The sequence below is a fragment of the Bacteroidota bacterium genome (assembly GCA_039821555.1).
Lineage (GTDB): Bacteria > Bacteroidota > Rhodothermia > Rhodothermales > Rubricoccaceae > JBCBEX01.
Window position 1 is genome coordinate 11,255 of the sequence record JBCBNX010000018.1, and the last position, 56,816, is coordinate 68,070.

The 56,816-nt window shown below is 67.9% G+C and carries 50 protein-coding genes (1 of these 50 cut by a window edge); 24 read left to right on the forward strand and 26 right to left on the reverse strand.

Features of this window, described 5'->3' with window-relative positions; all coding sequences use genetic code 11:
- Together AAFU51_15615 and AAFU51_15620 are read right to left on the reverse strand one after the other, a co-directional pair.
- The coding region (locus tag AAFU51_15615) for a hypothetical protein (GenBank protein MEO1572684.1) at positions 1-1,504 on the reverse strand (1,504 nt) is incomplete at its 3' end.
- Between the two features lie 3 nt (positions 1,505-1,507).
- Positions 1,508-3,214 carry a T9SS type A sorting domain-containing protein gene (locus AAFU51_15620; protein ID MEO1572685.1) on the reverse strand — a complete coding sequence of 569 codons (1,707 nt, stop codon included), beginning with the start codon at positions 3,212-3,214 and terminating at the stop codon, positions 1,508-1,510.
- Positions 3,215-5,181: 1,967 nt separating this feature from the next.
- Here AAFU51_15620 and AAFU51_15625 point away from each other — a divergent pair.
- From AAFU51_15625 to AAFU51_15640, 4 genes are all read left to right on the forward strand, one after another.
- Complete coding sequence (locus AAFU51_15625) at positions 5,182-5,727, forward strand: DNA-3-methyladenine glycosylase I (GenBank protein MEO1572686.1); 546 nt, start codon at positions 5,182-5,184, stop codon at positions 5,725-5,727.
- Between the two features lie 345 nt (positions 5,728-6,072).
- Positions 6,073-8,241: a S8 family serine peptidase gene (locus AAFU51_15630; GenBank protein ID MEO1572687.1), complete on the forward strand. Its 2,169-nt coding sequence runs from the start codon at positions 6,073-6,075 to the stop codon at positions 8,239-8,241.
- Between the two features lie 72 nt (positions 8,242-8,313).
- Positions 8,314-8,493, forward strand: a complete 180-nt coding sequence (locus tag AAFU51_15635) for a hypothetical protein (GenBank protein ID MEO1572688.1) — start codon at positions 8,314-8,316, stop codon at positions 8,491-8,493.
- A 249-nt stretch (positions 8,494-8,742) separates the two neighbouring features.
- Positions 8,743-12,039, forward strand: a complete 3,297-nt coding sequence (locus tag AAFU51_15640; GenBank protein MEO1572689.1) for a two-component regulator propeller domain-containing protein — start codon at positions 8,743-8,745, stop codon at positions 12,037-12,039.
- Positions 12,040-12,134: 95 nt separating this feature from the next.
- On the opposite strand, the gene AAFU51_15645 is transcribed toward AAFU51_15640, so the two are convergent.
- From AAFU51_15645 to AAFU51_15655, 3 genes are all read right to left on the reverse strand, one after another.
- Entirely contained in the window at positions 12,135-13,175 is a 1,041-nt protein-coding gene (locus AAFU51_15645) for a beta-ketoacyl-ACP synthase III (GenBank protein MEO1572690.1), read from the reverse strand.
- A gap of 140 nt (positions 13,176-13,315) precedes the next feature.
- A complete protein-coding gene (locus AAFU51_15650; protein ID MEO1572691.1) occupies positions 13,316-14,101 on the reverse strand; it encodes an alpha/beta fold hydrolase in 786 nt (261 codons plus the stop codon).
- A gap of 107 nt (positions 14,102-14,208) precedes the next feature.
- A complete protein-coding gene (locus AAFU51_15655) occupies positions 14,209-15,525 on the reverse strand; it encodes an amidohydrolase family protein (protein ID MEO1572692.1) in 1,317 nt (438 codons plus the stop codon).
- A 176-nt stretch (positions 15,526-15,701) separates the two neighbouring features.
- Between AAFU51_15655 and AAFU51_15660 the strand changes: the two genes are divergently transcribed.
- The 3 genes from AAFU51_15660 to AAFU51_15670 all read left to right on the forward strand — a co-directional run bounded on the left by AAFU51_15660 (position 15,702) and on the right by AAFU51_15670 (position 18,048).
- A complete protein-coding gene (locus AAFU51_15660; protein MEO1572693.1) occupies positions 15,702-17,036 on the forward strand; it encodes a pitrilysin family protein in 1,335 nt (444 codons plus the stop codon).
- Between the two features lie 5 nt (positions 17,037-17,041).
- On the forward strand, positions 17,042-17,707 hold the full coding sequence (locus AAFU51_15665; protein MEO1572694.1) for a Crp/Fnr family transcriptional regulator: 666 nt from the start codon (positions 17,042-17,044) through the stop codon (positions 17,705-17,707).
- A 131-nt stretch (positions 17,708-17,838) separates the two neighbouring features.
- Positions 17,839-18,048 (forward strand): DUF2892 domain-containing protein, encoded by a 210-nt coding sequence (locus AAFU51_15670; protein ID MEO1572695.1) that lies wholly within the window; start codon positions 17,839-17,841, stop codon positions 18,046-18,048.
- Positions 18,049-18,382: 334 nt separating this feature from the next.
- On the opposite strand, the gene AAFU51_15675 is transcribed toward AAFU51_15670, so the two are convergent.
- The 3 genes from AAFU51_15675 to AAFU51_15685 all read right to left on the reverse strand — a co-directional run bounded on the left by AAFU51_15675 (position 18,383) and on the right by AAFU51_15685 (position 20,563).
- Complete coding sequence (locus tag AAFU51_15675) at positions 18,383-19,864, reverse strand: NAD(P)H-binding protein (protein ID MEO1572696.1); 1,482 nt, start codon at positions 19,862-19,864, stop codon at positions 18,383-18,385.
- Between the two features lie 113 nt (positions 19,865-19,977).
- On the reverse strand, positions 19,978-20,349 hold the full coding sequence (locus tag AAFU51_15680) for a hypothetical protein (protein MEO1572697.1): 372 nt from the start codon (positions 20,347-20,349) through the stop codon (positions 19,978-19,980).
- 4 nt (positions 20,350-20,353) lie between these two features.
- A complete protein-coding gene (locus tag AAFU51_15685; protein ID MEO1572698.1) occupies positions 20,354-20,563 on the reverse strand; it encodes a hypothetical protein in 210 nt (69 codons plus the stop codon).
- Positions 20,564-20,752: 189 nt separating this feature from the next.
- On the opposite strand from AAFU51_15685, the gene AAFU51_15690 reads away from it, so the two are divergent.
- Positions 20,753-21,895, forward strand: coding sequence for a hypothetical protein (locus tag AAFU51_15690; GenBank protein MEO1572699.1), 1,143 nt, complete (start codon positions 20,753-20,755; stop codon positions 21,893-21,895).
- Between the two features lies 1 nt (position 21,896).
- On the opposite strand, the gene AAFU51_15695 is transcribed toward AAFU51_15690, so the two are convergent.
- The 5 genes from AAFU51_15695 to AAFU51_15715 form a co-directional block, all read right to left on the reverse strand.
- Entirely contained in the window at positions 21,897-22,913 is a 1,017-nt protein-coding gene (locus tag AAFU51_15695; GenBank protein ID MEO1572700.1) for a DMT family transporter, read from the reverse strand.
- 628 nt (positions 22,914-23,541) lie between these two features.
- Positions 23,542-24,693, reverse strand: coding sequence for a 3-oxoacyl-[acyl-carrier-protein] synthase III C-terminal domain-containing protein (locus AAFU51_15700; protein ID MEO1572701.1), 1,152 nt, complete (start codon positions 24,691-24,693; stop codon positions 23,542-23,544).
- A gap of 119 nt (positions 24,694-24,812) precedes the next feature.
- Positions 24,813-25,556, reverse strand: a complete 744-nt coding sequence (locus AAFU51_15705) for an SDR family NAD(P)-dependent oxidoreductase (protein ID MEO1572702.1) — start codon at positions 25,554-25,556, stop codon at positions 24,813-24,815.
- Between the two features lie 126 nt (positions 25,557-25,682).
- Entirely contained in the window at positions 25,683-26,390 is a 708-nt protein-coding gene (locus AAFU51_15710) for a glycosyltransferase family 2 protein (protein ID MEO1572703.1), read from the reverse strand.
- 3 nt (positions 26,391-26,393) lie between these two features.
- Positions 26,394-26,873 carry a GNAT family N-acetyltransferase gene (locus tag AAFU51_15715; protein ID MEO1572704.1) on the reverse strand — a complete coding sequence of 160 codons (480 nt, stop codon included), beginning with the start codon at positions 26,871-26,873 and terminating at the stop codon, positions 26,394-26,396.
- 147 nt (positions 26,874-27,020) lie between these two features.
- Here AAFU51_15715 and AAFU51_15720 point away from each other — a divergent pair, with 147 nt between their 5' ends.
- The gene (locus tag AAFU51_15720; GenBank protein MEO1572705.1) at positions 27,021-28,028 is read left to right on the forward strand and encodes a zinc-dependent alcohol dehydrogenase family protein; all 1,008 of its coding nucleotides are present in this window, start codon (positions 27,021-27,023) and stop codon (positions 28,026-28,028) included.
- 29 nt (positions 28,029-28,057) lie between these two features.
- Here AAFU51_15720 and AAFU51_15725 read toward each other — a convergent pair whose 3' ends face one another.
- Positions 28,058-28,309: a hypothetical protein gene (locus AAFU51_15725; GenBank protein MEO1572706.1), complete on the reverse strand. Its 252-nt coding sequence runs from the start codon at positions 28,307-28,309 to the stop codon at positions 28,058-28,060.
- Between the two features lie 10 nt (positions 28,310-28,319).
- Positions 28,320-28,622 (reverse strand): YhbY family RNA-binding protein, encoded by a 303-nt coding sequence (locus tag AAFU51_15730; protein MEO1572707.1) that lies wholly within the window; start codon positions 28,620-28,622, stop codon positions 28,320-28,322.
- 202 nt (positions 28,623-28,824) lie between these two features.
- On the opposite strand from AAFU51_15730, the gene AAFU51_15735 reads away from it, so the two are divergent.
- Positions 28,825-29,214 (forward strand): hypothetical protein, encoded by a 390-nt coding sequence (locus AAFU51_15735; protein MEO1572708.1) that lies wholly within the window; start codon positions 28,825-28,827, stop codon positions 29,212-29,214.
- 4 nt (positions 29,215-29,218) lie between these two features.
- Here AAFU51_15735 and AAFU51_15740 read toward each other — a convergent pair whose 3' ends face one another.
- Positions 29,219-31,099, reverse strand: coding sequence for an alpha-amylase family glycosyl hydrolase (locus AAFU51_15740; protein MEO1572709.1), 1,881 nt, complete (start codon positions 31,097-31,099; stop codon positions 29,219-29,221).
- A 156-nt stretch (positions 31,100-31,255) separates the two neighbouring features.
- Here AAFU51_15740 and AAFU51_15745 point away from each other — a divergent pair, with 156 nt between their 5' ends.
- Complete coding sequence (locus tag AAFU51_15745) at positions 31,256-31,717, forward strand: RidA family protein (GenBank protein MEO1572710.1); 462 nt, start codon at positions 31,256-31,258, stop codon at positions 31,715-31,717.
- Here AAFU51_15745 and AAFU51_15750 read toward each other — a convergent pair.
- From AAFU51_15750 to AAFU51_15760, 3 genes are all read right to left on the reverse strand, one after another.
- Positions 31,714-32,358 carry an MBL fold metallo-hydrolase gene (locus tag AAFU51_15750; GenBank protein MEO1572711.1) on the reverse strand — a complete coding sequence of 215 codons (645 nt, stop codon included), beginning with the start codon at positions 32,356-32,358 and terminating at the stop codon, positions 31,714-31,716. The genes AAFU51_15745 and AAFU51_15750 overlap by 4 nt on opposite strands.
- A 77-nt stretch (positions 32,359-32,435) precedes the next feature.
- Entirely contained in the window at positions 32,436-33,200 is a 765-nt protein-coding gene (locus tag AAFU51_15755) for an ABC transporter ATP-binding protein (protein MEO1572712.1), read from the reverse strand.
- A 108-nt stretch (positions 33,201-33,308) separates the two neighbouring features.
- Positions 33,309-33,644, reverse strand: coding sequence for a histidine triad nucleotide-binding protein (locus AAFU51_15760; protein MEO1572713.1), 336 nt, complete (start codon positions 33,642-33,644; stop codon positions 33,309-33,311).
- A 223-nt stretch (positions 33,645-33,867) separates the two neighbouring features.
- Between AAFU51_15760 and AAFU51_15765 the strand changes: the two genes are divergently transcribed.
- Together AAFU51_15765 and AAFU51_15770 are read left to right on the forward strand one after the other, a co-directional pair.
- Positions 33,868-34,290 carry a 6-carboxytetrahydropterin synthase gene (locus tag AAFU51_15765; protein ID MEO1572714.1) on the forward strand — a complete coding sequence of 141 codons (423 nt, stop codon included), beginning with the start codon at positions 33,868-33,870 and terminating at the stop codon, positions 34,288-34,290.
- Positions 34,287-34,985: an SDR family oxidoreductase gene (locus tag AAFU51_15770; protein ID MEO1572715.1), complete on the forward strand. Its 699-nt coding sequence runs from the start codon at positions 34,287-34,289 to the stop codon at positions 34,983-34,985. The genes AAFU51_15765 and AAFU51_15770 overlap by 4 nt, the downstream gene beginning before the upstream one ends.
- A gap of 160 nt (positions 34,986-35,145) precedes the next feature.
- Here AAFU51_15770 and AAFU51_15775 read toward each other — a convergent pair whose 3' ends face one another.
- Positions 35,146-36,522, reverse strand: a complete 1,377-nt coding sequence (locus tag AAFU51_15775) for a nicotinate phosphoribosyltransferase (protein MEO1572716.1) — start codon at positions 36,520-36,522, stop codon at positions 35,146-35,148.
- 207 nt (positions 36,523-36,729) lie between these two features.
- Positions 36,730-37,356: a nicotinamidase gene (locus tag AAFU51_15780; GenBank protein ID MEO1572717.1), complete on the reverse strand. Its 627-nt coding sequence runs from the start codon at positions 37,354-37,356 to the stop codon at positions 36,730-36,732.
- A 158-nt stretch (positions 37,357-37,514) separates the two neighbouring features.
- Here AAFU51_15780 and AAFU51_15785 point away from each other — a divergent pair, with 158 nt between their 5' ends.
- The 5 genes from AAFU51_15785 to AAFU51_15805 all read left to right on the forward strand — a co-directional run bounded on the left by AAFU51_15785 (position 37,515) and on the right by AAFU51_15805 (position 42,790).
- Positions 37,515-38,147, forward strand: coding sequence for a thymidine kinase (locus AAFU51_15785; protein ID MEO1572718.1), 633 nt, complete (start codon positions 37,515-37,517; stop codon positions 38,145-38,147).
- A 35-nt stretch (positions 38,148-38,182) separates the two neighbouring features.
- Entirely contained in the window at positions 38,183-38,608 is a 426-nt protein-coding gene (locus tag AAFU51_15790) for a VOC family protein (GenBank protein ID MEO1572719.1), read from the forward strand.
- A gap of 59 nt (positions 38,609-38,667) precedes the next feature.
- Positions 38,668-39,165 carry a DnaJ domain-containing protein gene (locus tag AAFU51_15795; protein ID MEO1572720.1) on the forward strand — a complete coding sequence of 166 codons (498 nt, stop codon included), beginning with the start codon at positions 38,668-38,670 and terminating at the stop codon, positions 39,163-39,165.
- 341 nt (positions 39,166-39,506) lie between these two features.
- On the forward strand, positions 39,507-39,893 hold the full coding sequence (locus AAFU51_15800; protein ID MEO1572721.1) for a hypothetical protein: 387 nt from the start codon (positions 39,507-39,509) through the stop codon (positions 39,891-39,893).
- Positions 39,894-39,937: 44 nt separating this feature from the next.
- Positions 39,938-42,790 (forward strand): S8 family peptidase, encoded by a 2,853-nt coding sequence (locus AAFU51_15805; GenBank protein ID MEO1572722.1) that lies wholly within the window; start codon positions 39,938-39,940, stop codon positions 42,788-42,790.
- A gap of 160 nt (positions 42,791-42,950) precedes the next feature.
- Here the strand turns inward: AAFU51_15805 and AAFU51_15810 are convergent, their stop codons facing one another.
- Positions 42,951-43,193 (reverse strand): hypothetical protein, encoded by a 243-nt coding sequence (locus AAFU51_15810; GenBank protein MEO1572723.1) that lies wholly within the window; start codon positions 43,191-43,193, stop codon positions 42,951-42,953.
- Between the two features lie 387 nt (positions 43,194-43,580).
- Positions 43,581-45,812: an ATP-binding protein gene (locus AAFU51_15815; protein ID MEO1572724.1), complete on the reverse strand. Its 2,232-nt coding sequence runs from the start codon at positions 45,810-45,812 to the stop codon at positions 43,581-43,583.
- 596 nt (positions 45,813-46,408) lie between these two features.
- Between AAFU51_15815 and AAFU51_15820 the strand changes: the two genes are divergently transcribed.
- A complete protein-coding gene (locus AAFU51_15820) occupies positions 46,409-47,545 on the forward strand; it encodes a transglycosylase SLT domain-containing protein (protein MEO1572725.1) in 1,137 nt (378 codons plus the stop codon).
- A gap of 31 nt (positions 47,546-47,576) precedes the next feature.
- Here AAFU51_15820 and AAFU51_15825 read toward each other — a convergent pair whose 3' ends face one another.
- Positions 47,577-48,068, reverse strand: coding sequence for a hypothetical protein (locus AAFU51_15825; GenBank protein ID MEO1572726.1), 492 nt, complete (start codon positions 48,066-48,068; stop codon positions 47,577-47,579).
- Between the two features lie 484 nt (positions 48,069-48,552).
- Between AAFU51_15825 and argG the strand changes: the two genes are divergently transcribed.
- Together argG and argC are read left to right on the forward strand one after the other, a co-directional pair.
- A complete protein-coding gene (gene argG / locus AAFU51_15830; protein MEO1572727.1) occupies positions 48,553-49,797 on the forward strand; it encodes an argininosuccinate synthase in 1,245 nt (414 codons plus the stop codon).
- A 147-nt stretch (positions 49,798-49,944) separates the two neighbouring features.
- Complete coding sequence (gene argC, locus AAFU51_15835) at positions 49,945-50,991, forward strand: N-acetyl-gamma-glutamyl-phosphate reductase (GenBank protein ID MEO1572728.1); 1,047 nt, start codon at positions 49,945-49,947, stop codon at positions 50,989-50,991.
- Positions 50,992-51,027: 36 nt separating this feature from the next.
- On the opposite strand, the gene AAFU51_15840 is transcribed toward argC, so the two are convergent.
- Both AAFU51_15840 and AAFU51_15845 read right to left on the reverse strand, forming a co-directional pair.
- Positions 51,028-53,292, reverse strand: coding sequence for a transglycosylase domain-containing protein (locus tag AAFU51_15840; GenBank protein ID MEO1572729.1), 2,265 nt, complete (start codon positions 53,290-53,292; stop codon positions 51,028-51,030).
- 353 nt (positions 53,293-53,645) lie between these two features.
- Positions 53,646-54,560 carry a UDP-2,3-diacylglucosamine diphosphatase gene (locus AAFU51_15845; GenBank protein MEO1572730.1) on the reverse strand — a complete coding sequence of 305 codons (915 nt, stop codon included), beginning with the start codon at positions 54,558-54,560 and terminating at the stop codon, positions 53,646-53,648.
- 237 nt (positions 54,561-54,797) lie between these two features.
- Between AAFU51_15845 and AAFU51_15850 the strand changes: the two genes are divergently transcribed.
- The 3 genes from AAFU51_15850 to AAFU51_15860 form a co-directional block, all read left to right on the forward strand.
- The gene (locus tag AAFU51_15850) at positions 54,798-55,508 is read left to right on the forward strand and encodes a rhomboid family intramembrane serine protease (protein ID MEO1572731.1); all 711 of its coding nucleotides are present in this window, start codon (positions 54,798-54,800) and stop codon (positions 55,506-55,508) included.
- A gap of 129 nt (positions 55,509-55,637) precedes the next feature.
- A complete protein-coding gene (locus AAFU51_15855; GenBank protein ID MEO1572732.1) occupies positions 55,638-56,627 on the forward strand; it encodes a rhomboid family intramembrane serine protease in 990 nt (329 codons plus the stop codon).
- Between the two features lie 24 nt (positions 56,628-56,651).
- Positions 56,652-56,816, forward strand: the start of a protein-coding gene (locus AAFU51_15860) for an endonuclease/exonuclease/phosphatase family protein (protein ID MEO1572733.1). Its footprint extends 999 nt past the window's final position; only the first 165 of its 1,164 coding nucleotides appear in the window; it begins with the start codon at positions 56,652-56,654; the stop codon falls past the right edge of the window.

Consider the following 56,816-nt stretch of genomic DNA (forward strand, 5'->3'; position numbering starts at 1 on the left):
GCAGCCGCGCCGTCGCCGCGCCGTCGTGCAGCCGGGCCACCGCGCGCCCGAGCACGTCGTAGACCACCACGCGCGCCACGGTCGCTGGGCCAACGCTCAGTGACACCGTCGCCGTGCCGCCCGTGGGATTCGGATACACCGAGAGCATCGCCTCAGTGGGTATAGGCGCGTCGTCCTCCGTGTCGGTGCCTGTCGTCACGGTCATCGTGAGCGGTACCTCCACGACGGCCTCCGTCGTCGCGTCAAAGACCTGGAGGGCTGCGCGGTAGGTACCCACGGCTCGCCGCCCTGGCCGGAACCACAGGGCCATCTCGGTCTGGGCATCCGGCTCGCCTGCTGCACTGAGCGTGCCCTGCCAGCGCTCGACGGTGAGCCAGCCCGGCGGCACCGGGTGCGGGCGCAGCATCGCGATGCCTGCATCGCCGAAGTCGCTCCAGGCGTAGTACACCGCCCCGTTGGGGTCGGTGGCGCTCCGTTCCAAGCCGCCCGAGACCCCACCGCTGCTTCGTCCTGGCAGGGGAAGCAGGAGCGGCGTCTCTAGCGGTGCCGGGGTGCGCCCGTCTGCCTTGGGCGTGAGGTCTTCGCCGCGCGGCCCGACAACCACATGGCGGTCGTACTCAGGCTCTCCGGGTATACCGACCGCAAATTCGAGGCGGGGGCCGTCCGGGTCGTGAGCGGGAGTGACGGAGCCAGAGCCCGACGTGTAGGTGGCTAGGTCGGGCAGCGCCGTGACGCCAAAACCGAGGTTGAGGCCAGGGTAGGCGGCGACGGGCGTGGGATAGCCTGGGCGTGCCACGCCCGAAGTGTCGGCAGCCCAGATGGTACGGTTGAGCACATCGAGCCAGTAGAAGCGCTGTACGGGCGTGTTGTAAGCCAGGCCTACGACCGACCCTGTTCGAGCAGGAGGCACCCCAGTTTGTGCGACTGGGATTTCGATACGGCGGCCGGTGGGAGCGCCCTCGAAGGTGCCTTCGAGCAGGAGTGCACGCTCGATGCCGAAGCCGGTGCCCTCGGTGTTGAGCCACCAGAGCGTGCCGACCTCCGCGCGGTAGGCCAGACCCGTCGTCGAGACCGACGGCCCCACCTCCTCCACACGCGGGTGATCGAACGACCCCACACGGCGCAGATCCGCTGTCACCTCGAACGTCCGCCCCCGCAGACTCCTCTCAGCCGTGAGGAGGCCTCCCTCTGGCAAGGCCACAAACCCGTACGGGTCCCATGGACGCCCTCCGTTCGCCTCTTCCCCCACAACCAGCAGCACCTCCCCAGGCTCCCCGCACGCCCCACTGAGCGCCGCCGCCCCCAGACGGCCCGCAGCCACCGGCCGCTCAAACGACACGCAGTACCCCACCGCCTCAGCTTGCGCGTTCGAGAGCGAGAGCACCACCAGCGCCTCGCTGCCCTGCGCCACGCTCACGCCGATCTCCTGCGGCGCGGGCACCGGCTGGGCGTGCGCGCCTCCCGCCGCACACACAAGAAGCGCAAGAGCAACGACGGCACGCATGGGCTAGCGGACGACGGTGAGACGGCGTGTGAGTACGGTGTCGCCCGCCTCGGCGTGCACCACGTAGACACCCGCGGGCAACGCCGCCGTGTCGAGCGTGAGCCGCAGCCGCGCCGTCGCCGCGCCGTCGTGCAGCCGGGCCACCGCGCGCCCGAGCACGTCGTAGACCACCACGCGCGCCACGGTCGCCGCGCCGACGCTCAGTGACACCGTCGCTCGACTACCCGTCGGGTTCGGATACACCGAGAGAGCAGGTCCGGTAGGCGAAGAAGCCGATCTCACTGTGCGTAGGGGCTGGTCTGCCAGACGGGCTCCCCCACTTGACGACTCCGCGTCTTCTTGGGCCCGCATGGCGTAGTGCTCGGCGAGCCGCATCAGCCCATGCGCGGCTTCGGCATCCGGCTCTGTGGCAGCCACCTCATCCACACGAGCGGCCGCGTCGGCGAATAGTCCCTCCCGTGCCCACAGGGCGGCCTCGGCCACGTCGAGCACGCGCGCTACCGGCGGCGAGACCACGCCCGGTCGTCCCCGTGCAATCTCATCCGCCGCCTCGTCGTAGCGTTCGTCAGTGAGCGCGTCCACTACGAGCACTTCGAGCGCCGCGTCGGCGAGCGTACGCTCCTCGCCATCGGTCTTCGCGCTAGCCTCGACCTTGGCATCGGCTCGTCTTGCTCCGTTGCTAGCACGCGCGAGGGCCTGCAGCAGGCGCAGTGTGGCTGGGTGCTCCGCTCGCACCCCCGCCCGGTCGAGGCGGTGGTAGCTCCCCAGTTCGTAGACCAGTTGGACCGCCTCATCGGGCTTCGCGCCGTCCGCAAGCGTCGCCAGGAGCGCACGGACACGGCTACGTAGACGCGCAGAGGCACGGCGTTGAGCAGAGCCGTCCTGTGCCGCTTCAGAGCCGGTCGGTCGCTGTCTCGAATTAGCGCTGCACGGGCTCGGATCGTCCGGATCGAACGGTTGAACCGGGTCGCAAGCGAGCGGCGACGACACCGAGACGGGCGCGCTCTGAAGGTCACTCGTCAGGACGGCTCCAGGGGGTGGCCCACTCGGATAGCCCCAATAGACATTCTCCGCACTGATGGGTGTGCCGGACGAATTGGAGAGGAGCGTTCCTGAAGCATCGAAGACCGCGTTAAACCCTGAGTTCGTAGCGGCACTACCCAGAAAGGCAAAGCCGCCACCGCCGATGAACACCTCGCGCATAGCATTAGAGGCGATGCGGTTCTCACCTCGATCATTTGGGACAGCGCGGCTGAGGAAGAGATCGCCCCCGGCGACGATGTGAGTCCCTGAGACATCCCAGCTGTAGCCATTGCCAACGACCTGATTGTTCGTGAAGTCGTCCAGGGCCGTATTCGAGGCATAGACGCCGTACCCGCCGTTGTCGCGGATTTGTGTGCCCAGAACACCCACGTTGGCGAAGGTGAGGTGCATTCCCGTGCCCGTGTTGTCGCGGATCTCAGTATCGAGCACATCCAGGCCCGAGCGGCACTTGCGGCAGAGCACGCTGATGTCCGACGTAGTAGGCGTGCCGGTACGGATGCCGGTGCCGTTGTCCTCGAAGAGGCTGTTCGCCACCTCCGTGCCAGCGGCCGAGAGCACGCGCAGACCCTCCATGTTGTTGCGGAACGTCACGGCATTGAACTCCACGCTCCCCGGCTGAAACACCAGCGCTCCATAGCGGCCCCCATCGAAGATCGCATTGCCCACTTCGAGGTTGTCCCCCTCAAAGGAGACGCTGTGCCAGCGATGATTCGCGTTCAGGCGCTCGAAGACGAGTGGGCTGTTGCTGGAGCCACTAATGCTGTAGTCACTGTTGCGGAAGGCAAGCTTGGCGTCTTTGCCTAATTCGAATCTCGGCCTCTCAGAAAAACGCGGTTCACCAGCCGTGGGCTCCAATGTGAGTGAAGCATTACGTTCGAGACGTACGGTTCTCTGTGTTCGCAAGATGCCACCGTTCTCGAAGGTGGCACTACTGCCGTTGCCAAGCGTCAGCAAAGCCGTTGTCCCGACCACGAGAGAGGATCCTGGATCAGTGACTGAAATGTTTCCCCCAGCAGAAACGCTAACCGACAACGTATGACCACCTGTGGGATTTTCTCGAGTCTGACCCTGAAGTTTTTCTACATCGAAGCCTAGAGAGAGTACGCTACCCTCCGAAACGGTTATGCCTTGTGAGACCGCTACCGAGCCAACGTCGCCTCCAATTTCTACAGAGCTTCCCCCCATGAGATTGATCGAGGTAACCCCCGATAAGTCTGTATTCCCTGTGATAACTAGCCTGGAACCATTATCGAGGGTCAGATTACCCTGTATAGTTATGTTGGATCCAGGTAAGATGTATATATTCTGACTTGATAAGTTTATGTTTGATAATACCTGAGAAGATGATTGGGAGTCGTAGAAAACGGTTCCCGCCGTAGATGTGCCGAGAGCTGACCTCCTTATTTCTCTAAAATATTGAAATCTTGATATTTGGCCATTCGTAAAGCGATTTCTGCATATGGCACTTGTAACATGCATGAAGTTATCAATGGGGTCGAGTCCATCACGGCTAGGGCATGTATCTGGGATTAAGGATGGACAACTGGGCCCAGTGTTTTTATGTATTGGAGTATCTGGTACCCCGTCTTGGTCACATCCATTACACGATTCACTATCTCCAATAAACGTATGGTCAAGTCCGAAAAAGTGGCCGAACTCGTGAATAGGAGTAGCAAAAGATCTCCCTGATAAGTCGTTTGGAAAACGATCCGCAGTAGTAAAAAGACCATCTCTGATAGTACCAATGGTTTCTTCGTTTCCTGGGGTTAATTCAGGGATAGCTTCTACACCACCACTCCTATATGCTGTTTTAGGGATTACTACATTTATAAAATTACTAGGGTCTATAGTATACTTTTCTAGGAAACCGGTAAATTCGGAATTGTTGCCAAAGTCCGAGAAACTCGAATTTGAATGATGACTAACTGCAGCCTTATTAAATATAATTCCCGAATCGAAAACAGCGGCATTAAGATCGGAAATAAAGTCGTCCACATCTTGAGTGCTCACTACTGGGCTGTTGTTCTGGGATACTGTGTGGAACACGACGGGAATCGGAAGCATCGTGCCTGGACTGTAGGCGGCAGGAATCTGAGCTCGACAGCCCAGAGTTGGACCAACGCTACATTCCTGCTGCCCTAGCCCGGTAGGCACCGATATAATGAGTGCGACGATGGCAATGACGAACCTAATCATAGAAGAAATCATGAGCGAATGACAGTCGGCTGGTTTTGATTTAGATGACGCAAGTTCGATAGTCTAACATAAATGATGGTATAGTCAGATGGCAACTTGGGAATCGACGGACTGCCTTCTTGCTATGATCGCCGTGATATAATGGGTGAGTGTGTAAGAAGGATAGTCTCAGAGCAAGTCTGTTGAGGAGCCAGATCGGACGAGGGATGAGGCCAAACTATTGGATTGCTTCGAGGTCAGACTGGGGATTTAGTCCTTGCTAAAGCCAGACTACTCTCTTGAGATATTCTGATCCTTGAGAGCAGAGCCGTCCGTGCTACGACTGACATCCAGCGACTCGCTTCCCAGCAAGCGTGTAGCAGAAGCGGGCTGACAGACATGTGGCATCGTGGAGTACGAGCCTGATCGTTGCCTCTCCTCTAACCCGCCAGCCCTCCATGACCTACTGCGAGGCCGCGCCCGGCCACCCGTTCCACGGCCCCTACCACGACCACGAGTACGGCGTCCCGAGCCGCGACGACCGCGTGCTCTTCGAGCGGCTCGTCCTCGAAATCAACCAGGCAGGCCTCTCGTGGCTCACCATCCTCAAGAAGCGCGAGGGCTTCCGCCGCGCCTACAGCGGCTTCAACATCGACGCGGTGGCCGCCTACGGCGAGGACGACCGCGCCCGCCTGCTCGCCGACGCGGGCATCGTCCGCAACAAGCTCAAGGTCAACGCCGCCATCGAGAACGCGCGGACGCTCCAGCGCCTCCGCGCCGAGCACGGCTCGTTTGCCGACTGGCTCGACCACCACCACCCGCTACCCAAGGCCGAGTGGGTCAAGCTCTTCAAGCGCACGTTCAAGTTCACCGGCGGCGAGATCACGGGCGAGTTCCTCATGAGCCTCGGCTACCTCCCCGGCGCGCACACGCCCGCCTGCCCCGTCTACGCCGAGGTCGCTGCGCTGGACCCACCGTGGATGCAGGCCGAGCGCGCCGCCTGAGTTCGCTGCCCGAGGGTCGCACCTGGCCTGCGCTGTCAAGCACGAGGACCTCGCGAGGAGGACGCGCTACCGTACCTCGATCGCCCTCGGCAGCGCAGGCGGGGGGCCGCCTCGTTTCGGAGCTACCTAGCCTGGTTTCGATACGGGCTCCCCACGCCCGACAGCGCTCGTTCTCCGTTTGAGACGGGCCAGTTTCAGAGTGAGATCCCACGCGGTTCCGTTAACGATACGCGCGACCAAGGTGGCTTTCTGTGCCATTCCAGGCTGTTTTGAGGGATGCGCCGTGTACCTGGACAGTGCTTTGTCGGATGGGGCGTGTTCCCATTCTCCCCGATCCACGCACCCATGTTCACCCAGCGGATTCCTACTCCACACCCGGCACGCCTGCTCCTAGGCGTTGCCCTTCTCCTCGCATTCGTACTCGTCTCTGGCTGCGACACCGGCCTGCCTGACATCGAGGCCGAGTCGATCTCGCCGGCCATCCCGGCCGACTCCAAGCTCCGCCACGGGCACCTCCTCGAACGGGCAACCTACGCGGCCCCGCGCGTCGCGGCCGAGATCCGCTCCCGCAAGGGCTCCGCGGCCCCGACGGCCAACTCGAGCACCGGCGAAGACGAGCTCGGCGACGGCGAGTACGTCGGCCTCATCATCGGCCTCGACACCTACAAGGTGCTCTCCCGCTACGGCGAGATGGACCCCTACAAGGTCATCTCCCGCTACACCGACCCCGACACCTACAAGGTGCTCTCCCGCTACGGCGAGATGGATCCCTACAAGGTCATCTCCCGCTACGAGTACGACAACGTCTTCGACGGCCTCTCCGTGTGGGTGAGCGAGGAGATCGTCGCCCAGCTCATCATCGACCTGTCGCTCAACGACGAGATCGAGTGGATCGAGCCCGACATCGAAGTGCAGCTCCACCCGTTCGGCATCCGTGAGGTGTCGGCCACCGGCACCGAGTCGGTGTCGTGGGGCACGCTCGTCTCCGGCGAGAGCGATGCGCCGCACAACAAGGTGGACCTCTTCGTGATGGACACCGGCATCTCCACGGACGATGTCAAGCTGGAGAGCGCCTACGACTTCACCTCGAACACCGACGGCTCTGCGCCTGACATCGACGGCCACGGTACCCACATCGCGGGCATCGCAGCGGGCCTTGCCAACCAGCGTGGCATCCGGGGCGTGGCACCGGGCGCCCACGTCCACGCGCTGCGCGTCCTCACGGGCCAGGAGACCGACGACGGCGGGCCGGTGGACCTCTCGAAGGCCATCGCGGCCGTCGAGCACGTGGTGAGCTACAAGCTGCAGAAGCCCGGCCGCCCCGTCGTGCTTAACATGTCGCTCGGCGCCGAGGTCGGCACGTCGGAGTACAACGCGCTCGACGAGGCCGTAGTCGCGGCCATCGAGAACGACGTCACGGTCGTGATCGCGGCGGGCAACGCGGGCATCGACGCCTCGACGGTGACGCCGGCGCACGTCCACGAAGCCATCGTGGTCGGGGCCTACGATCAAGCGAACCAGTTCGCCTCGTTCTCCAACTATGGCGCGACGGTCGACATCCTGGCGCCGGGCGTGGACATCATGTCGCTCGACCACGACTCGGACGACCTCGTGCTGATGAGCGGTACGTCGATGGCGGCGCCGTTCGTGGCGGGGGCCGCGGCTGCGTTCCTGGCCGAGAACAAGAACGCGACGCCCGCGCAGGTGGAAGCCCTGCTCGTGGAGTCGGCGCGGTCGGGGATCGCCGGGGTGCCGAGCGGGACGACGGACCGCGCGCTCGACGTGCTCGCCCTCACCAACGACCACGACCTGCTCTGGCTGACGCGCTACGCCCTCGCGTCGGGCGGTGACATCGCCATCGAGAACGAGATCAAGGTCACCTCGATCACCGGCGGCAACGCCAACATCTACACGTCGGGTCAGCTCAGCATCGCGGCTGGCACCCAAGCCCGCATCGATGGGTTCGGCTACTACGCTGGCTCCTTCAGCGGCGACGCCAGCGTGTTCCGTCCGCGCTACAACCCGACCGACCTCCCGGTCGTGATGCAGCAGGATCCCCTGGAGCTCCCCTCGTTCCAGGCCCAGAACTACCAGCACGTGGCCTCGCAGCAGTCCAGCGGGACGGTCCGCATCAGCGGAGAGCAGATCCAGCTGGGCACCGCCGAGGCGCCTGTGGTCTGGTACGTCGAGGGCGACCTGGTGCTCGAAGACGCCAGCATCACGGGCTACGGCGTGATCTTGGTCGGTGACGACCTGTTCGTGGAGCAGGGCTCGGCGATCGAGTCGGCCTCGGACACGCACGCGACCATCGCGATCTATGCCCAGGACGATGTCCGGATCCGCGGCCACTTCGACGCGCACGCCTTCGCGCAGGACCAGCTGTCGGTCGACAACGAGGTGCGCGTCGTCGGTGGGCTGGCCGCGCTCGGCCAGGTCTCGCTGCGCGCCGACGCGTCCATCACGTACGCGCCGCTGGCCCAGGAGCTGCTCCAAGCCCTGCGTCGCGGTCAGTGACAAGCGCGCCCCTGCCTTTCGCGCGAAGGGCAGGGGCGTGACGCTCTTCCCCCTCTGCTATCCCCCGTTTCCATGTCTCTTGCAGAACTCCTTGAACGCGCCCACGCCCTGGGCCACCTGATCAGCTGGCGCGCGTGCAGCCGCAACGTGACCCTAGTCTGCGCCGAGGGCCGCTACGCGATGACGCCGCGCCAGGCCAGGACCTACCTCCGCACAGTCGTGCACCTTGAGTCGTCCTCGGTCATGTATTGAGCGCCTCTGCATGGCGCCGATAGCCATGCCAGAAGGACCTCAACGAGCCTGGTAGCTCTTCGCGCTCCAGCCTCCCGAAAACTGGGCACTCTGTTTGCGGAGTGCCCAGTTCCATATCCGACCAGGCGGCATAGGCCCCCTTTCCGCCCGGAATGGTATATCATCAGCGAATGTCTTGCCAGGGTGACCCCCGTTTCTACCGATAGCCGTTTCTACCGCCGCCTGGTTGGTGTCTGCTGCCTGGTCTGCGTGTGCCTGCTCTGGAGCACCGATGTGCTCGCGCAGCGCATTACGCCGTCGATCTCGCAGTACATCCAGCAGACGTGGACGCTTGAGGACGGCCTGCCGCAGTCGAGCGTCACGGCGCTGCACCAGACGCGCGACGGCTACCTCTGGATCGGCACCCAGGAAGGTGTCGCCCGGTTCGACGGCATCGACTTCCACACGTACAACGCGGCGAACAGTGCCCTCGCGCTCAACGCGGTCACGTCGCTGCAAGAGACGCGCGACGGCTCGCTCTGGATCGGCACGATGGGCGGCGGCCTCACCCGCGTGCAAGCCGACTCCATGGTCACCTACGACCGCAACGACGGCCTGCCTGGAGACCGGATCAGCGCCCTCGTGGAGGACGCCGACGGGCGGCTCGTCGCCGGCACCTACGAGGCCGGGCTAGCGAGGTGGATGGGCGACCGCTTCGAGCCGCTCCTTCCCGACGACCTCCCCCTCAACATCGTCGACCTCGCCCTTGACGGCAACGGAGGCCTGTGGGTCGCGTCGCGGGATCAAGGCCTCTTCCACGTGCGGGGGTCACTCGCCACCCGCATCAGCTCTATCCCCGAGAGCGTCGCTCTCCGAGACATTGAGGTCGGAGCCAACAACGTCGTGTGGGTCGCCACCGTCGAGAGCGGCCTCTACCAGCTTGCCTATGCCGGCAGCACGACCCGCCTCCTCGCGCACTTCCCCCCCGGCGCCCCCATGCCCGACGAGGGGATCCGGACTCTCCTCGAAGCCCCCTCGGGCGACCTCTGGATGGGAAGCGGACAGGAAGGCCTCTTCCGGTTCGACGGCCAGCGCAGCGACACCTATTACTCCGCTGACGGCCTCGCCTTCGACAACATCAGCGCCCTCCTCTTCGACCGCGAAGGCACGCTGTGGGTTGGGACCGACGGGGGCGGGCTCGTCCAGTTCCGAGTCGGCAAGTTCATCACGTTCACCGAGCAGGAAGGGCTGGGTGCCAACCCGGTGTGGAGCATCACCGAGGACCGCGACGGCGGCATCTGGATGGGGACCGAGGGCGGTGGTCTCACCCGCTACATCAACGGCGACCTGACCACCTACACGACGGCGAACGGCCTCGCCTCGGACCTGATCATCGCGGTGCTCGGCACGCAGGACGGCAGCGTCTGGGTAGGCACCTACGGCGAGGGCCTCCAGCGCTTCAGCCAGGGCCGGTTCCGCACGTACGGCCCCGAGTCGGGGTTCAACGCCCGGTCTGTGTTTGCGCTCTACGAGGATCGCGAGGGCGTGCTCTGGATCGGGACGCAAGAAGGCGTCTACCGCTTCGTCGACGACCAGTTTACGCTGATTTCGACGGAGCAGGGCTTGTCTAACAACCTCATCACGATTGTCTCCGAGGACAAGGCCGGCCGCACCCTTGTGGGCACCTATGAGGGCGGCGTCAACGTGCTGGAAGACGGCGCCGTGGTTGAGCAGATCACCGTCGAGCAGGGGCTCGAAAGCAACACCGTTCTCTCCCTGTATGCCGAGGAGCATGCGCTCTGGATCGGGACGCAGGGCGGCGGGCTAGCCCGCTACGACGGCGAGGTGCGCACGATCACCGCCCGAGACGGGCTCTACAGCGACGCCATCTTCGCGCTGCTGCCCGATGCTTCGGGTCAGCTCTGGATGACATCGAACACCGGCCTCGCCCGCGTCGCGCTGGACACCCTCCATGCGGTCGCCGACGGGATGCTCGCGAAGTTCGAGATGTCGACGTACGACAAGACCGACGGGCTCCGCAGCCCCGAGTTCAATGGAGGGGTGCAGCCCGCGGGCATCCGCGACGGCCAGGGTCGCCTCTGGCTGCCGTCGATTGCCGGCGCGGTCGTGTTCAACCCCGACTCGCTCCGCTACAACGAGCAGGCGCCTCCCGTCCACATCGAGCACTTCCTGGTCGACGACACCGAGATCAAGCAGACCTCACTCATCAAGGTCGCCTCCCGCTCGCAGCGCTTCGAGTTCGACTTCGCCGCAGCCACCTTCATCGCACCCGGCGCGGTGCGCTACCGCTATCAGCTCGAAGGCCTCGACGCGGATTGGATCGACGCGGAAGACCGCCGCAACGCGTTCTACACCAACCTGGAGCCGGGCTCGTATACGTTCCGGGTCATCGCGAGCAACAGCGACGGCGTCTGGAACGAGGAGGGCGACGCGCTCTCGTTCTACCTCGCCCCGCGGTATTTCCAGACGTGGTGGTTCCGGCTGCTCCTCGCGTTCGCGATCGTCGGCCTCATCTTCGGGTCGTCCGCCTTGCGCGTGCGCACCCTCAAGGCTCGCCACGACGCGCTAGAGCGGATGGTGACGTCCCGGACGGCCGAGCTCACCGACGCCAACGAGGCCCTGGCTGAGGCCAGCGAGACCAAGTCGCAGCTCATGCGCCTCGTGGCCCACGACCTCAAGAACCCGCTCGGAGGCGTTCGCGAGTTTGCCAAGGTCCTGCGCTCCGAGCTGTCTTCGGGGAGCGCTCCCGACATCACGTCGCACTCCGAGATCCTGGAGATGATCGAGTCGACGGCGGACCATGCCTTGGAGATGGTGACGCAGTTCCTCGACGTGGAGGCGCTGGAGAGCGGCCAGCTCGACTTCGCCCCGACCTCGGTGGATCTGGTGCGCATCAGTCAGGCGTCCCTCGACCGCTTCCTGTCGCAGGCCACGCGCAAGGGTCAGCGCCTGCACGCCCCCGGGTCGAGCGTCCCGCTCTACGTGCGCGCCGACCCGAACTGGCTCCCGGTTGTGCTCGACAACCTGGTCAGCAATGCCGTCAAGTACACGCCCCCCGAGCGCGACATCTGGGTAAGCATCTCCAAGTCGGAAGACACGGGCGTTCTGCGGGTGCGGGACGAAGGGCCGGGCCTCTCGGAGAGCGACCAAGCGAAGCTGTTCGGCAAGTTCCAGAAACTCACGGCTCAGCCTACCGGCGGCGAGAGCTCCACCGGGCTCGGCCTCTCGATCGTGAAGATGGTCGTGGAGGGACACGGGGGCCAGATCCGGGCGGAGAGCGAGCTCGGGCACGGGACTACCTTCATCGTGGAGTTTCCCCTCGCAGACCCGCCGGAGGACGCCGCCTCGACCTACGAACTCCCGGAGGAGGACCTCCGCCGGGCCAACTGGGTCGCAGCCATGCCGCAACGCAAGGCGTCGTCCGTCGAAGCAGGCGCAGCCGTCGCCGAGGCCGACGAGCTTGCGGACGAGTCAGACACACGGACGGGCACGTCCAGTGAGACGGCGGAGATGCCCCAGTTCGTGTCGTTCGACTCGCTGATCTAGCGGTCGGCTAGTCTGGCGCCCCGCTGACCTGGGCTGCCCGGAGAACGCCCGAGCCGTCCTGAGTGATCTCAGGTGATCCCGAGCCCGCCGAGCCGCTAGGCCGCGACCGTCTCGCGCTCCATCGCAGCCAGGTTTTCCTCCGACTGCATCGAACCAAGCTCGAAGATCGTCGCGCCCCACGTCAGGCCCGAGCCGAACGCGACCAGCGCAAGCGTGTCGCCCGGCCCGGCCAGCCCCTGATCGAGCGCCTCGTTGAGCGCGAGCGGCACCGACGCGGCCGACGTGTTGCCGTAGCGGTCGAGGTTGATGTAGACCTTGTCCATCGGGAAGCCCGCCTGCTGCGCCGCGTACTCGATGATGCGCCGGTTGGCTTGGTGCGGGATGAACAGGTCGATGTCGTCGGCGCTCACGCCCGCCTCGCCCATGACCTGCGCGAGCGACTCGACCATCTTGCCGGTGGCGAATTTGAAGACCTCGCGGCCGTTCATACGCAGGAAGTGCTCGCCGCGTTCGATCATGCCGGTCGTCATCGTGGTGCGCGCGCCGACGCCCGGGGCGATGAGGTGGTCCGCCCCAGAGCCGTCCGAGCCGAGCAGGTGGCTCTGCACGCCGCACGGCGTCTCGGTGGCCTGCAGCACGACCGCGCCCGCCCCGTCGCCGAAGAGCACGCAGGTCGTCCGGTCTGACCAGTCAAGGTTGCGCGAGATCGTCTCCACGCCGACCACAAGCACGTTCTTGGCCGCGCCCGTGGCGATGAACTGGCTTGCCGTCACGAGGCCGTAGAGGAAGCCCGTGCAGCCGACGATGAGCGTCATCGCGCCGCACTGCGCGCCCAGCTCGTGCTGGATGCGGCTCGACACCGGCGGGATGAACTCGTCCGGGCTGGACGTGGCGATCAGGATCAGGTCGAGGTCCTGCGCCGTCAGCCCGGCGCGGTCGAGCGCCTTTCTCGACGCATCCACAGACATCGTCTTCGTCGTCTCGCCCTCCTCGACGATGTGCCGCTCGACGATGCCCGAGCGCGAACGGATCCACTCGTCGGACGTGTCCACCATCTGGGCGAGGTCGTCGTTGGTGAGGACGTTGTCGGGGACACTCATGCCCCAGCCGACGAGGTTGGCGTGGTAGCGCGTCATGAATGGCGGGTGGTTATGGGGTCAGATAGATGCGCTTGCGGCATGAATGCGGCATGAAAACCTAGAAAAGCGCTTTCTCCCGTACGTTTCGCTGGGAGCGAAGATCCCACCCTTCACTCTCCCTTCACGACACATTTTCTCTACGGGGCGGGGTCCGTCCGCGGTCGAAACTGCCCTTGCTCCAAGAAGAACAGGACGTCGGGCAGCACATCGGGGTGGCGCATGATGAACGTGTGGCTGGCGGCAACCGTCCGGAAGTCGACCATGCCCTCGACCTGCGCCCGCGCGACCGCCACCTTGCCGTCGTGCGGCCCGTCGAAGAGCAGCGCAAACCAGGGATCGAGGCTGCGCGTGCCCGCGATCACACCCGTCTCGAACGGTACCGGCCCGAGCGCGAGCGGCGTGCTGTCGGTGGTACCGAGGGCCACGCCTGCAGGGCCGTTGGTACGCTGGAAGAGCCACCAGTCCTTGAGCGCCTCGGCGACCTCGCTACCCTGGTTTGGCGGAGCGAGCATGACCACGCGGCCCATGTTGTCAGAGAGGACAGGGTTGTCGGGCAGACCGTCCTGGGCCGCGAGCGCCCGCATGAGGATGCCGCCCATCGAGTGCGTGACGACGTGGATCTGACGCGCGGGATACGCCGCCGGTCGGCATCCGCCGCGCAGCGCTGGCGCCACATAGCGCGCCGCGAGCGTGTCGATGGAATGCTCAGTGGACGGGTAGCCTGCGTTGACGACGTGGTAGCCCTCGGCCCGTAGTGCGTCGGCCACCGGCGTCATCGACGCGGCCGTGCGGCCGAGCCCGTGCAGCAGCAGCACACAGTCCGCCGTCCCATCGCTCGACACGATGGGCGGCGCTAACCGCGCGCACCCAAACGTCAACGCGACAGCAGCGACGAGCAGGAGGAGCGAGGCGAGGACGCGCATGCGAGAGTCCGAAGCGTATTGGGCAGCAGAAAGCGCCTTGGGCAGAAAGCGCCTTGGGCAGCAAGCACCGCCGCGAGGCGCTGTCGCTAAGCGGCGTCAGTTTCCAGCTACTTCGCCAGGCCGGGCGAGCGCTGGAGGAACTCGTCGTAGAGCTCGGTCTGGCGGCTTTCCATCGGCACCTGGTAGCCGTCGATGAAGACGTGCGTGATCTGGGTCGCCGTCTCGAACGGGTCGCCGGTCGCCACAAAGAGCGTCCCGCGCTTGCCGACCTCGATGGAGCCGACCCCGTCCGCAATGCCGAAGATCTCAGCGGGCGTCAGCGTGACCGCGCGGAGCGCCTCCGCGGGGCCGAAGCCGATCTCGCGTCCGTAGGCGGCGGCGAAGCCTGCATTGAACGCCAGATTGCGCACGTTCTCAACCTCGCCGGTGCGCAGCGCGACCTGCACGCCCGCCTGGTGGAGCAGCGCCGCGTTCTGGTAGGGCTTGTCGTAGCGGTCGCTGTCGCGCGTGGGGAGGCTCAAGACGGGCCCGGCGAGCACAGGAATCCCCGCGTCGGCGATCTCGTCGGCCACGCGCCAGCCCTCGGCGACGCCGGAGAGGACGGCGCGCACGCCGCGCTCCTCGACCCAGCCGAGCGCATGTTGGATGTCCCGCGCGGCGTTCACGGTGATGAGCAGCGGCACCTCGCCACGCACGACGGGCAGCAGCGCCGCCATCTCAGGCTGGTAGGCCGGAGCACGCTCGGGGTCAGGAGTGGCCGCGTACGCGGAGTCGATGCGGGCGTAGAGTTCGGCGCTGTCCCACGTCTCGTTGACCGTCTCCAGGGCCTTGTCGAACGCCTTGTCGATCTCGGACTGGTCGCGGCGGTCGAAGGAGCCGCGCCGGGCCGACGAGGGATAGTCGAGCACGACCGCGCGAAAGCCCGCGTCCATCTGCGCGGGGGTGTAGCCGTGGAGGTGAATCAGCGCTGCCGTGCCGGGCATCGTGCCGCCATCGGGGACGGTGAGCACCGTCGTGACGCCGCCGAGGCGCGCCTCGGGGATGAGCACCGAGTTGGGGTTGACGGCCGTGAGCGCCTGCATCTGGGGCGTCACTTCACCGACCTCGCGGAAGTCGCGCGTCTCGTCCAGCGAGCCGACTTCGAGCAGCCCGAGCCGCGTGCCGCTGTCGATCATCCCCGGGTAGACCGTCCCGCCGTCGCACGGGATTACGGTAGCGTCGCTCGGCGCGGTGGCATCGGTCCCAACCGCCTCGATGCGTCCGTCGCGGAGCAGCACGCCACCAGTCTCGATGGTCCCTGCGGCAACCGTCTCGATGCGGCAATCGGCGAGGAAGAAGGTGCCCGAAGCTGCCCGCCCGTTCTGGGCGAAGGCGGAGGGGGCAACCAGGAGGGCGCAGAGGGGAAGCAGGGCGAAGAGGCGCATCGAAGGGCAGAGCAAGCGGCAGCCAGAGAAGACGGGCCGCAAGGTACGGCGAAGCGCCGGCCCCCCCTCTCGGATCGACGCGGGAGTGCACATCGTCCTTCTGGAAGCGGTTCGGGAACGGAGCTACGCGGGCACGCATACGGCGCTGCTACGTCCGCATACCTTCCCCCGCGTTCATGCCTGCCTCGCCCGGTGCGTCCTCCAACGCGCCTTCCACCACCTCGGCATCGCCTACCGAAGCACGCGTGCCCCTCGCCGAGCGCGTGGCGGTCCAGCAGGCGGGGCATGCTCGCATGCTCGCCCTCCCGACGCCCATCGACAACGTGGTGTCGTTTCGCGGGTCGCTCTGGACAGCGCCCGACCTCGGCGCGGGTGAAGAGCTACTCCAGGCGCTCACGGTACTGCTCCTCGACAAAGGAACGCAGACCCGCGACCGCTTTACCGTGGCCGAGGCGCTGGAGGACCGGGGCGCTCAGCTGAGCTTCTACTCGGACGACCTCCGCGTCGGCTTCTCAGGCCGTGCGCTGTCCGACGACCTCCCCGCCGTGCTCGACCTGCTCGCCGAGCAGCTGCGCGCTCCGCTCCTCGACCGCACGGAGTTTGCGAAGGCCAAGGCGCAGGTGACCGCTGGCATCCGCCGATCGATGGACGCCACGGGCTCGCAGGCCGCCGGGCTGCTCAGCCGCCGCCTCTATGGCCCTGCGCACCCCAACTTCATGGCCGAGGCCGCCGACGAACTCGCACGGCTTGATGCCTACACCGTGGACGATGCCCGCGCCTACCACGCCGCGCACTTCGGCGGCACGAAGCTGCTCGTAGCGTTCGCGGGCGACCTCGAACCCATGCGCACTGCCGCCCGCGTCGAGGGCACGCTCGGCGACTGGATGCCGCACACGTCGGCCGCGAAGTATGCCGAGGCGGCTACGCCCCAGGCCGCCGGTCGCGCCACGCGTGCCATCGCCGACAAGCACAACCTCGACGTGCGCATCGGCCACCCGCTCACGCTGCGCCGCGACCACGACGACTTCCTCGCGCTCTACCTCGCCGTCTACGTGCTCGGCGGCAACTTCTCCGCGCGCCTGATGAGCCACGTCCGCGACGACCTCGGGCTCACCTATGGCATCGGCGCGCAGCTGGCTGGCATCGCCGTCGAGCACGCCGGGCACGCGCTCCTCCGCGTCACGCTCAGCGGCCCCAACCTCGACCGCGGCATCGAGGCAACGCTTGCCGAGTTCCGGCGCTTCGTCGAGGACGGCATCACGGCGGACGAACTCGCCGAGAAGCAGACGACCATCGCGGGGACGTTCTCCGTCGGCCTCGCGACCACGCGCGGCCTCGCGACGGCGCTCCTCGTCAACGCCGAGCGCGACTTCGAGGTCGGCTATCTCGACGCGTACCCCGAGAAGATCCACGCGCTCTCGCTCGACGAGGTCAACGCGGCGATCCGCCGCCACCTCGACCCGGACGCGCTGCACATCGGCATCGCTGGGACGCTGCCGGACGCTGGCTGAGCGAGATGGCGGCGCGGATCTCGGAGGTCGTCACGGAGCTGTTTCCTACGCTTGCGACGCCGTCGCTGCGGGCCGAGGTGGATGCCCATGCCCAGACGGTGCGCGTCCCGGCAGGCGGCTTCATCTGCATGGAGGGCGAGGCGTGCCAGATGCTCCCGCTGGTGACCGCGGGGACGGTGCGCGTCTTCGTGCAGAGCGACGAAGGCCGCGAGGTCACGCTCTACCGCATCCGGCCGGGCGAAAGCTGCGTCCTGACGGCCTCGTGCCTCCTCGGCGAGGCGGACTTTCCTGCGTTCGCCGTCGCCGAGACGGACGTCCGCGCCATCGTCGTGCGCCTGTCGGACGTCCGGGCCTGGATGGACACGTCGGAGGCCTGGCGCGGCTTCGTGCTGGGGCTGATCGCCCGCCGCTTCGCCGAGGTCATCGGGCGCATGGAGGACCTGATGTTTCGCCGCCTCGACGCCCGCCTCGCCGACTACCTGCTCGATGCCGCCATCGGCGGCGAGGTCGCGCGCACGCACGAGCAGATTGCCACGGACTTGGGCAGCGCACGAGCCGTCGTGAGCCGCCACCTCAAGACATTGGAGCAGAACGGACTGGTGACGCTCGACCGCAGCCGCGTCACCCTCCGCGACACAACGGGGCTGCGTGCGCTGCTGCAACGGCCCTAGCCGTGTAGGGGAAGGGACGGCATCGTGGCGCGTGACTTCGTCACAGACATGCCCAGGCGGGTGGGCTAGGTTGCGGTGCCGTCGGGCATTGCCCGGCGCATCGTCACCACGCTTACCCGACCCGACCTCCCATGACCAAGAACATGCACACCGTGGACCGCGTCGTCCGCCTCGCCATCGTCGCGCTGATCGCCGTGCTCTATTTCACGGGCCAGATCTCTGGCCTCGCCACGATCCTCCTCGGCATCGTCGCCGCCATCTTCGCCCTGACGAGCTTCGTGGGGATGTGCCCGCTCTACCGCGCACTCGGGATCTCGACGCGCGGCAAGGCCGCTGCCTAGCGCCTCTCCAAAATGCCCACCTGGCTGTGCCTAGGCCTGGCTGTGTCTAGCTGGGCAGACGGCACCGTGCCGCTCACCGGCCCTACCTCATCGCCTGGTTCGCGCGCCTGGGCTGACGCCCGCTCGCCACGGCCCCGCTGTTCAGACCGACCCTCGTCTATGGCGTGTGGACATTGATCGGGTCAGGTGCTCACGAGACGCCGTTTGTGTCGCCGCAAGGCGCGCACCGCTGGGCGCGCGAGGGACGCGATCTCGCAGGATCGGGTGACGAGTGGAACGAAGGGGAGGCCGAACGGAGGCCGTGAGCGCCGATCAGGCCGATTGTCCACACGCCTTAGCGCACGGACAGAGCTAGGTCTTCCACAGCGTGTCCAGCAGACGCCGTCTTGTCTGCGAGGTGCTGCAGGTGATGCCGGAAGCCGCGCATCACGATCACGTGCGCGATAGCCTGCGTGACGTTGTAGATGTACCACGGCAGCCGAGGCGAGAAGTCGTGGATGGCCGCCAAGATGGTCGTCCCGCAGAGCATCTCACGGAACTCCAACCGCCCAGCATACTCCTGCGAATCGAGCGAGAGCAGGCCGCCGGTGACGTAGAAGAGTTGCCGGTCGGGCCAGCTGCGCTCGGTCGAGAAATCGAGTTCGAGCAGCGGCTCGGGGAGCGGGCGGAGGTAGAAGCGGCACACCCGGTCGGCGTCCATCGTCACGCGGAGGACGGGGCGGACGAACGTGGGGAGCCATCGCATGTACTCCTCAGCGACCCAGCGGGCGTTGCGGCCCGGCGGAAGGGGCATGCGCTGCACGGAGCGGACGAGCCGCGCCTCGCGGATCACGCTGTCGTCGCGCTTGCGGAGCGTTTTTCGGGGGTTGTCCCGCATCCGGCCGTCGTCGGTGAGGGCGAGGCGGAGGGCCTCACGATAGGGCGTCGCGCCGTCCATGAGGTGCTGGAGGAGCGGGTTGTCCTGGGCAACGAGGTCGTGGCGGAGACTGTCCACGAGCGGATCGACCAGTTCGCGTGAGGCGCCGCCGAAAAGCGACACCCACAGCTTCGAGAGCTGCGGCGAGAACACGGGCACGTTGAGCATCGCCGTGGTGGCACCGGCGACCTCGGAGGCCGTCGCCATCATGTCCTTGTAGGTCATCACCTCCGGCCCGCCGATGTCGTAGGTCTGGCCGAAGGCGTTGGGGTTGCCGAGGCTCCACTGGAAGGCCCGCAGCACGTCCGCGATGGCGATAGGGTGCGTGAGCGAGCGCGTCCACGCGGGCAGGATCATCGCTGGGAGCCGCCGGACGAGGTTGACGAGGATGCGCAGCGACGATCCGCCCGGCCCGACCACGATGCCTGCGCGGAGCGCCGTCAGCGGCACCGAGCGCGCGCCGAGCGTCTGCTCGACCTCGTAGCGGCTCTGGAGGTGGAGCGAGAGCTCGCCCTCGTGCGGCAGCAGTCCGCCGAGGTAGAGGATCTGTTTGACACCCGCCTTCTCCGCCGCCCGCGCGAAGTTGTCGGCCAGGATGAGGTCCATGTCCTCGAACGAGCCCTGCGTGAGCCGCGACGACGGCAGCATCGAGTGGACGAGGTAGATCGCGTAGTCGACGCCTTCGAGGCCGCGTTCGAGTTGCAGGAGCGAGAAGAGGTCGCACCGGCGCCACTCCGTCAGGTCCGACGGATCGGCGTTGGCAGCGCGCGTGGCCGAGCGGGTCAGCCCTACGAGGTGGGCGTCGTCGCGGAGCGTCTCGCGGAGACACGTGCCGATGAAGCCCGTGGCTCCAGCAATGGCAACGGTGGGCTTGGTCGAGGGTCGAGGGTTGAGGGTCATGGGTCGTTGCTGCTCGGGGGCCAGGACGGTGAGACGCGAAACGGTGGGCCACGCCGTAGCGCTGCCCACCGAGAGAAACCGTGCCGGTGAAGAGGTGCGTCAGCTACCGCGCGTCAGCTACCGCGCAACCACGCCTTGACGAAGCTCCACGGGTAGACCGCCACCCCGTCGGCGACGAGGCGCCCGACGAGGTTGGCCGCGAAGGCTGGGCCGATGCGCGCCACGGGACGCCCCGCCACGCGGATCTCAGCGTTGATGCCGGTCACGTCGAAGGCCGGCGGGAGCCGCTCGAAGAGCGCCGCGCCGCCGGACCCCTGCAGCGTCCGCGCGATGCGGAGCGCAGCCGGTGCGTCGGCGACGTCCACGAGCACCTTCTCAGGCGTCGATCGCACCGTGACGGCGTCCCCGGCCAGGTCGAGGTCGAGGTCGGCGTAGACGCTGACGGGACGGCGCTGCCGAGAGCGAGACTTCCGCAGGTCAGGCATGGGATCAACCGTCGGAGGCGGTATCCTGCGTCCGGATCTTGATGGTGCCGTTCATCTTCCAGTGGGCGTGCGTGACGTTGTCGCCGGTGCCGCTGGGGACGTGGACCTCCATGTTCTCGAACTCGTACGTGATCTCGGCGCCGCGCCCGGTGAGCTTGTCGTAGAGGCCGATGGCCAACTCGGGCCAGGTTTCGGTGTGCTTGTCAGCTGCCATGATGTAAAGGGGCTGGGTCGTGAGAAGGGCTGAGGGATATGGAGGCCCAGTGAAGACCTCGGCCATGTTGGATGGAGCCGGGCTGCGAGATGTTCCAGGCGCGCCTGGGCTACCGCGCCGGGGAAACCCGCACCGCTTCGGGCGTTTGCAGACGCTGCTCTCCCATTCGGACCTCTGACCTTGCTCTTGATGCGCCCCCTGCTTTCGTTCCTCGCCGCCCTACTCCTGCTCGCGGCCTGCGCCCCGCCGTCCGCGGACGCGCCTGCTTCCGCCACGGCCGACTACGACCCCGCCGCCGATTCGCTCCGCTTCGAGGGCGAGACGCACCTCCGCAACATCCGCCAGCTCACCTTCGGCGGCAACAACGCCGAGGCCTACTGGAGCTTCGACGGCACGCAGCTCGTCTTCCAGAGCGACTGGGACGCCATCAACCCGCAGGGCTGCGACCAGATCTTCGTCATGAACGCCGACGGTTCCGCCCTCGGCGACTCAACGCAGTACGCCGACGTCTCGACCATGCGCGGGCGAACGACGTGTGCCTACTTCCTCGCCGACGGGCGCGTCGTCTACGCGTCCACGCACGCCGCCAGCCCCGCCTGCCCCGAGGCCATACCGTTCGTCGGTGGGCGCTACGTCTGGCCGATCCACGACAGCTACGATATCTACATCACCGATCCGTCCAATCCCGACAGCGACCCGGAGGTGCTCATCGGCGGCGAGGGCTACGACGCCGAGGCCACCGTCAGCCCCGACGGCCGCTACATCGTCTACACCACGGACCGCACCGGCGACCTCGAGCTCTGGCGCTATGACCTGGAAACCGAGGAAGACCTCCAGCTGACCAGCGGCCTCGGCTACGACGGCGGTGCGTTCTTCTCACCCGACGGCACCAAGCTCGTGTGGCGGTCGAGTCGCCCGGCCGAAGGCGAGGAGGCCAACATGTACCGTGAACTGCTAGGCCGCGGCCTCGTCCAGCCCACCAACATGGACATCTACATCGCCGACATGGACGGGTCCGACGCGCGCAAGATCACGTCGCTGCCCGGCGCGCAATGGGCGCCCTACTTCCACCCGGACAACGAGCGCGTTCTCTTTTCGAGCAACCACCACACGCAGGACCAAGGCGGGCGGGGGTTTGCCATCTTCATGATCGACCCGGACCAGGGCGAGTCGAGCATCCAGCAGATCACCCACTCCGGCACGTTCGACGCCTTCCCGATGTTTAGCCCGGACGGCACGCAGCTGGTCTTCTCGTCGAACCGCCGGGTAGACCGCGAGCCCAGCCGCGACACCAACGTGTTCGTCGCCGACTGGGTCGAAGAGGACGCCTAGGCTAGCCTTCCCCCACGGCTGCTTCCACAGGCTCCGGCCGCCGCGTCATCCGGGCGCGGCGCAGCAGCAGCAGCCCGCCGATGATGAGCGCGCCGCCGAGGAGTTGGTAGACCGTGATGGCTTCGTCGAGCAGCCACGCGCCCGCGCCGATGGCGACGAACGGGACGAGGTTGCCGTAGGCCGTCGCGTAGGCGGCCCCCACCTGGCGCACGGCCACGTTCCACAGGCCGTAGGCTACGCCGATGGAGAGTGCGCCGGAGAAGACGAGGCTCGCCCATACATCAGGCCCGAGCGCGGCCCAGTCCGCCGGGCCGGGCCCGAAGCGGTGGAAGGCATACATCCCCGGCAGCGCCACCACGACGGCGTAGAACGCCAGCCCGTTCGGTGACGCCCCGCGCGCCATGAACGGCTTCGAAAGGACCGTGTAGAGCCCCCAGAAAAGCGCCGCCGCGAGCATGAGCAGGTTGCCGAGCAGCGTGTCGGCACCGAGGTCAAGCGTCGTGCCACCTGCGAGGATCACCACCACCGTGCCCGCGAGGCTGACCCCGAGGCCAAGCCACGCGCGCGCGCTCAAACGCTCTTGGCCGCCCACGCGCGCCATCAGCGCCGTCCACACGGGCGTCGAGGCCATGATGAGCGCCGCGCTGCCGGCCGCCGTGAGGTTGACGCCGAGGATAAAGCACGTCTGGTAGAAGATGTTGCCCGTGATCCCCAGCGTAACGACGGCGCGTAGATGGTCGCGGAGCGGCGCCACGAACGCCTCCCGAACCCCGCGCCCGTGACGCCCTGTCCCATAGTGATGGCCTTCCCAGGCAAGCATCCCGGCGAGCGTCGCGCCCGCGATCAGGAAGCGTGCGATGTTGACCGTGAACGGGTGCAACGCTGCCAGCGCCACCTTGATGACGGCGAAGTTGAGTCCCCAGATGAGGATGATGACGAGGAGCAGCGCGTCGGTGCGCCAGGAGCGGTCGGCCACGAGACAGGCGGTGGAGAGGTGCAGGCGGTCGAACGTATGCACGCCGTCCCCACCAAGATGCCGCCCCGCGAAACGTTCACACGGCCATGGTTGGCGAGCCACAATCCGGAGGCCCGCTCGCACTTGGCATCGTCTCAAGGGACGACGGCCCACCAGCACAACCTCGGCCTCCGATTCGTGTCATCCCGGACGTGATCCAGAGCCGAAGGCCGACGAAAGTCATTCCATTCGGTGTTCCGAGCTGGTCGCTGACGCCGCATGGATGCCCGATCAGGCCGGGCATGACTTACGGTACCGTGAAGAGATAAATCAGAATCTGCTGTTGCGTGGCCTCGTCGCAGAGAGCGAGAGCGGCTTCCATCGCCCAACGTGTGTCTGAGTAGAGCCGGTCATTTCGACCTGAGCAGATGCGATCCAGACCTACCTGAATCTGGCCCAGAGTATCGTGCACCAGGACGGGGTCACGTGGGATGAGAGAGGGCCCATGGCTGGCGTCATCGAGATAATCCAGCGTCCACTCATCCAGGACGGCATGATGAGACTCGCTGAGCGGAGACTCAAGCCCGTACGACGCTACCCGCTCGAGGAGATCCTTCTGGCTCCGGTCAAAGAAAAGCTGCGCGCGCCTCGGTTTCTTGGACGTCGAGATAGCATAGTGGTAGCCCATCGCTCACCACCGCAGCAGCGCGAGGTCGGCGGCGAAGGCGGGGCCCATGGCGAGGAGGACGCCCGTGTCGCCCGCATCGTGGTCGCACTGACGCAGCACGCGGTCGAGGATCAGCAGCACCGACACCGACGAGACGTTGCCCACGCGGCGGAGCACGTCGCGGCTCATCGCGAGCGCCGCGTCGTCCAGACCAAGGCCGCTCTCGATCGCGCCGATGACCTTGGGGCCGCCGGGGTGGCAGAGCCAGCGGTCCACGTCGGCCAGGGTGAGGTCGTGCTCGGCGAGGAGCGCGGAGACGTGCGGCGGGACGGCCGCCTCGGCCACGTCGGGTACCTCGGCGGAGAGGACGATCCGCATGCCCATCTCGGTCACGTCCCAGCCCATCGTGCGCTCGCTCTCGGGGAAGAACACCGAGCGCGTGGCGAGCACCTGCGGACCCCGTGCTTCAGGCCGTGGCGTCGCTACGGGAGCTGACCCGTCGCCCTCGGGCTGTTCGAGGTCGATTTGCGTTGGCAGGCCTGCGACCGTGTTTTTGCCCGCTAGGGGATGCTCGTCGCCGACCATCAGCACAGCGGCGGACGCATCGCCGAAGAGGCCACACGCGATCAGGTTGGCGACTGTCGTGTCCTGCTTCTGAATCGTGAGCGAGCAAAACTCCTGGCAGAGCAGCACCGCGGCCTCGGTGGGGTGTCCTTGCAAGTAGTCGGCCACGCGGGCGAGCCCGGCGGCTCCGGCAGCGCAGCCGAGCCCATAGACCGGCACGCGCTTGAGGTCGGATCGAAACGGCACGCGGTTCATGATCCGCGCGTCGATCGTCGGGACGGCGATGCCAGTCGTGCAGGCCGAGAGCAGCATCGACACCTCGCTGGCATGGATGTTTGCTTGCTCGAATAAGCGGGTGAGCACCTGCGCGCCGAGTTCAACGCCTATCTCGGCGTAGGCGGCGTTGGCGTCCTTCCAGCCGCTCATCGTATGGTAGTCGGCCTTCGGGACGGCGATGTAGCGGCCTTCGACGGTCGTGTTGGCGTGCAGCCGCGCGACGCGGTTGAGATTGATCCCGGTGCCAGCCCAGATGTCCTGGAGGTCGGCGAGGATCGAGTCCTGCGGGTAGTAGTGCGGCGGGAAGCCCGTGGCGGTGGCGGCGATGTACGGCATGGCGGTGGATCGGTGAAGTGGTGGTAGGCAGAATGCCGAAACGCCCAGCGGGGTCCAGGTTTATGCACGCGTTTCTTGCAGGGGGGCTCTTTCCCCCTTCCCATCCATCCACGCGCGGGTCATCCGGCCGTGAGGCCGCCGTCCAGGGCGAGCGCGTGGCCGGTGACGTAGGCCGCCGCGTCCGAGGCGAGGTAGGCAATGGCCGCAGCGATCTCGTCGGGGTGACCGAGGCGGCGCGCGGGGATCCGCTTGGTGAGTTGGTCGAGCGTCTGCCCCATCTTCTGGAGCCCGTCGTCCACCATCGGCGTGTCGGTGAAGCCGGGACAAACGGCGTTGACGCGCACGCCTGTTCGGGCCACCTCCAGCGCGGCCGTCCGCGTTAGGCCGACGACTGCATGCTTGCTCGCGCTGTAGGGCGCATGGAACGGAAAACCGCTGAGCCCCGCCGCGCTCGCCACGTTGACGATGCTTCCGCGCCCAGCCTCCACCATCGGCCCGAGCGTAGCCTGCATGCCGTGCACCACGCCCAGCACGTTGACCTCGAACACCCGCTGGAAGTCGGCGGGGGCGATGGCGGCGAACGGGAGCACCGGGCCCTCAATCCCCGCGTTGTGGACGGCCACATCGAGACGCCTGTGCGCGGCGAGGATCTGCGCGACGAGCGCTCGGCAGGCGTCGGCGTCCGTCACATCGCTAGCCACGAACGTCGCGGTGCCGCCGGTGGCTTCAATCCGCGCGACGGTCTCAGCACCCCCTGTCTCGTCGAGGTCGGTCACGAACACCGCGAAGCCGTCGGTGGCGAGGCGGAGGGCGGTCGCCCGGCCGATGCCGGAGGCCGCGCCGGTGACGTAGGCGGTGCGCATGAGTTCGGGTCGAGGGTCGAGGGTCGAGGGTCGAGGGTCAAAAAGGTGCTGAAGCGAACGTCCAGCGTCAAGCCAGATCGCTGCATCGTCGGCGCTGCGGTTGTCGGAACTCTAGCTCGTCGGAACTCAGCGGACGGCGTATTTGCCGATGGTGGCGAGGATCTTGTACGACGCGCCGACGGTGCCGCGCACGGTGCCGGTGATCTTCGAGATGCCGATGCGACGGCGGTAGCTGACGGGCACCTCGGTGCAGCGCAGGCCCTGCCGCAGCGCCTTGATCTGCATCTCGACGGTCCAGCCGTAGGTCGTGTCCTCCATCCCGAGCGCATCGAGGGCCTCGCGGCGGATGGCGCGGAACGGGCCGAGGTCGGTGAAGCGCCCGCCCCAGATCACACGCATCAGCCCGCACGCGAGCCGGTTGCCGAATACGGCCTGCGGTAGCATCGCGCCGGGCTCCACCATGTCGCGCTTCCGCCCGGCCATCCGCGAGCCGATCACGAGGTCGGCCTCGTCTCGCTCGATGGGCGCGAGCAACTGCGGGAGTTCGTCAGGATGGTCGGAGTAGTCGCCGTCGAGGAAGACGATTACGTCGGGCTTCTGCGCGTCGGGCAGCGCCGCGACATAGGCGAGACCGCGCAGGCAAGCCGAGCCGTAGCCGCGCCGGTCCTCGCGCACGACGGTCGCGCCCGCAGCCTTCGCATTCGCCTCCGTCTCGTCGGTCGAGGCGTTGTTGATGACCACCACCTCGTCCACGCGGTCGGCGGGCAGGTCGCCGATCACCTTGCCGATGGAGCGCGCCTCGTTGAAGGCAGGAATGAGGACAATCGTACGCATGCGTCAGTCCTGGGCCAACGTTGTGAGGGCCTCGCCGGTGAGGCGCATCGTGGTCCAGTCGGTCATCCGCTTCGCGCCGAGGCGGTCGTAGAAGTCGAGCGCGAGCCGGTTCCAGCCGAGCACCTGCCACTCCAGACGGTGCGCGCCACGGACGACGGCGTCCTGCGCAACAGTCTGGAGCAGAGCGAAGCCGTAGCCGTGTCCGCGCGCCTCGGGACGGACGTAGAGGTCTTCGAGGTAGAGCCCCCAGTTGCCGCGGAAGGTCGAGTAGATGGCGAAATAGATCGCAAAGCCGACAGCCTGTCCCTCCTCGTCCTCGGCGAGCAGGGCATAGAGCGGCGGCGAGGCATCCGGGGCGAGCTTCGCGCGCAGATCGTCCATGGCGGCGACGACCTCGTGGCGCAGCTTCTCGTAGTCGGCGAGCGCACAGACGAGGCCGTGCAGCGTATCGGCGTCAGCAGCCGTGGCGCGACGGATGGGCATAGGGCGAGGGTGGACGTGTGTGGGTGTGGTGGAGGATATCGAACCTAGACATGACGACGTTGTCAAGCGGAGGCACGCAGCACGAGCTTGCTTACATACACGGTCTCCTTGGAGGACTGAATCCCTGAAAAACTGGACCTCTCGCCCATGCGCGCGCTCCGCTTCCACACGACCGGCCGTCCCGCCGACGTGCTGCACCTCGACACGCTTCCTGATCCGGAGCCTGGCCCCGGCGCGGTGCGCGTCCGGCTCACGCATCGCCCCATCAACCCCGCCGACCTCCTCGCAGTGCGGGGCCGCTACGGCACCGCGCCCCACCTCCCTGCCGTGGCGGGCCACGAGGGGCTCGGCACCGTAGACCGACTCGGTGCCGGGGTGCCGCAGGAAGCCCTCGGCCAGCGCGTCGTGCCGCTCGGTGCCGGGCCAACGTGGCAGACGCACCTCGTCGCGCATCCCAGCGACCTGCTCGCTGTCCCCGACGGTATCCCCGACGAGGCGGCCGCGCAGCTCTTCGTCAACCCGTTGACGGCGTGGCTGCTGGTCGAACACATCGGGCGGCAGCAGCACGGTGCCTTGCCTGAGGGCGCGTGGCTCGTGCAGTCAGCGGGCGCGACGACGGTGGGACGACTGGTCGTTCAGCTCGCGCGACTTGCCGGAGCGCGTAGCGTCAGCCTCGTCCGCCGCGACTCCGACGTGGCGTTGCTCGAAGCCCTGGGCGCGGACGCGGTCCTCGTCGTCCCGGACGGCTTCGACGCGCGAGCCGTACGTGGGCAGATCCGTGCCGTCACGGGCGGGGCGGCGGTTCGCCTCGGCATCGACGCGGTGGGCGGAGCAACGGGGGCACTCGTGGCGTCGGCGCTGGGCGAGGGCGGCGTGCTGCTGTCCTACGGCGTCCTGAGCGGCCAGCCGCTCCCGCTCGACATCGGACGCGTGATCTTTCGGGGGCTCACCGTGCAGGGCGTCTGGCGCACGCGCTGGTTCGAGACGGCCCCGCCAGCCGTCAGCCGCGCCGTGCTCGTTCACCTCGCCGACCTCATCGCCCGGGGCGTGCTGACGCTTCCTGTGGCTGGCACCTACGATCTCGCCGAGGTCGACGCGGCGCTCGCCCACCAAGCCCACCCAGGGCGACGTGGCAAGGTGCTGCTGACGGGCTGACGTGTCGTCCGCGCGCCGTCGTGAGCACGCTATCGCCAGTGCCCTTTGCCGGTCGGCGATGCCGGATACTCGCGCGTGTCGGGCCGCCCGGACTCGCCCGTGCGTTCGCACTCGGCGTAGTACGCGGCAAGGCGCTCCTCGTAGGTGTCCATCGGAACGCAGACGCCGTTGGGAAGGCGGCACCAGTACTGCCCACCGTAGGCCGGGTCGAGCCGGTGGTTGTGGAAGTGCCGGAGGGCGGGCGTGACGCCGAGAAACGAGGCGTGGCCGGAGCGCGACATGACGAGGGGGCTACTTCGGAAGGCGGATCGTCGGGTGGTCCGGGTCGGCGCGGTAGAGTACAGCCGTGTGGCCAACGACCTGGACGACGTGCACGGCCTCCATCTGCTCGGCGATGGCGTGGGCCGTGCCGCGTGCCGTGTCCGGCGCGGCGTCGAGGACGCGCAGCTTGAGCAGTTCGCGCGTGCGGAAGGCGTCGGCGCAGGCGTGGATGGTGGCTGCCGAGACGCCCTCCTTCCCAACGTGCAGAATCGGGCGGAGCGGGTGCGCAAGGCCGCGCAGGTGCGCGCGCTGCTTCGACGTGAGGGACGACATGGCTGTGGAAGGCGTGAACGAGCGAGAGCAGTGCTACAGAGTACGAGCCCTCTGCCGCGTCGGTGGCACGCGCCGCGCGAACGCCGTGCGAATACGCGGCCGACTCCCAGGCACTAGCAGTGTGACGGCAACCTTTTCGGGCCGCTTCGTAGTCCGGGACACCCCTCGTCGCTGCTCTGTCACTACCCGCCCGTGCCTCCTTATGAATCTCCTCGCCGCCCTCGCTGGGGGCCTCACGCTGCTCGCCTTCGGAGCGCATGCCTTCGTCGGCGCCAACGAGTTTCGCTACTTCGCGCCGACCGTCTCCTCGGGGCCGCCGCGCACGAAGTGGCTCCAGGCGCTCGCGGGCTGGCACTGGGTGTCGGTCGACCTGCTCGCGGCCACGGTGCTCTTCTTCGTCGTGGCGTTCACGGACCTCGTCCCACATGAGCCGACGGCGCTGCTGCTGCTCGCGGGCTACTTTGTCCTGGTCGGCGTGACGTGGCTCGTCACGCTGGTGGTCTCCGGGCGCGGCGTGAAGCGACGCTACCTCGTGCTCGGGCAGTGGCTCTTCTGCTTCGTCGTCGCCGGACTCGCAGTGGCGGCGGCCTGAACACTCACCTCGGCGCTCCAGCCAGCAGCCGCTGGACACCGCGCTTGAGTAGGTGCCAGAGCACACCCAGGACGCGACGGCGCGGGGCATCGCGGCGCGGAGCCGTACCGCAGGTGTAGACGAGCACCGTGTAGGGGCCGATGCTCACACGGGCGCGGTGGCCGTGCAGGTCGTAGGCTGGGTGCCCACCGAAGGCGCGGTCGTAGCCGCGCCCGTCGCTGTTGAAGCGCAGGTGCCAGTGCGCGTCGTGTGGGAGGCGGAGGGGGTAGACGTAGTGCGCGCGGTGGCTGAGGTTGACGACCACGAACACGCTGTCGTTCGGGCCGCCCGCGTCGCGGCGCTGGTAGGCGAGCAGCTTCGCGTGGTGGTCGACGTGGATCAGATCGAGGTGCTGGCTCTTGAGGCCGGTCGCGGTGCCATCGAAATCGCGGCGGAGCGCGATGAGGTCGCGGTGGAGTTGCACGAGGCCGTCGTGGCGCTTGGCTTTCTTCCAGTCGAGTGGGACGGTGTCTTGGAAGTAGCCGTCGTCGAGGAGCGCTTGCCCCTGGAAGAGCATCGGGATGCCGGGCGCGGTGAGGGCGAGCGCCGCCCCGAGCGTGGCGCGCTTCTTCGAGGCCCAGCTGTCGGCGCGGCCGGGGAAGATCTCCTCAGCGATGCGCGCCTTGCCGTTGGCCACCTCGTCGTGCGACTCCGTGTAGACGACCCGCGCGAAGGCGTCGGAGCCGTAGCGGTGCTGCAGCGCCGCCGCCACACGTCCGAGGTCACGCGCGCCGTCGTCGGGTGTGATGAGCGCGCCGCGGATGGGGTGCACGAACTGCGCGTCCCACTGTGACCCAAAACCTGCCCCGCCCTGCTCCACGGGTTGGGTGATCGCATGGTTGGTGTGCAGGTCCTCGGCGATCGCGATGCGGCCGGGGAAGCGCTCGCGCACGAGCGTGGTGAGGCGCTGCAAGAATTGCCACCCCGCCTCGATGCGGTCGCCGCCGCCGTCGACGGTGTAGACGTACGGCGTCATGTCCACGCGCAGGCCGTCGACGTGGTACTCCTCCAGCCACATCGCTGCGTTGTCGAGAAGGAACTGCTGCACCTCGGGGCGCCCATAGTCGGGCCGCGTGTCGCCCCAGGGCGTTTTTCGGCGATGGTCGTTGTAGAAGTAGATGCCGCCCTGGCCGTGCTCGCTCCAGCCGTCGAACTGCCAGAGGCCGAGGTCGGACGGGCCGAAGTGGTTGTAGACCACATCGAGAATCACCGCGATGCCGTGGCGGTGGGCCTCCTTGACGAACGCCTTGAACGCGTCCGGGCCGCCGTAGCTGCTCTCGACGGCGAACGGCGCGGCAGGGTTGTAGCCCCACGACACATCGCCCCCGAACTCGGCAAGCGGCATCACCTCGACGGCGTTGACGCCGAGGTCGCGGAGGTAGCCGAGGCGCCGGGCAGCGGCGTGGAGGTCGCCGGGCCGCCCGTCCTTGAATCCGGCGAAGGTGCCAACGTGAAGTTCGTAGATCACGAGGTCGTTCCACGGCGGGCAGTGGGCTGAGTCGCCCTCCCAGTCGAACGCAGCGGGGTCGTAGACGACGCTGTGGCTCGCCGAGTTGACCATCTGCCGCGCGTAGGGGTCGGGGCGGCGAAACACGTCGTCGCTGACCGCCTCATTGCGGAGCGCGAAGAGGTAGCCGTCGCCCACCTTCGCGCCGCGCACGGTGCCCGACCACGTGCCATCGTCGTACCGGTCGAGCCGATGCGCCTGGTCGTCCCAGCCGTTGAAGCTCCCGACGACGGAGACGGCATCGGCGTGCGGCGCCCACACGCGGAAGCTGATGCCGCGCTCGGTGAGGGTCGCGCCAAACGGGAGCATGCCCTCAGCCTGGGACTTCTGTAACGACATCGACGGTGTGCACGTGAGCGAATCGGCGCAGGGGTGGCGTGACGCTGACCCAAACACCCCAGTCTTTGTGGAGGCCGCACCTTTAGCTTGACAAGTTCCGTGTAAGCAAGCCACACGTCTACACTCGGCTCTACCTTCGCTCAGCTTTCTCCGACCATGCGCGTTGTCCTCAGCTCCATCCTGTGCCTCGTTCTTGTGGGCTGTACGTCGACGGCTCCGCCCGCAGTCACCCATGTCACGCCGGCGCCCATGCAGGAGGTGTCGACGGCGTTGCAGTTCTCGCAGGCCGTACGCGTTGGCGACATGGTGTGGGTGTCGGGACAAGTCGGTTTCGGTGCCGACGGCGTCCCGGAGAGCGCCGACGACCAAGCGCGGGTTGCGTTCGAGAACCTCGCCTTCGTCCTGGCCGAAGCCGGAGCCTCGCTCGACGACGTGGTGGAACTGACGACCTACCACGTCTCGATGGACGATTTTGGCGCGTTCATGGCCGTCAAGTCCGCGTTCATCACCGAGCCCTTCCCAGCGTGGACCGCCGTCGAGGTCGCTGCCCTCGCTGAGCCGAACCTGCTCGTAGAGATCAAAGCGACGGCAGTCGTTGGCAGCGGGTCGACGCGCTAGCCGACGAGGAACGGGTTCGCACGTCGCTCGCGCCCGATGGTGGTCGCAGGACCGTGGCCGCAGTAGACGACCGTCTCGTCAGGGAGCGGCATCAGCTTCGTCTCGATGGAGCGGAGCAGCGTCGGGAGATCGCCCTGCCAGAGATCTGTCCGCCCAATGGAGCCGCTGAAGAGCACGTCGCCCGCGATCACGAAGCCGCTCGCCTCGTCGTAGAAACAGATTGAGCCGGGCGAGTGGCCCGGGGCGAGGAGCACCTGCCACGTCGCGTCGCCGAAGGTGACGGTGTCGCCCTCGCGGAGCCAGCCCGTCGGGTCGGGCGGCGGATCGATGGGGAACTGGAACAGCGCGGCCTGCTGCTCGGCGTGGCGCAGCAGCGGCGCGTCGTCGGGGTGCATCTGCCAGCCGAGGCCGAAGTGGTCGGCGAAGAACGCGCAGCTGACGATGTGGTCGAGGTGGGCGTGCGTGAGCAGCAGGTGCCGCACCGCGAGATTGTGCTCGGCGATGTAGTTCAGCACGAGGTTGCGCTCGCGCGCGTCGGCGCAGCCAGGATCGAGGAGGACGGCCTCGCCCCGGCTGTGGCAGACGTAGCAGTTCTCGGCGAACGGCCCGGCGACGGTGAAGCTCTGGACGACGGTGGACATGGCAGGCGGGGCGAGGGAAACAGGAGCGGGAAGATCGCGCCTGCGCGGACCCTGCGCTCAGCGTGCCTGGGCTTCCATTACGCGAACGCTTCGGCCTCCAACACCTCAGCCTGCGCGTCGGCGTCCTCGGCGGCGGTGAGTTGGCTGAACGCGCCCTCCAGCGAGCCTGACGCCGTCTCCGTCATCAGGTCCTGCGGCGAGGCGGTCCGCACGATCTCGCCCGCGCGGATCACGATCACCTGATCCACCACGCGCTCGACAGCGTCGAGGAGGTGCGACGAGTAGAACACCGTCACGCCGGCCGCAGCCCGCGCCTTCAGGAGCGCGCGGAATTGCAGCACCGCGTGCGCGTCGAGGCCGGTAAGCGGCTCGTCGAGGAGGAGCACCGCCGGGTCGTGGAGCAACGCCGACGAGATGAGCACCTTCTGCTTCATGCCTTTCGAAAAGCCATTCATGCGCTGTTGGGCGGCGCTGTCGAGCTTCCAGAAGCGCAGCAGCGCCTCGGCGCGGCGGGCGAGGACCGCCTCGTCGAGCCCGTGCATGCGTCCGACGAAGGTGAGGTACTCGGCGGGCGTGAAGCTCTCGTAGAGGTGGCCGTGCTCGGGGACGTAGCCGAAGCGCCGCTTCGCCGCGAGCGGCTCCGCTGCCACGTCGATGCCACCCACGGTCACGCGCCCCGCGTCAGGCTTGAGCACGCCCGTGAGCAGCCGCATCGTGGTCGTCTTGCCCGCGCCGTTGGGCCCGACGTAGCCCGCGATCTCGCCCGCGCCCACATGGAACGACACGCTCTTTAGGATGGGGCGCTCGTCGAGGACCACGGAGACGTCGGTGACGGAAAGCATGCGGGGCGAGTTATGCGGTGGGGCTGTGTTGCGGTGCGGCCGTGATGTTAAAGGGGGACTCCCTCCGTAGACACATGTCAACACGGCGCCACGGAGAAACGGCCTCACTCATCCCGGTGGCCACGTGAAGGACCGCCCGCCCAGGACATGGAGGTGGAGATGGGGGACGGTCTGCCCGCCCTCGTCGCCGACGTTGATGACGAGCCGGTAGCCGGTGCCGAGGCCCTGCTGTTCAGCGATCTGCTTGGCGACCACGAACAGGTGCCCAACGAGGGCCGCGTCGTCCGTGTCGAGGTCGGCGATGGAGGGGATCGGCTTGCGGGGCACCACGAGGATGTGCGTCGGCGCGACGGGGGCGATGTCGCGAAAGGCCACGCACCAGTCGTCCTCGTGGACGAAGTCGGCGGGGATCTCGCGGGCGATGAGTTTCTCGAAGAGCGTCATGCGGAGGCCGTGGTACGGCAGGTGGAACGAGGAGCGGCAAGCAAGTAGCGCGCCGAACGAGCCCGTGCGGCGCTCCGGAGAAACTACCCCGGTTCGGCCAGCCGGTTCAGCCACGATTCGGAACGGGGCGCTTCAGAATGGGGTTCTCAGCGCTGTACTACTGCGATGCTACGAACACCCGCCGCACCGCAACACCGCCGCACCGCAACACTCCTCTCCTACCGTGCCCACCGTCTACGTCACCCGCCGCGCCGTCTTCAGCGCCTCGCACCGCCTCCACAACCCCGCGCACTCCGACGCCTGGAATGCGGAGACCTTCGGCAAGTGTAACAACGCGACGGGCCACGGCCACAACTTCACGCTGGAAGTCGTCGTCGCGGGCGAGCCGGACCCGGCGACGGGCTTCGTGATCGACCTCGCGGTGCTGAAGCGCATCATGAACGAGCGCGTCGTGGGCCTCCTCGACCACTCGAACCTGAACACGGACGTGCCCTTCCTCAATGGCATCCTGCCCTCGACGGAAAACCTCGCGGTGGCGATCTGGGACCAGCTCAAAGACGCGCTCCCGTCGGGCCACCTCCACGCGATCCGGCTGCGGGAGACGGAAAACAACAGCGTCGAATACTACGGCGAGGGGCACGCATGATCGTCGTTGTCACAGGGGCGAGCCAAGGCATCGGCGCCGCCATCGCGGAGGCATTTGCGGCGGAGCATGGGGCGCAGATCGGGTTGCTCGCGCGCTCGCGTGCCAAGCTCGAAGCCGTTGCGGCGCGGTGCCGGGCACGCGGGGCCACCGCCGAAGCGTTCGTGTGCGACGTGACCGACGGGGTCGCCGTCGCCGCCGTAGCGAAGGCCGTGCGCGCGCGTTTCGGCACTGCGGATGTGCTCGTCAACAACGCCGGGCAGTTCCAGCCGGGCGCGCTGCTCGACACGGACGCGGCGGCGTTCCGCCAGCAGGTCGAGGTCAACCTCACGAGCGCCTTCCTCGTCACGCACGCCTTTCTCCCATCGATGGTGGAGCGCAGACGCGGGCATCTCTTCTTTATGGCGTCGGTGGCGTCGCTACAGGCCTACCCCGGTGGCGCGGCCTACTGCGCAGCGAAGCACGGGCTGCTCGGCCTCGCCCGCGTCGTCCGCGAGGAGACGAAGCCGTTCGGCCTCCGCGTGACCACGCTACTCCCCGGCGCGACGCTCACGCCAAGCTGGGACGGCACCGACCTCCCGCCCGACCGTCTGATGCCGCCCGAGGACATCGCCCACGCCGTCGTGGACGCCTGGCGGCTATCGGATCGCACGGTCGTCGAAGAGCTCGTCCTCCGTCCGCAGTTGGGCGACCTGTGACGCCATCCACGAGGTTGGCCGACGCATCACGCCTGGTCGGCTCCCCCCGCCCTGCGTTGCCTCCGCGCTGACGCGCTCCGCGCCTCGGGCTGTCCCCCTCGGGCCGAGGGGGACAGTTTCGCGACCCTTTATGGGGAGCGGAACGGGGGGAGTTGGGTGGCTAGGTGGCCCGTGCCTCGATCTCGGCGCGGACGCGGTCGGCCTCGGCTTGCAGGGCCGCGCTCACGGCGACGGGGTACGGCTCGCCGCTGGCCTCGTCGCCAATCCGGTGCAGCCGCGCGGGGAGCCGGCCGAGGAGCGTCTGCGCACGCTCGCGGATCGTGGCGAGCGACTCGCGGCCCGCTTCGGTGTGCTCGCCGTCGCGCATGACCTCGCGCAGCAGCAGCGTGCCGTCCAGGTTCCCGCTTTCGAGGGCTTCGCCGTCGCGGATGACGGTGTCGCCTGCGAGCGTGCCATCGCCGTCGGTGCGTCGGACGACCTGCTTGCGACCTGGGAACGTGCCCTTGTTCGTGGCGAGCTTCATGCGCCCGCGGCCGTCGTACTCCGCGAGCTTGTAGACGGTATCCAGCGTCGGGGCGTCCTGCGACTGCCCCATCCGCGTGCCGACGCCGAAGCCGTCGAGCGGCGCGCCATCGGCGAGGAGGTCCATGATCTTGTACTCGTCGAGGCTACTGGAGGCGAGGAGCCTCACGTCGGTCAGCCCCGCGTCGTCGAGCAGGCCGCGGGCACCCTTGGCGAGTGCGCTGAGGTCGCCCGAGTCGAGGCGGAGCGCGCCAATCTGGAGGCTCTCGGTCTGGACGAGGTCGATTACCCGGCGGACACCGCGCAGCGTGTCGTAGGTGTCCACGAGCACCGTCGTGCCGGGATAGAGGCCCGCGAACGCGCGGAAGGCCGCGCCTTGGTCCTCGTGCGCCTCGATGTAGCTGTGCGCCATCGTGCCCGTGACCGGGATGCCGTAGACGCGCCCTGCTTCCACGTTGCTCGTCGCCTCGACGCCCGCGATGTACATCGCCCGCGCGCCCTTCATTGTCGCGTCGGTGCCGTCCATGCGCCGCATCCCAAAGTCGGCGACGGTGCGCCCCTGCGCCGCGCGCACCACACGGGCCGCCTTCGTGGCGATCATCGTCTGGACGCTGATCTGGTTGATGAGAAACGACTCGACGAGTTGCGCCTCCGGCAGCGGCGCGGTGACTTCGAGGAGCGGCGCGTTCGGGAAGACAGGCGTCCCCTCGGCCACGGCGCGGACGGAGCCCGTGAAGCGGAAGTCGGCCAGCCACGCGAGGAAGTCGTCCTGGAATTGCGGTAGCGTGGCGAGGTAGGCGAGCGCTTCGTCGGTGAAGCAGACCGTTTCGAGGTAGCGCAGGACGCTGTCGAGGCCGCAGGCGAGGAAATAGGTCCGCGTCGGCGGCAGGCGGCGGATGAAGAGGTCGAACGTGGCAGGCGCGGTGAGGCCCTCGTGCCAGTAGGCCTGCACCATCGTGAGTTGGTAGAGGTCGGTCACGAGCGCGGCCCGCGCGTCGTCAATCCAGGGCGTCATGAAGAAGGGGCGGTCGTTGAATGTGTCTGCAGATGAAGGACGCTTCTAGCCAATTCGGCTCCCCCGTCCTGCGTCGTCTCCGCGTTGCACGCTCCGCTCCTCGGACTGTCCCTCTCGGGGACGAGGGGGACAGCTTGCGCGCCGTTGCAGGCGTGCAAGCGGGGGGAGGAGGACCTGACTTGATGCGAACGTGGCGGCGTAGAGGAATCACAGCCCCGTTGCGCGCGCGTCGAGGGCCGCGGGGTCGTCCCCGTCGGGCAGCACAGCGCCAGCGTCAGCCATCTCGGCGAGCGCGGTGGCGCTGGTGTCAGGCGTGATGCCGCGCATGCCGTCGGGGACGAGGTGGACAGCGAAGCCTTCCGCGAGCGCGTCGAGGGCGGTGGCACGAACGCAGTAGTCGGTCGCGAGGCCGCCTACCCACACACGGCGAGCATCGGCGGCTCGGAGTTGCGCGGCGAGGTCGGTTGTGTCGAAGCCCGAATACGCCTCAGCGGCGGCCGTCGTGGCTTTGCTGACGATGGGCGCGTCGTCCGGGACGTGAAGGTCGGGGTGAAACGCGGCGCCCTCGGTGCCTTGGACGCAGTGCGGCGGCCACGGCCCGCCCTGCCCGACGAACGAGGTGTGGTCGGCTGGGTGCCAGTCGCGGGTGAAGAAGACGGGCACGCCGCGCGCCTCGGCCTGCTCGACCCAGCGGTTCAGCACCGGCACGACGGCGTCGCCCTCCGGGACGGCGAGCGCGCCGCCGGGGCAGAAGTCGCGCTGCACGTCCACGACGACGAGCGCATCGCCCGGCTGGAGCGGGATGGGGTCGGAGGCATCGGCGAAAACAGACATGAGCGGCCAGCAGCGATGGAGCGAGGGGATGCGAGGCTCGTTCAATGTCCGAGCGATCAACGAAGCTCCCTGCACCTCTGCTGAAACACCGCCGCACCGTAACACGGCCGCACTGCTCCGCTGCAACACGGCCGCACCGCCACACTCTATCTTCCCGCATGGAACCGCACGTCTATCATCCCTTCGCCGACGGCGAGCGCGTCGGCTGGATCGAGGTCATCTGCGGGTCGATGTTCTCGGGCAAGACCGAGGAGTTGATCCGGCGGCTGCGCCGCGCCCGCATCGCACGGCAGCGCGTCGAGGTGTTCAAGCCTGCCGTGGACACGCGCTACGCGGAGGACCACGTCGTCTCGCACGACGCGCGGCAGATCCCGTCGGTCCGCGTCGAGAAGGCCGAGGATATCCTTCGCCACGCCGAGGACGCCGACGTGGTCGGCATCGACGAGGCGCAGTTCTTCGGGCCCGACCTCGTGGCCGTCGCCGAGCACCTGGCGCGCAAAGGCCGCCGCGTCCTCATTGCCGGGCTCGACCAGGACTACCTCGGCCGCCCCTTCGAGCCGATCCCGCAGCTCCTCGCCGTGGCCGAGCACGTCACGAAGCTGCATGCCATCTGCGCCGTCTGCGGCGCGCCCGCCAACCACTCGCAGCGCCTCGTGCCCGAGGGCAGCCGCGTGCTGCTCGGCGAGAAGGAGGCCTACGAGCCGCGCTGCCGCCGCCACTTCGTCCCCGGCGGCCCCGACGCGCAGCAACTTCGCCTCGACGACAACGTCCAGGAGGTCGTGCGCCGCTAGCCGGAGCGCTCGGTACCCCCTAGCCTCCACGCCCCGTGAAGCAGTCCCTCGTCCATGTTGCCCTCGTCGTCCGCGACTACGACGAGGCGCTCGCCTTCTTCTGCGACACGCTGCACTTCGACCTCGTGGAGGACGTACCCATTCCGGAGCAGAGCAAGCGTTGGGTCGTGGTAGCGCCGCCCGGCTCCGCCGGCACCAACATTCTCCTCGCGCGCCCCTCGAACACGGAGCAGGAGGCCTGCATCGGCAACCAGACCGGCGGCCGGGTCACGTTCTTCCTGAACACCGACGACTTCTGGCGTGACTACCGCCAGATGGTGGCCGACGGCGTCCGTTTCGTGCGGGAGCCGAAAGAGCAACCCTATGGACTGGTGGCCGTCTTCGAAGACCTCTATGGCAACCTCTGGGACCTCTTGCAGATGAACGAGGGCCACCCTGCGCTTCGCGGTCGAACGACCTAGCGCACGTCTCGCCGGAACCTGCCCGGCCCGTTTCGTCTTTCCACCCCGCTATGGTGTCGATGCCGCTCTCGCAGATCCTTCTTCAGTTCGTGGTCATCCTGGCCGTCGGGTTCGGGCTGCTCGGCTTGCGCGCGCTCCTCCGCGGCGACCTCGGCGTGCTGGGCGTGGCGAACGGCGAGAAGCCGCGCTTCACCAACAAGCGGCAGCAGATGTGGGAGAAGTACCGCGCCAAGGAGCGGCTGGCCCGCGAGATCCGCGCCCGCCAGCGCGAGGCCGAGGCCTACCGCACGATGTTTCAGGAGCGCGAAGCCGAGGAGGAGGCTGCGCTGCCCCCGGAGATCCGCCACCTGGAGACGTTCGCGCTCCACCGCGCCACGCTCCAACTCGACGGCGAGGTCACCGAGACGAGCATCAAGGCGGCCTACAAGCAGCGCGTACGCGAGTATCACCCGGACCTCGTCGTCAACCTCGGGTGCAAGCTCCAAGACCTCGCCGAGGACGAAACGAAGCGCATCAACGAAGCCTACGCCTTCTTCCGGCAGCACCTCGACTTCTAGCGCGACTGCGACCGGACGCGACTGCGACCGGACGCGGCGGCTGTCAGGCACGTCAGCTATCTGGCACGGGCATCGCTGCACATGACCGCGCTACAGAGGAGGACCCGACGGTAGTGCCTGCGGCATAGAGGCCAGGCGTTCACCTTTGGCTGCCGCAAGCGCAGGGCTATCCTCCCAGGTTGGGCTTTGGTTTTTTTAGGCTTCGTCGCTTTTTTCTGGCGAGGCGTGATGGGATACGCCCCGCGTTCTCGTAATTGCTGGAGACGGCGTGCGGCGTCGGTTTCCACGCACAGCGCCGGTCACGCCACGGCCTTCCAACGATTCGCTGTCGCTCTTTCCCTATGCGTCGTCCTACGCTTCTGGCACGCCTCGCCACGTTCACGATCGCCGTCTGTGTCATGGCTGGCGCGGTTACTCTGGGCGGCTGCCAGGCCGCTACCGAATCCACTACGGCCTCCCCTAACCCCATGGACAAGATGGACGCCGCGCTCCGGCAGCAGATCGCTGCGGCAGCCCCGGACACCACCCTCGACGCGTTTGTGTTGGTGGAGGGCATCACTGCCGACGACGCACGCTCGCAGATCGCCGACGCCGGTCTAACTATCCGCATGGTCAGCGGGACCATCCTGACCGTGGCAGGCCAACCAGACGCGCTCCGCCGTGCTGCCGCGTTCCCGTGGGTGCAGCGGATGGAAGGAAGCCTCAGCCGCCCCGCGTACGGGTCCTGAGCTACGTGTGCCAGACTCGACCTCACTCTTTAGCCCTCAGATCCATGTTGCTACCTCCGCTTGCACGGGCATACGCCCGCCTCGCCTTCGGGCTGAGCCTCGTTCTCGCGTTCAGCCTCGCGCTCAGCACCGTCTCGGCCCAGTCGCCGCTTCAGGAAACCCTGCGCGGCGTCGCGCCCGTCGAGAAGGGCGCGCTCACGCTATCGTCCTCGGCGACCGACCTCGCCGAGGCCCCGTGGGCCGCCGTCCTCGACCCTGCGCTTCGGCCGCTCGCAGCAGCGGAGGAGGCTCGCCGCACCACGGGGCGCTACCCAGCAGCCTGGCAGCCTGAGGCCTTCACCCAGAACCTCGCGGCGACCGTCCAGGCAGACGGCCAGGTGCTCCTCGACCTCCTCGTGGAGGCACGCGCGCCTGCCGCGCTCGGCGCGGTGCCAGGCGTCGAGGTCCGCACGGTGGTGGGCAATGTGGCCGTAGTCCGTGCCCCGTCCGGCGCACTCGTGCCGCTTGCGCGCCGCGACGGCGTCCGCTTCGTAGAGGCCGCTCGTCTCCGCAGCACCCTCAACGATGCTGGACGCGCCGACATCCGCGCCGACATCGTGCACCAGGGCGGGGGCGGACTTCCCCAAGCCTACCGCGGGCGTGGCGTCGTCGTGGGCGTCCTGGACTCCGGCATCGACGTCACCCACCCCGACTTCTTCGACGCGGGCGGCACGCGCCTGCGCTCGCTCCTGGAGTTCACGCAGGGCGGCGGGCAGGTTGAATGGACCAAGGCGCAGATCGACGCCAACCCCAGCGGTGTCACGCAGCAGGACGGCGATGGCGGCCAGGGCCACGGCACGCACGTGATGGGCACCGCCGCTGGCAATGGCGGCTTCTCAGCAAACCAGACGGGCATCGCGCCCGAGTCTGACCTCGTCTTCGTCAAGGGCATCCGCAGCCCCACCAGCACCGGCGGCTTCTCCGACGCCGACGTGATCGCAGGCGTGGACTACATGTTCCGCGCCGCCGGGAGCCAGCCCGCCGTCGTCAACCTGAGCCTCGGCGGCAACTTCGGCCCGCTCGATGGCACCTCGCTCTACGAGCAGTCGCTCAGCGGCCTCACCGGCGAGGGCCGCGTGATCGTCGCGGCGGCTGGCAACTCAGGATTCCAGCTGATCCACGCCGGCGACCAGACGCAGGCCAACGTGCTCAACGAGACGCTCCTCTTCGCCAACGACCCGAGCATTGCCCTCGCGAGCATGTGGTACGATTCCGGGACGCTCACCGAGTTCTACATCGGGGCTTATACGCTCGACGCGTTCGGCGAACTCGTCTACCTCGGCGAGGTCGGCGTCAACGCCGGGCAGGTGCTCGACGGAGGCAACGGCCAGCCGCTCCCCTTCGTCGTCGACGGCGTCACCCTCGGGTCCGTCGTGATCGATGCCCAGACCACGCAGGACCCGCGCAACGGCGATGGCAACGTGATCTTCGGCATCTTCGGCGACCCCCAGAACGGCATCGATGTCAGCCAGACGATCTGGACCATCCTCAGCGTCGGCCCGTCGGGCGGCCGGATGGACATGTGGGCGCTGAGCGGTTCCGAGTTCTTCGGCGGCGTCGTCGGCTTCCCCAGCATCAACGAGATGCCGGGCAACACCATGATGACGATGGGGTCGCCGTCGACGGCGCGCGACGTGATCGCGGTAGGCTCCTACGTCACCCGGAACCGCTGGGTAGATATCGACGGCGTCGCCCGGGACTGGCTCAACCCCAGCCCCGACCGGGACCCGAACAGCCCGCCCGTGATCCCGGCCATCGGGCAGCGCTCCTACTTCAGCAGCCTGGGGCCCACCCGCGACGGTCGCGTCACGCCCGACATCGCCGCGCCTGGGGAGTTGATCTTCTCGTCGATGTCGTCGGCGCTGAACGTGGGGGTGGGCGTGCAGCGTCACGAGATCCTGCAGGGCGGGGGCTACAAGAGCCTGCAGGGCACCAGCATGGCATCCCCGCACGTCGCCGGCACGATCGCGCTCATGCTGGAGGTGGACCCCACGCTCACGCCTGCGGAGGCCCGCGAGATCATCCAGGCCACGGCACGAAGCGACGGCTTCACGGGCAGCGTTCCGAACAACGGCGTCGGGGCCGGCAAGCTCGACGCGCTCGCCGCCGTGCAGGAGACGATCCGGCGCAACGGTGGCAGCGGCGGCGGTGGGACGAGCGTGGCCGAGGCCGAACCCAACAACACCATCCCGACGGCGCAACCGCTCGGCGGCAGCACACCCATCACCGTAGCGGGGTTCATCGAGTCCAGCGACAACGGGGACGTCACAGTTAACTACCAGGGCGGTGTCGTCGATGACTTCGAGGACCTCTTCCGCGTCAGCACGACCACCACGGGACTCACGCTCACCCTGAGCGACTACACACAGGATCTCGACCTCGTCCTCCTCGAGGAGGACAACGGAGGCCTCGCCATCGTCGACCTCTCCGCCTCCGTCGACGCGACAGAGTCGATCTCGGCGCCAGCGCTGGCGCCGGGGACGTACTACGTTGGCGTGTCGTTCTACGACGGCGAGGGGCAGAGCGGCACCTCGCCCTACCGGCTCGTCGTGGACGGCGGCTCGCCGGTGGATGCCGAGGACGAAGCCACGGTCGCTTCGCTGGCGCTCCACTCCACCTACCCCAACCCGGTCTCGGCCAGCACGACGATCGGCTTCGAACTGCCTGAGGCTGCCCCTGTGAAGCTCGTCGTGTACGACATGCTCGGCCGTGAGGTCGCGACGGTGCTCGACGGCCCCATGAGCGCCGGGTCGCACGCCACGCCGTTTGATGCCTCGCGGCTGGCCAGTGGGGTCTATGTCTACCGGCTCCGCGCTGGAGACGAGACCCGAACGCGCTCCTTCGTGGTGACGCGGTAGGCCTCCAGCCAAATCGCACGGCTGGGGAGGCTGTGGCGCTCCCCAGCCGTGCAGGTTGGTTGTCCCTTGCCCCGGTGACCCACGAGACGCTTCAAACAATGGAAGGGCCAGCGCGTCGAGCTGCGCTGACCCTTCGCGGGACGTCGGGGGAGTTGGGCGTCTACGCTGTCGCCTGCATGCGCATGGCTGCGAGGAGGTCGGCGACCTCAGCGGGCGTCGGGAGCGGCTCGTCGGTCGCGTCGAGGACGAAGCGGGCGAGCGCGTCGCGCTCCCCGGTCGTGGCGTCGGTGTCGTCGAGCAGCGCGCCGAACTCGGCCCAGCGGGCCTCGGTGATCTGACCGGCTACGTAGCGCAGAAACAGGAGCGAAAGGGCAGGGCGAGCTGCATGAACGGAGGGAGTCATGGGGGTGAAGGCCGAATGAAGGGGGACCGTATTCCCCTGTTGTCAAGATGCGTGCCAATACACCCTCCCCGCCACTGCCGAGTGCATGCGAACGCCCGGGAGCTTCGACAGGCGGCCTCAGCGGCCGTGGGACTTCCCTCTTTGCGATCGACAACGCGGAGGCGCACGCCCGATTGACCTTCCGAATGTGCGGGCGGCCTCGTACTTTTTCCCCAGCGTCGTCCACAACGAGGTTACCTCGTTGACTTTGCGGCGACGCAGGCCTCCCGGCATCCACTCACCGGACGTTTCCGGCCTCCGCGCCACGCTCGCTTACCACCCGAGCGTGGCGCTTTCTGTGCGGGCTCAGGCCCGGCTGTCAGCGCGTTGGCGGCTCACTGTGGCGCCTCATCGAGACGTGACGGGCGGTGCCAACGACGGGAGCGTGATCCGCGGAACGGGCGGCTCCACGGAGGCCCCATCAGCCGCGGCAACACGCTGCGTCGGGCGGTAGTCTGAGGTCACGGGCGCAGGCAGGGTGACGCGGCAGAGCGTTCCGTGCCCGTGCTGGCTCTGGATGTCGAGTTGGCCCTGCATGCGCTCTACGAGAAGGTCGGCCAGCGTGAGCCCAAGCCCTGCTCCAGACGAGCCGCTGCGGCTGCCGGTCGAGCGCGCCCGGCGAAACGGCGTGCGGGCCGTCGGCAGGAACGCTGCCGCCATGCCGCAGCCGGTGTCCTCGATTTCGACCTGGACGCGGGTGCCCAAGGCTCGGACCCGCAACTCGACGTAGCCGCTGGTCGTGAAATCGATCGCGTTGGCGAGCAGTTGCCCGAGCACCCGTGTCAGGGCGCGTGGATCGGCCAGCACCATCGTGTGTTCGGGAGGTGGCTTCACGATGAAGCGGAGCCCCTGCTCTTCGGCTAGCGGTGCATAGGTCCGCTCCGCGTCGGCGAGCAGGGGCAGCAGCGGCAAGGGTTCGGCAGCCAGAGAGCCCGATTGGCTACCGAGCCGTGCGAGCTCGTAGACAGCCTCGATGGTGCGCGAGAGTTGCTGTCCGCTTTTGCGGATGACGCCGAGTTGTTCCAGATCCTCGCTCTGGAGCGTACCGGCCAGCAGTTCGGCGTAGCCCAGGATGCTCGTCAGCGGCGTACGCACCTCTTGGTTGAGGCCTGTCATGAGCCCGCTCACGAGCGTGGCGCGCGCCTCAGCAGCCGTCTGCGCAGCCTGAGCGGACCGCATAGCCTCGGCCTGTTCGGTCACGTCGTGGGCGCACACGAGCACCGCGTTCTTGCCCTGAAACGTGGTCGGAGCCGCCTGGAGATCGACGACCCGGACCTCTCGGTCTGCTCCGACTACGCGGACACGGAGCGCCTCGTCAGCCGGAGCGCGGTCTGCGGCCGACGTGTGGCCGTCGAGGAACGCCGTCACCTCCGCTTGCATCTCCACGGGGACGAGGTCGCGGAGCGGCTTGCCGACGAGCGCAGCGTCGTACCCGCCGAGCTGGTGCGCCGCCGGGTTGGCGAACGCGACGGCGCCGTCGAGGCAAACGAAGAGCGGCAGCGGGGCGGCGTCCAGGAGCGTCGTGCGCGCGGAGGCCTGGGTCCGGCGGTCACGTTCGAGCACGGCGCCGAAGGCCTCGGCTGCTGCGCGGAGGGCCTCCTCCTCGGCAGGGTCCAGGGCGAGCGCCTCGCGCGCGTAGTCGAAGCAAAGGAAGCCCGCCCACGTCTGGTCGATCACGATCGGAGCTACGGCCACACCGCGCGCCTGCTTGGCGTCGAGAAAGGCGCGCTCTGGCTCCGCGAGCGTCGAGTAGGACGCACACAGGCAGCGGCCCGCCTCGAGCACGTCGGCCCAGCGCTGAAGGCCATCGGCGGCGTAGTCCAGGCGCGCAGGCACCGCTGACGCCTCGCCACTCCAGGCGAACGACTGCTCCGCCACGAGGCTTCCGTCGGCGCGGTGGTTGATGTAGACCTGTACGGCCTGCGCGCCTGCGGTCTCAGCCAGATGTTGGAGGGCCTGCGCGGCCTCGTTCTGCCAATCGTCGGCCCGCAGGAAGCGCTCGGCGGTCGTCCCGACGGCGCGGGCGAAGGCGTCGTGGCGCGCGTTGCGCTGGGCCCGGACCTCGGCTGCGGTGACCTTGCGCTGGGCACTGCGCTCGCTCTCGGCCATGGCCGCGAGGTCGGTGAGCAGCGTGAGCCCATCGTCGCTGAGCTCGCGCGGGACGGCGTCGAAGAGCTTCAGCACGCCGATCGTGTAGCCCTCGGCGCTCTTGAGCGGAGCGCTCGCGTAGAAGCGCACGCTCGGGTGGCCGCGCAGCGCATGGCCAGCGAAGCGCTCGTCGTGGTAGGCGTCTTCGGTGAAGAGCGGGATCTTTTCCCCGGCCACCGGCTGAACGAGCGAGCGGCGTAGGGCGGCAATCTCGGGATCGGACGGCGCCGTTGCGAGATCACCGAGCCCTCGGCTAGCCACGAGCCGCCGGTCCCCGCTCTCGATGGTCACCAGGGCGACGCGCTCCACGGCAAACAGCATCCCCGCTAGGCGGACAACGCGTTCGAGGGGCTGTTCTTGCGGGGCGTCGGGGACGAAGAACCGACGCAGCGCATCGGCACGCTGGTGGGAGGCGTGAGGCCGAGTTGGCATAGGACGGGAGGCTAGGCGGAAGCGACGGGCGGTGGGTCCTCGGCGCCAGAGGGAAAGCAGACAGGTTCGCGTGCAGTATCGGCGCGCGCGCCTGCCACTAAAAGGCAGACGGACCCAGCCCAAGACACTTCGCCTATCACCCCTCAAGATTGGTACACAGACGACGGCTGCGCGCTTGCCAAAGGCGGGTACCTGCGCCCGGCTTCCGGCGCTTCATGCCACTCTTCCCGAGGCCGATACCCCACCGAGCCGCGAACGCCCTCGCGAGCATTCCCGCGTGTGTGGGCTGTGCCATGCCGCGCGCTGCCGGGTACTGCGACCCGAACCCGAAGCGAAATTGCTTCACCATGTTTCCAATTGGGATGCGTGCCTTATGTTGGCGGCTGTGCCTAGCGTTTCTCTCCGTGTGCTCTGATAGCGCTTCCAGTGCCGCACGTCGCTGAGAGGCGATGAACCAAGGGTGCGCATCCTGCGAAAATGCAGAAGGTTGGAGCCTTTCGTGCTACGCCCTCGTTGAGCGCCGCTCATCCACACCGATGCCCCAACAACCGATGCCCCCACATCGGCACTGCCCAGATCCACCACGACCTCGTCTCATGCCGCGCCCTGCAGACTGCCTGTGCACGCTCCCCCTGTGCACGCTCCCCGTTGTCGTGCTCGCGGCTCTGCTGCTTGCAGCGCTTCCCGCGTCCGCTTCGATTCCGTCCGCGCTGCCGGTGTACGAAGCAGACGCCCGCGGCGATAGGCCGCGCACTGATCGCCCTGGCGATGAACCGCGCACTGATCGCCCTGGCGATGAACCGCACACCGATCGCCCCGGCGATGGCAACGCCCCCGTCTGGGCGCGCCAGATCGTCGAGACCGAGCGGCTGCTCGGTGACATCGAGGCGGCGGAGTCGCTCGGCGACACCAGGCACGCGGCGGACCTCGCCGCGGAGGCGATGGTGCTGGCCCATGCCCTCGCCGCGGACCCCTACCTCCTTCGCGATGCCGAGACGCGCCTGCTCGTCCTCGACGCCCAGGCCGCCTACGAGCGCCACCACGGCGCCGTCGCCACGCTCGCCCTCTCGGCCGTCGACTTCCAGCGGCTGCGCACCGACGCCCTCGCCGACCTGAACCTCGATGGCGGTCCGCTCGACCTGCACCTGCACCTCGAAACGGCGGCCTCGCTGTTCCTGAGCAACGTCTTCAACGCGCCCGAGTCGTTCGCGTCGAACATCGAGCGCAAGACGGCGCAGCTCCAGCGCTACGCTGGCTACCAGGACCGCATCCGTGCCCGCGGCGAGCGCTACTTCCCGATGATCGAGCGCATCTTCCGCGAGGAGGGGGTACCGACGGAGTTGAAGTACCTCGCCGTAGTGGAGAGTGCGCTCAACCCGCAGGCCGTCAGCCCGATGGGCGCCGCCGGGATGTGGCAGTTCATGAAAGGCACCGGCCGCCTCTACGGCCTCAGCCACCGCGACCGCTTCCGCCCCGAGAAATCGACGCGCGCTGCGGCCCAGCACCTCCGCGACCTCTCCGAGATGTTCGACGGCGACTGGCAGCTCGCGCTCGCGGGCTACAACTGCGGGCCCTACCTCGTGCAGCGGCTTGCTCGCCGCGCCACCGCGCGCCTCGGCCGTCCAGCTACGTTCTGGGACATCTACGGCTCGCTCCCGCGCGAGACGCGCAACTACGTCCCGACCTACATCGCGACCGTCAAGGCGTTCGAGTCGCCCCGCGCCGAGAGCTAGCCGCGCCGAGAAAGAGCCGCGCCCAGACCCGTCACGGCGAGGGCACATTGCCCGGCACCGCGCTGAACGTCGCCTCGACCGTGACGACGCGCTCGTTGCCTTCGTCGTCGTACTGCGTGAGGGCCGCGGAGAGCGAGCCGGAGACGGCATCGTCCGCCACGCTCGCCAGCGTGAGCGTGCCTCCCTCGGCCATGGCCGAGAATGTGGGCCCGTCGTCGTGGTCGTCCCAGTGGTAGACCGTCACCCGCGCGCCACCGCCCACCTCGACCGTGCCCTCCGCGAGCGCGTTGAACGCGACGATCTCGACGTAGGAAAACGGCGCCCCGTCGTGCGCCCAGGAGCTGCCATCGAGGGGAGCCGTGGCGAGTGCCATCACGCCCATGCCTTCCATGCCAGGGAGGAAGTAGGCCGTACCCTCAAACGAGGCCGGCGCGCCGTCGCCGCTGAGCGTGACGGCCGATGAGCCGGTGTGGTCGTCGGCGAGCGGTAGGATGAGAAGCAGGAGGGCTGCGAGGAGGCGCATGGTGATGCGGAGTGAGCAGGTGGATGAGAGCTGCATTCTATCCTACGAAACGGCGCCCGCTTCAGGATCATAGGTGGACGGAGACGTTGGGCCTACCTCGGAGCTCGCCAAAAAACATCCCGCCCGGCCTGTTACGACCGGGCGGGACGGCAAGCAGTGCGGTGCACTGTTGTTGAGAGTCACCCCGAAGGGTGCTGCTCCAATATACCCGAGCCGTCGCCGAAAGCTCCCCTCCATGCTTTTTTAGCGAAGCGACCGCGCCGGTCTGCGCGCCTGCGCTATCATCCGTGCATGATTCTCCGTGCCTCCCTCCTCGCCTGCCGAAGCCCGCGCCGACTCCCGTCCGCGACTCTGGGGTAATGGGTGCACCTGCGGCTTCGCCGCTCCTGTTCTGCCACGCCGATTCCCCCACCGGAGTCGGCGTTTTTCGTTTTGCTTCGTACCCCAGGCTGCCCACCGACAGCCGATAGCCGACCGCCCATCCATGTCCATCGTCCTCGCCTTCAGCGGCGGCCTCGACACCTCGTTCTGCGTCCCTTACCTCCGGGAGACCTACGACCGCCCCGTCCACACGATCACGGTGCACACCGGCGGCTTCTCGGAGGCCGACCTCGCCGAGGCTGAGGGGCGAGCCCACGCCCTCGGGGCCGCGTCGCATACCGTCATCGACGCGCGGGCGCGGCTCTACGACGAGGTGCTGAGCTACCTCGTGAAGGGCAACGTGCTGCGCGGCAACGTCTACCCGCTCTGCGTCGGGCCGGAGCGCGTCGTGCAGGCGCAGGAGGTCGTGGCGCACGCCGCGCAGCTCGGCGCGACGACCATCGCCCACGGCTCGACGGGCGCGGGCAACGACCAGGTCCGCTTCGACACGGCGCTGCGGCTGCTCGCCGAGCGCACCCTGTCATCTGGAGTAGGGGCCGGGCCGGTCGAGGTGCTCGCGCCGATTCGCGCGCTCGGGCTCACCCGCGAGGCGTCGACGGACTACCTGCGCGAGCGCGGCGTGGAGGTCCCGCCCAAGACGACGGCCTACTCGGTCAACCACGGCCTGTGGGGCACGACCGTCGGCGGCGTGGAGACGCACCGCCCCGACGGCGTCCTCCCCGAAGACGCCTGGCCCGACACCGTCTCGCCCAGCTCGGCCCCCGACACGCCGCAGCGGCTCACTATCGCGTTCGAGCAGGGCGTCCCCGTCGCACTCGACGGCGACGCGCTCGCGCCGGTCGCGCTCGTGGAGCGGCTGCACACGGAGGGCGCGCAGCACGGCATCGGGCGCGGCGTCCACGTCGGCGATACCATCCTCGGCATCAAGGGGCGCGTGGGCTTCGAGGCCCCGGCCGCGCTCACGCTCATCGCGGCGCACCGCGAACTCGAAAAGCTCGTCCTCACCCGCCTCCAACTCGTCCAGAAGGCCACGCTCGGCGACCTCTACGGGCAACTCGTCCACGAAGGGCTCTACTTCGATCCGGTCATGCGCGACCTCGAAGCGTTCCTCGACTCGTCCCAGCGGCGCGTCACGGGCGAGGTGGAGGTCGAGTGGTTCAAGGGCGCGATCCGCGTGCTCGGCGCGCGCAGCCCGTTCTCGCTCTTCAGCGCCGACGTGGCGCAGTACGGCGAGGTGAACACGCTCTGGGACGGCCGCGACGCCGAGGGCTTCACGCGACTCTACGGCCTCCAAGCCCAGCTTGCCGCCCGCGTCGGCACGCGCGTGGACGGGACCACGAATCAGTGAGCGTCTGTCTCGACCTACCCCACTTGTCATACCGAACTCGATTACTACGAGAAGCTTCGCTTTCAGTATCTCAACGAGCCCGGCTAGATCCCGAACCAAGCTCAGGACGACACCAAAGCGATATCGAAGTAGGCTGGCCTGCGATCCATGACCCTCGACCCACGACCTGTGACCCACGACCCGCTCCGCGTCGCGATCCTGCACGGGGCGGGCTACGCCGGCGGCGAACTGGTCCGCCTGCTTCTCGGGCACCCGAACGCCCAGACCGTCGCGGTGACGAGCCGCTCGCAGGCAGGCAAGCCGGTGTGGACGACGCACCCCGCGCTGCGCGGGCAGACCGACCTCGCGTTCATCGCGCCCGACGACCTCGACCCGGACACCTTCGATGCGGCCTTTGTCGCCGCTGAGCACGGACAGGGGGCTGCGGCCGTCGTGGCACTGCGTGAAGGCGGCTTCGACGGACCGATCATCGACCTGAGTGCGGACCACCGCTTCGACGACCCAGCGATCTACCCCGATTGGTTCGGCTTCGAGCATCCGGCACCCGACCACCTCGCGGAGGCCGCCTACGGGCTGGTCGAGGTCAACGCCCCGTACTCGGCAGACACGGGGCTCGTCGCCAATCCTGGCTGCTTCGCGACGGGCCTCGCGCTCGCGCTGCACCCGCTCGCGGCCAATCTGGGCGATGCGTTCGAGGCGCACGTCACAGCGCTCACGGGGGCGTCGGGCTCGGGTACCCGTCCGAAGGCAACGACGCACTTTCCGACGCGCAGCGGCAACGTCCGCGCCTACAAGGTGCTCCGCCACCAGCACCTCCCTGAAGTCGAGGCCGTGCTGGGCGTCGCGCCGGGGCGCATCCACTTCGTGCCGACCTCGGGGCCGTGGACGCGCGGCATCTGGGGCACGGCCCATGCGACGCTACCCAAGGGCGTCGGTGCCGAGGACGTGCGCGGCTGGTATGAGGCTACCTATGCCGACAAACCGCTCGTTCGCTTCGAAGCGGACGTACTGCCTGAGCTCTTACCCGTCGTCGGGACGCCGTTCTGCGACCTCGGTGTGGTCGTGCAGGACCGCCACCTCGTCGTCGGCTTCGCGCTCGACAACCTGCTCAAAGGCGCGGCCAGTCAGGCGGTGCAGAACCTCAACCTCGTCGCGGGCTTCCCCGAGACGGCAGGTCTGCTCGCCACGCGATAGCGTCTGAATGGGATAAAGTTGGGATCGGAGCGCGGCTCACCACTCGATGCGGCCAGCCTCGGGGCGCTCGGCGCGACCGTCCTGTCCCGCGCCTGGCGTATCGCAGCCGTCCGCGTTGTCCAGTTCGCGGCATTGGGTGCGGTCGTACCACTGGTCGTCGTACTGCATGTCCAGCGGCAGCGGCTCGACGTAGCCCGCCGGTTCGCGGAAGCGGGTCTTGGCGAGGCGCACCGTCGGGTCGCCGGCCCGGCTGAGGCGGCGCGCGAAGTCGCCGACGAGGTAGAGCGCCGAGTGGCCGCCCTGCCCCCACCAGTCCGAGCGGAACGACACACGGCGGTCGTTCCAGCCGACCCACGAGCCGACCACCATCTCCGGGTGCATCATGATGAACCAGCCGTCGGCCGACTCCTGCGTCGTGCCGGTCTTGGCGGCGAAGTCGTACTCGCCGAGGCCGAACTTCGACCGGATGCGCGTGGCCGTGCCATACTCGACGGCGCCGCGCATCATGTCCACGACGGTGTAGGCCGACGACGCGCTGAGGGCTTCCTGGCCGGTATCCTCGGGGTAGAACGCCGCCACGGTGTTGCCGAAGCGGTCGGTGATGCGCGAGACGAAGGTCGGCGCGTGGTAGATGCCGCCCGAGGCCAGCGTTGCGTAGGCGGCCGTCATCTCCAGCAGGTTCACGTCCGACGCGCCGAGGGCGACGGACGGCACGGCGTCGATGGGACTCTGGACGCCCATGCGCTGCGCGTAGAGCGCCACGCGCGACGGGCCGATCTCGCGGGTGAGCCGCGCCGCGATGATGTTGTTCGACGTGGCGAGGCCGCGCGCGAGCGAGACGTAGCCGCCAGCACCGCCGCCGCGCGGGCACCACGTCGTAGAGCCGGGGATATCCCAGCAGAAGGCCTCGTTGGGCAGCGCGTAGTAGGGCGAGAAACCGTTGTCAACGGCCGCCGCATAGGCGAACGGCTTGAACGTCGAGCCGGGCTGGCGCTGCGCCTGCATCACGTGGTCGTACTTGTCCTCGACGAAGTTCTTGCCGCCGACCCACGCACGCACGGCACCCGTCGCCGGGTCGACCACGACGAGCCCCCCTTCGAGGCGCGTCTTCTCAGCGCGCAGCGAGTCCATGAACACCGCGTCCGACCGCAGCGAGTCGATGGCGTCGTCGCGGCTGAAGCCTGCGTTGCGGAGCAGGCGAGCCCGCTCCGACTCGTTGATAAAGTTGCGCACGTAGGTGTCGTCAAACCGGTCGAAGTAGTGCGCGAACGGCTCCACGTCGTTGTTCTCGACGTAGCGCACGTAGGCGTCCTCGTCGTAGGAGAAGTAGCGATCAGAGGCCGACCAATCGACGTCGACGACAGCCTGGAGCTTCGCCATCTGCGCCTCGACCGCGACCGTGGCGAGCGCCTGCATGCGACTGTCGATGGTGGTGTGGACCTGGAGGCCGTCCTGGTAGATGTCGTAGCCGTTTGCCTCGGCCCAGTCCTTGAGCCAGAGCCGTAGCACCTCCGCGAAGTGCGGGGCCATGTTGTCGGTGTGGGAATACGGCTGGAAGTCGGTGCGCACCGAATCGGGCGCGAGCCCGTCGTAGACGCTGCGGTCGAGGTAACCGTAGCGCACCATCTGGTTGAGGACGACGTTGCGGCGGCGCTGCGCGTTGCCGGGGTTGCGGACCGGGTTGTAGTAGGTCGTCGCCTTCTGCATGCCGATCAGCACGGCGCTCTCCCCGAGGTCGAGCTGCGAGGCGTCCTTGTTGAAGTAGGTGCGTGAGGCCGCCTGAATACCGAAGGCGTTGTTCGAGAAGGCGACCGTGTTGAAGTACATCTCGATGATCTCGCGCTTGGTGTAGTTGCGCTCGATCTGGATGGCCGTCAGCATCTCGCGGAGCTTCTGCGAGAGGCCGGTGTCGCCACCCCGGCGGATGCGAAAGAGGTTGCGCGCGAGCTGCTGCGTCACCGTCGAGGCCCCACGAAGCCCCCTAAACGGTGCATTCGCTACAACTGCGGCGATACCGTAGAGGTCGAGGCCCCAGTGGTTGTAGAAGCGCCGGTCCTCCGTCGCCACGAGCGCATCGATGAGGTGCTGCGGCAGCGAGTCGACGGGCACCCAGGTGCGGTTCTCGCCGAGATAGTAGCGCGCCAGTTCCTCGCCGTCGGCGCTGTAGACGAGCGTCGATTCGAGGTTTTCGGGGTTCTCGATCTCGGCGAGCGGCGGCACGCCGGAGAGGAGATAGACGAAGTAGATCAGCCCGAGCACGGCTAGCCCGGCGATGACCATCCCGGCGCGGCGTAGCAACATGGCGGCGCGCTTTTCGGCGTCCCGCGGAGCCACAGGGCGTGGGTCGCCTGGGCGGGCCGGACGGACTTCGCGCGGCGACGAGCCGGACGCGCCGTCGCTATCGCCGGATGGTGGAGCGCTGCCGGATGGTGGAGCGCTGCCGGATGGTGGAGCGCTGCCGGATGGTGGAGCGCTGCCGGATGGTAGGGGGACACCCTCCATCGGCTGGGACCCCGCGGCACCGACGGTACCATGGTGAGCTTGGCTCTCCTCGAAAAAGCGAGCCAGGTCCTCGTCGGAATAAGAGGGACGGTCAGGCATGGGGGAGTCGGGGGTGGAGAGTCGTCAGGGGGACGGAGCGGGACAGGCGGCTGTCACGCAGACACCGTGCCCGACGACGCGGTGGTGGGCGTGTGTGCGGCGGGCGCAGTCGGCGGCGTTCGTTCGATCACGAAGGCCTCGCCGTCCACACGGACGTGGCAGGGGTAGGCGGCAGCGCTGTCCCAGTGGAGCAACGCGGGGCCGTCGGCGTCGAGCCGCCCGAAGGTGCGGTGGCCGAACCAGTAGCCGGGGTTGAGGTAGGTGCCCTCGTCCCAGGTGGTGCACTCGCCGAGGTGCACGTGCCCGCAGACCACGAGGTCGGGGGCGAGAGCGCCCTGCGAGGGCGGGGCGGCGAGCGTCTGGCGAGCGAAGCGGCGCAAGGCAGTCACAGCGGGGAGGTCGGGGCCGGTGCGGTCGCGGCCGAGGGGGTTGGCAGCGCGGCGGCCGGTCCAGCGGGCGAGGGCGTAGCCGGTGTCGCCGGGGAGCAGCATCCGGTAGAGCCGTGCGACCGCCGGGTGGTGCATCAGCGGGCGGATCCGGTTGTAGAGCCGGTCGTGGGCGATGCGGCCGTCTCCGTGGGCAATATAAACGCGCCAGGGCACGGATTCGTCTCTTTCAACCCCGTGTGTGCCGTGGACCTGCATCGTCTCCACGACGTGGTCGCGGACGAGCCGCACGCCGACCTCGCGCGCGAAGTGGTCGAGGTGCCACGGGTCGCGGTTGCCAACGATGTAGGTCACCGGCACGCCCGCATCGACGAGCGCTGCGAGCCGCCCCTGGAGCCGCACGAAACCCTTCGGGACGAGGTGGCGGTACTCCATGTACGCGTCGAACACGTCGCCGACGAGCACGAGCGCGTCGAGGGCACTGGCGTGCGCGTCGAGCAGGGCGCACACGTCGCGCTCGGCGGCGCGGCTCTCGGCAGGCGTCCCGCGCCCGAGGTGGAGGTCGGAGAGAAACAGGATCATAGCGGCCTCCTACCGAGCACCTCCCGCGAAGAGCCACTGGCCTCGCGAAAATCTGGGGGAAAGGAGTTGGATGAGTGAGGCGGTGCGGCCGTGTAGCAGTGAGGCATAGCGGTGAGGCGGTGGTTTCTGCTCGTTGCACCGCGACACCGCCGCACGTATCCCGCCCGCAACCTTCACGGGGAGCGCTCGTTCGACCGGACCTCCTCTGAATCTGCGCCCTGCGCTTCTCGCCTTTCGATGCAAAACGCCTACAGTCCGCCCACTGGCTTCTCGGTGATGCCGCCGGTGGTGAAGAACCTGCTCATCATCAATGTGCTGGTCTTCGTGGCCCAGAATGGGCCGCTCTACGGCTTCCTCCAGGACGTCTTCGCGCTGTGGCCCGTGGGCGTGCCTGAGCCCGTGATGGCTGAGCTTCGCCTCCGCGAGTTCGCCGTGAGCACGTTCTATCCGTGGCAGCTCATCACGTCGGCGTTCATGCACGGGAGCTTCAGCCACATCCTGTTCAACCTCCTCTTCGGGGTGTGGATGTTTGGCATGCGGATCGAGAACACATTCGGGACGCAGCGCTTTGCGCTGTTCTACTTCGCCTGTGTGCTCGGGGCGAGCCTGACGCAGCTCGCGGTGACGTCCTACCCGTTCATCCTCGGCAGCGCGCCCTATCCGGTGCCTGTGCCCACGCTCGGGGCGTCGGGCGGCGTCTTCGGTATCCTGATAGCGTTCGGGATGCTCTACCCGGACGAGCCGATCTACCTCTACTTCTTCGTGCCCGTCAAGGCCAAGTGGCTTGTGCTCGGGCTGATCGTCTTCAACCTGTATGCTGGCGTCTCGGGAACCCAGGCCGGGGTCGCCAACTTTGCGCACCTGGGCGGCGCGCTCACGGGCTTCCTGCTGATCCAGTTCTGGCGCGGGAAGCTGCCGCTGCGTCCCAAGCCTCAATCCGTCACCTAGGAGGCCATCGCAATGTCGGTACACGAGCGGACACCTGCGCGTAGTTTTGCCGTACACCCAGCCGCCTGCCCTTCCGCCCGCTAGTCCCTGCCCGTCTCCCTGCGGGGCTCGCTCTGTCGCTGCTCGGTCATGAATCCCGACTCTCCACTCGCCCGGTTCCGCATCTGGTACGCCGCGCTGCCCCGCGCGATGCGCCTGCTGCTGACGGTCAACACGGTGGCCTACCTCGCCTTCCTGCTCCTGCGCATCGTGCCAGGCGTCACGGAGGCGCTCTACGGCTACGTCGCCTTCCAGCCGGTCGTCCCAGACGCGTTCCTGCTGCCGTGGACGTTCGTCACGCACGCGTTTGTGCACCTCGGGGCGAGCTTCGGCGGCCTGCTCCACTTCCTCTTCGCTATGCTATGGCTCTACTGGATGGGGCGCGACTACGAGGAGATGTATGGCAGCCATCGGCTCTTCGGGCTCTACGTCCTCGCAGCGATCGGAGGCGCCCTCTTCGCGCTGGCGATCGGCACCTTCTACGCGCCCCGCTTTCCGATCTACGGCGCGATGGGGGCCGCGCTCGCCGTGCTGTGCTGCGTGGCCACGCTCAACCCGAACCGCGGTATCGGCCTCTTCCTGCTCGGCGTGGTGCCGCTGAAGTACGTCGCCATTGGCTTCGTGGCGCTCTCGGTGCTGATCGGTACCTACCCAGCGTACGAGTTGGGCGCCGCGCTCGTGGGCTACCTCTTCGCCCGCGCGCAGCTTGCCGGCACCGACCTCGCGGCCTGGGCAACCCCGATGTTCCAGACGGGCGGCGGCTCGCGCTCGGCGGGCGCCCGCAGCCGCTCGGCCGCTCCTGGCGACGACGGCGGGTTCCTGAGCAAGCTCGAACGCTGGGCCTCGTCCCGCGAAGGGAAGAAGCCAGGCGACGCGCCGGCTGACTCTGAGTCCCCTAAGAAGCGCACGTCTCGCGGTCCCTCGAAGCGCCGTCCTCGCTCCGAGCGCGGGAAGGACGACGCCCCCCTCGCCAACCCCACCGACATCGACCGCATCCTCGACAAGATCAACGACCAGGGCTACGATGCCCTGACCGACGAGGAGAAGCGGATCCTCTACGAGGCGAGCGGACGCGCGTAGCTCTCGACCGTAGCCCCCCGCACCGTGGCTGCCGTAGCGTCTCCCCCGTCTCACTCGCGCCGCTGGCCGCGCCCGTTCGTGTGGCTCGCCGTGGTGGCCGAGACGGCGGTGCTCGTGGTCGCCCTCGTGGGGGCGCTGGCGGCCTACCTCCCGCCCCACGCCTTCTGGTGGGCGCAGCTCGTGGCGCTC

Bases quoted from the DNA above. Each gene is read 5' to 3' on its own strand.
- AAFU51_15625 (MEO1572686.1), top strand. From the start codon at position 5,182: ATGACCTACTGCGAGGCCGCGCCCGGCCACCCGTTCCACGGCCCCTAC.
- AAFU51_15630 (MEO1572687.1), top strand. From the start codon at position 6,073: ATGTTCACCCAGCGGATTCCTACTCCACACCCGGCACGCCTGCTCCTA.
- AAFU51_15635 (MEO1572688.1), top strand. From the start codon at position 8,314: ATGTCTCTTGCAGAACTCCTTGAACGCGCCCACGCCCTGGGCCACCTG.
- AAFU51_15645 (MEO1572690.1), bottom strand. From the start codon at position 13,175: ATGACGCGCTACCACGCCAACCTCGTCGGCTGGGGCATGAGTGTCCCC.
- AAFU51_15650 (MEO1572691.1), bottom strand. From the start codon at position 14,101: ATGCGCGTCCTCGCCTCGCTCCTCCTGCTCGTCGCTGCTGTCGCGTTG.
- AAFU51_15655 (MEO1572692.1), bottom strand. From the start codon at position 15,525: ATGCGCCTCTTCGCCCTGCTTCCCCTCTGCGCCCTCCTGGTTGCCCCC.
- AAFU51_15660 (MEO1572693.1), top strand. From the start codon at position 15,702: ATGCCTGCCTCGCCCGGTGCGTCCTCCAACGCGCCTTCCACCACCTCG.
- AAFU51_15665 (MEO1572694.1), top strand. From the start codon at position 17,042: ATGGCGGCGCGGATCTCGGAGGTCGTCACGGAGCTGTTTCCTACGCTT.
- AAFU51_15670 (MEO1572695.1), top strand. From the start codon at position 17,839: ATGACCAAGAACATGCACACCGTGGACCGCGTCGTCCGCCTCGCCATC.
- AAFU51_15675 (MEO1572696.1), bottom strand. From the start codon at position 19,864: ATGACCCTCAACCCTCGACCCTCGACCAAGCCCACCGTTGCCATTGCT.
- AAFU51_15680 (MEO1572697.1), bottom strand. From the start codon at position 20,349: ATGCCTGACCTGCGGAAGTCTCGCTCTCGGCAGCGCCGTCCCGTCAGC.
- AAFU51_15685 (MEO1572698.1), bottom strand. From the start codon at position 20,563: ATGGCAGCTGACAAGCACACCGAAACCTGGCCCGAGTTGGCCATCGGC.
- AAFU51_15690 (MEO1572699.1), top strand. From the start codon at position 20,753: ATGCGCCCCCTGCTTTCGTTCCTCGCCGCCCTACTCCTGCTCGCGGCC.
- AAFU51_15700 (MEO1572701.1), bottom strand. From the start codon at position 24,693: ATGCCGTACATCGCCGCCACCGCCACGGGCTTCCCGCCGCACTACTAC.
- AAFU51_15705 (MEO1572702.1), bottom strand. From the start codon at position 25,556: ATGCGCACCGCCTACGTCACCGGCGCGGCCTCCGGCATCGGCCGGGCG.
- AAFU51_15710 (MEO1572703.1), bottom strand. From the start codon at position 26,390: ATGCGTACGATTGTCCTCATTCCTGCCTTCAACGAGGCGCGCTCCATC.
- AAFU51_15715 (MEO1572704.1), bottom strand. From the start codon at position 26,873: ATGCCCATCCGTCGCGCCACGGCTGCTGACGCCGATACGCTGCACGGC.
- AAFU51_15720 (MEO1572705.1), top strand. From the start codon at position 27,021: ATGCGCGCGCTCCGCTTCCACACGACCGGCCGTCCCGCCGACGTGCTG.
- AAFU51_15725 (MEO1572706.1), bottom strand. From the start codon at position 28,309: ATGTCGCGCTCCGGCCACGCCTCGTTTCTCGGCGTCACGCCCGCCCTC.
- AAFU51_15730 (MEO1572707.1), bottom strand. From the start codon at position 28,622: ATGTCGTCCCTCACGTCGAAGCAGCGCGCGCACCTGCGCGGCCTTGCG.
- AAFU51_15735 (MEO1572708.1), top strand. From the start codon at position 28,825: ATGAATCTCCTCGCCGCCCTCGCTGGGGGCCTCACGCTGCTCGCCTTC.
- AAFU51_15740 (MEO1572709.1), bottom strand. From the start codon at position 31,099: ATGTCGTTACAGAAGTCCCAGGCTGAGGGCATGCTCCCGTTTGGCGCG.
- AAFU51_15745 (MEO1572710.1), top strand. From the start codon at position 31,256: ATGCGCGTTGTCCTCAGCTCCATCCTGTGCCTCGTTCTTGTGGGCTGT.
- AAFU51_15750 (MEO1572711.1), bottom strand. From the start codon at position 32,358: ATGTCCACCGTCGTCCAGAGCTTCACCGTCGCCGGGCCGTTCGCCGAG.
- AAFU51_15755 (MEO1572712.1), bottom strand. From the start codon at position 33,200: ATGCTTTCCGTCACCGACGTCTCCGTGGTCCTCGACGAGCGCCCCATC.
- AAFU51_15760 (MEO1572713.1), bottom strand. From the start codon at position 33,644: ATGACGCTCTTCGAGAAACTCATCGCCCGCGAGATCCCCGCCGACTTC.
- AAFU51_15770 (MEO1572715.1), top strand. From the start codon at position 34,287: ATGATCGTCGTTGTCACAGGGGCGAGCCAAGGCATCGGCGCCGCCATC.
- AAFU51_15775 (MEO1572716.1), bottom strand. From the start codon at position 36,522: ATGACGCCCTGGATTGACGACGCGCGGGCCGCGCTCGTGACCGACCTC.
- AAFU51_15780 (MEO1572717.1), bottom strand. From the start codon at position 37,356: ATGTCTGTTTTCGCCGATGCCTCCGACCCCATCCCGCTCCAGCCGGGC.
- AAFU51_15785 (MEO1572718.1), top strand. From the start codon at position 37,515: ATGGAACCGCACGTCTATCATCCCTTCGCCGACGGCGAGCGCGTCGGC.
- AAFU51_15795 (MEO1572720.1), top strand. From the start codon at position 38,668: ATGCCGCTCTCGCAGATCCTTCTTCAGTTCGTGGTCATCCTGGCCGTC.
- AAFU51_15800 (MEO1572721.1), top strand. From the start codon at position 39,507: ATGCGTCGTCCTACGCTTCTGGCACGCCTCGCCACGTTCACGATCGCC.
- AAFU51_15805 (MEO1572722.1), top strand. From the start codon at position 39,938: ATGTTGCTACCTCCGCTTGCACGGGCATACGCCCGCCTCGCCTTCGGG.
- AAFU51_15810 (MEO1572723.1), bottom strand. From the start codon at position 43,193: ATGACTCCCTCCGTTCATGCAGCTCGCCCTGCCCTTTCGCTCCTGTTT.
- AAFU51_15815 (MEO1572724.1), bottom strand. From the start codon at position 45,812: ATGCCAACTCGGCCTCACGCCTCCCACCAGCGTGCCGATGCGCTGCGT.
- AAFU51_15820 (MEO1572725.1), top strand. From the start codon at position 46,409: ATGCCGCGCCCTGCAGACTGCCTGTGCACGCTCCCCCTGTGCACGCTC.
- AAFU51_15825 (MEO1572726.1), bottom strand. From the start codon at position 48,068: ATGCGCCTCCTCGCAGCCCTCCTGCTTCTCATCCTACCGCTCGCCGAC.
- argG (MEO1572727.1), top strand. From the start codon at position 48,553: ATGTCCATCGTCCTCGCCTTCAGCGGCGGCCTCGACACCTCGTTCTGC.
- argC (MEO1572728.1), top strand. From the start codon at position 49,945: ATGACCCTCGACCCACGACCTGTGACCCACGACCCGCTCCGCGTCGCG.
- AAFU51_15840 (MEO1572729.1), bottom strand. From the start codon at position 53,292: ATGTTGCTACGCCGCGCCGGGATGGTCATCGCCGGGCTAGCCGTGCTC.
- AAFU51_15845 (MEO1572730.1), bottom strand. From the start codon at position 54,560: ATGATCCTGTTTCTCTCCGACCTCCACCTCGGGCGCGGGACGCCTGCC.
- AAFU51_15850 (MEO1572731.1), top strand. From the start codon at position 54,798: ATGCAAAACGCCTACAGTCCGCCCACTGGCTTCTCGGTGATGCCGCCG.
- AAFU51_15855 (MEO1572732.1), top strand. From the start codon at position 55,638: ATGAATCCCGACTCTCCACTCGCCCGGTTCCGCATCTGGTACGCCGCG.